The organism is Micromonospora sp. NPDC049201, assembly GCF_055586805.1.
The window spans coordinates 392,602-449,353 of record NZ_JBVJHM010000006.1 but is presented as its reverse complement, the minus strand read 5'-3'; the positions used below and the strand labels follow the sequence as shown (position 1 = coordinate 449,353).

50 protein-coding genes (2 of these 50 running past the window's edge) are annotated in these 56,752 nt (G+C 73.5%); 29 read left to right on the top strand and 21 right to left on the bottom strand.

From position 1 onward, the window contains the following. The 4 genes from ACZ6O5_RS16170 to ACZ6O5_RS16155 all read left to right on the top strand — a co-directional run. Positions 1–982, top strand: the 3' portion of a protein-coding gene (locus ACZ6O5_RS16170) for a CBM96 family carbohydrate-binding protein (RefSeq protein WP_465977856.1). The gene continues 392 nt to the left of window position 1, outside the view; 982 of the gene's 1,374 nt are visible here — the last part of the coding sequence; its start codon lies off the left edge, out of view; its stop codon occupies positions 980–982. 98 nt (positions 983–1,080) lie between these two features. Then, positions 1,081–1,641 (top strand): hypothetical protein, encoded by a 561-nt coding sequence (locus ACZ6O5_RS16165; RefSeq protein ID WP_465977854.1) that lies wholly within the window; start codon positions 1,081–1,083, stop codon positions 1,639–1,641. Then, positions 1,638–2,318: an HAD family hydrolase gene (locus ACZ6O5_RS16160; RefSeq protein ID WP_465977852.1), complete on the top strand. Its 681-nt coding sequence runs from the start codon at positions 1,638–1,640 to the stop codon at positions 2,316–2,318. The genes ACZ6O5_RS16165 and ACZ6O5_RS16160 overlap by 4 nt, the downstream gene beginning before the upstream one ends. Next, positions 2,315–2,755, top strand: coding sequence for a VOC family protein (locus ACZ6O5_RS16155; RefSeq protein WP_465977850.1), 441 nt, complete (start codon positions 2,315–2,317; stop codon positions 2,753–2,755). Before ACZ6O5_RS16160 ends, ACZ6O5_RS16155 begins: the two co-directional genes overlap by 4 nt. Before the next feature lie 94 nt (positions 2,756–2,849). On the opposite strand, the gene ACZ6O5_RS16150 is transcribed toward ACZ6O5_RS16155, so the two are convergent. Beyond that, positions 2,850–3,794: an FAD-dependent oxidoreductase gene (locus ACZ6O5_RS16150; protein ID WP_465977848.1), complete on the bottom strand. Its 945-nt coding sequence runs from the start codon at positions 3,792–3,794 to the stop codon at positions 2,850–2,852. Between the two features lie 114 nt (positions 3,795–3,908). On the opposite strand from ACZ6O5_RS16150, the gene ACZ6O5_RS16145 reads away from it, so the two are divergent. Beyond that, entirely contained in the window at positions 3,909–4,805 is an 897-nt protein-coding gene (locus ACZ6O5_RS16145) for a LysR family transcriptional regulator (protein WP_405093348.1), read from the top strand. A gap of 15 nt (positions 4,806–4,820) precedes the next feature. Here ACZ6O5_RS16145 and ACZ6O5_RS16140 read toward each other — a convergent pair whose 3' ends face one another. The 5 genes from ACZ6O5_RS16140 to ACZ6O5_RS16120 form a co-directional block, all read right to left on the bottom strand. Beyond that, positions 4,821–6,059, bottom strand: coding sequence for a vWA domain-containing protein (locus ACZ6O5_RS16140; RefSeq protein WP_465977846.1), 1,239 nt, complete (start codon positions 6,057–6,059; stop codon positions 4,821–4,823). After that, a complete protein-coding gene (locus ACZ6O5_RS16135; protein WP_465977844.1) occupies positions 6,056–7,288 on the bottom strand; it encodes an AAA family ATPase in 1,233 nt (410 codons plus the stop codon). Before ACZ6O5_RS16135 ends, ACZ6O5_RS16140 begins: the two co-directional genes overlap by 4 nt. A gap of 41 nt (positions 7,289–7,329) precedes the next feature. Then, positions 7,330–8,661 carry a hypothetical protein gene (locus ACZ6O5_RS16130; RefSeq protein WP_465977842.1) on the bottom strand — a complete coding sequence of 444 codons (1,332 nt, stop codon included), beginning with the start codon at positions 8,659–8,661 and terminating at the stop codon, positions 7,330–7,332. Between the two features lie 207 nt (positions 8,662–8,868). After that, positions 8,869–9,483, bottom strand: a complete 615-nt coding sequence (locus ACZ6O5_RS16125; RefSeq protein ID WP_465977840.1) for a dihydrofolate reductase family protein — start codon at positions 9,481–9,483, stop codon at positions 8,869–8,871. A gap of 86 nt (positions 9,484–9,569) precedes the next feature. Then, a complete protein-coding gene (locus tag ACZ6O5_RS16120) occupies positions 9,570–9,752 on the bottom strand; it encodes a hypothetical protein (RefSeq protein ID WP_465977838.1) in 183 nt (60 codons plus the stop codon). Between the two features lie 226 nt (positions 9,753–9,978). On the opposite strand from ACZ6O5_RS16120, the gene ACZ6O5_RS16115 reads away from it, so the two are divergent. Then, positions 9,979–10,404 (top strand): iron chaperone, encoded by a 426-nt coding sequence (locus ACZ6O5_RS16115; RefSeq protein ID WP_465977836.1) that lies wholly within the window; start codon positions 9,979–9,981, stop codon positions 10,402–10,404. Positions 10,405–10,470: 66 nt separating this feature from the next. Here ACZ6O5_RS16115 and ACZ6O5_RS16110 read toward each other — a convergent pair whose 3' ends face one another. Next, the gene (locus tag ACZ6O5_RS16110; RefSeq protein ID WP_465977834.1) at positions 10,471–11,217 is read right to left on the bottom strand and encodes a hypothetical protein; all 747 of its coding nucleotides are present in this window, start codon (positions 11,215–11,217) and stop codon (positions 10,471–10,473) included. Positions 11,218–11,324: 107 nt separating this feature from the next. Here ACZ6O5_RS16110 and ACZ6O5_RS16105 point away from each other — a divergent pair, with 107 nt between their 5' ends. Genes ACZ6O5_RS16105 through ACZ6O5_RS16095 form a run of 3 tightly spaced genes read left to right on the top strand, consistent with a single transcriptional unit; the run spans position 11,325 to position 12,449 of the window. Continuing rightward, positions 11,325–11,648, top strand: a complete 324-nt coding sequence (locus tag ACZ6O5_RS16105; protein ID WP_465977832.1) for an ArsR/SmtB family transcription factor — start codon at positions 11,325–11,327, stop codon at positions 11,646–11,648. After that, positions 11,645–12,115, top strand: a complete 471-nt coding sequence (locus ACZ6O5_RS16100; RefSeq protein WP_465977830.1) for an SRPBCC family protein — start codon at positions 11,645–11,647, stop codon at positions 12,113–12,115. Before ACZ6O5_RS16105 ends, ACZ6O5_RS16100 begins: the two co-directional genes overlap by 4 nt. Next, positions 12,093–12,449: a nuclear transport factor 2 family protein gene (locus ACZ6O5_RS16095; protein WP_405093338.1), complete on the top strand. Its 357-nt coding sequence runs from the start codon at positions 12,093–12,095 to the stop codon at positions 12,447–12,449. Before ACZ6O5_RS16100 ends, ACZ6O5_RS16095 begins: the two co-directional genes overlap by 23 nt. A gap of 6 nt (positions 12,450–12,455) precedes the next feature. On the opposite strand, the gene ACZ6O5_RS16090 is transcribed toward ACZ6O5_RS16095, so the two are convergent. Then, positions 12,456–13,358: a sulfotransferase domain-containing protein gene (locus ACZ6O5_RS16090; RefSeq protein ID WP_465977828.1), complete on the bottom strand. Its 903-nt coding sequence runs from the start codon at positions 13,356–13,358 to the stop codon at positions 12,456–12,458. Between the two features lie 270 nt (positions 13,359–13,628). Here ACZ6O5_RS16090 and ACZ6O5_RS16085 point away from each other — a divergent pair, with 270 nt between their 5' ends. Further along, a complete protein-coding gene (locus ACZ6O5_RS16085; protein ID WP_465977826.1) occupies positions 13,629–16,925 on the top strand; it encodes a hypothetical protein in 3,297 nt (1,098 codons plus the stop codon). A gap of 89 nt (positions 16,926–17,014) precedes the next feature. On the opposite strand, the gene ACZ6O5_RS16080 is transcribed toward ACZ6O5_RS16085, so the two are convergent. Beyond that, a complete protein-coding gene (locus ACZ6O5_RS16080) occupies positions 17,015–17,779 on the bottom strand; it encodes a TetR/AcrR family transcriptional regulator (protein ID WP_465977824.1) in 765 nt (254 codons plus the stop codon). Positions 17,780–17,879: 100 nt separating this feature from the next. On the opposite strand from ACZ6O5_RS16080, the gene ACZ6O5_RS16075 reads away from it, so the two are divergent. Next, positions 17,880–18,863 (top strand): NAD(P)-dependent alcohol dehydrogenase, encoded by a 984-nt coding sequence (locus tag ACZ6O5_RS16075; protein WP_465977822.1) that lies wholly within the window; start codon positions 17,880–17,882, stop codon positions 18,861–18,863. Between the two features lie 142 nt (positions 18,864–19,005). Here ACZ6O5_RS16075 and ACZ6O5_RS16070 read toward each other — a convergent pair whose 3' ends face one another. Further along, positions 19,006–22,128, bottom strand: a complete 3,123-nt coding sequence (locus tag ACZ6O5_RS16070; RefSeq protein ID WP_465977820.1) for a hypothetical protein — start codon at positions 22,126–22,128, stop codon at positions 19,006–19,008. 157 nt (positions 22,129–22,285) lie between these two features. Here ACZ6O5_RS16070 and ACZ6O5_RS16065 point away from each other — a divergent pair, with 157 nt between their 5' ends. After that, a complete protein-coding gene (locus ACZ6O5_RS16065; protein WP_465977818.1) occupies positions 22,286–25,657 on the top strand; it encodes a BTAD domain-containing putative transcriptional regulator in 3,372 nt (1,123 codons plus the stop codon). Between the two features lie 9 nt (positions 25,658–25,666). Here the strand turns inward: ACZ6O5_RS16065 and ACZ6O5_RS16060 are convergent, their stop codons facing one another. Beyond that, positions 25,667–26,353: a hemerythrin domain-containing protein gene (locus ACZ6O5_RS16060; protein WP_465977816.1), complete on the bottom strand. Its 687-nt coding sequence runs from the start codon at positions 26,351–26,353 to the stop codon at positions 25,667–25,669. A gap of 218 nt (positions 26,354–26,571) precedes the next feature. Here ACZ6O5_RS16060 and ACZ6O5_RS16055 point away from each other — a divergent pair, with 218 nt between their 5' ends. Both ACZ6O5_RS16055 and ACZ6O5_RS16050 read left to right on the top strand, forming a co-directional pair. Then, positions 26,572–27,111: a phosphatase PAP2 family protein gene (locus ACZ6O5_RS16055; RefSeq protein ID WP_465977814.1), complete on the top strand. Its 540-nt coding sequence runs from the start codon at positions 26,572–26,574 to the stop codon at positions 27,109–27,111. Between the two features lie 61 nt (positions 27,112–27,172). Beyond that, on the top strand, positions 27,173–27,916 hold the full coding sequence (locus ACZ6O5_RS16050) for an SAM-dependent methyltransferase (protein ID WP_465977812.1): 744 nt from the start codon (positions 27,173–27,175) through the stop codon (positions 27,914–27,916). A gap of 33 nt (positions 27,917–27,949) precedes the next feature. Here ACZ6O5_RS16050 and ACZ6O5_RS16045 read toward each other — a convergent pair whose 3' ends face one another. Next, a complete protein-coding gene (locus tag ACZ6O5_RS16045) occupies positions 27,950–28,990 on the bottom strand; it encodes a hypothetical protein (RefSeq protein ID WP_465977810.1) in 1,041 nt (346 codons plus the stop codon). Then, positions 28,954–30,090 carry a transporter substrate-binding domain-containing protein gene (locus tag ACZ6O5_RS16040; protein WP_465977808.1) on the bottom strand — a complete coding sequence of 379 codons (1,137 nt, stop codon included), beginning with the start codon at positions 30,088–30,090 and terminating at the stop codon, positions 28,954–28,956. Before ACZ6O5_RS16040 ends, ACZ6O5_RS16045 begins: the two co-directional genes overlap by 37 nt. Positions 30,091–30,359: 269 nt before the next feature. Here ACZ6O5_RS16040 and ACZ6O5_RS16035 point away from each other — a divergent pair, with 269 nt between their 5' ends. Next, positions 30,360–30,731, top strand: a complete 372-nt coding sequence (locus ACZ6O5_RS16035; protein WP_107156381.1) for an ArsR/SmtB family transcription factor — start codon at positions 30,360–30,362, stop codon at positions 30,729–30,731. Between the two features lie 6 nt (positions 30,732–30,737). Here the strand turns inward: ACZ6O5_RS16035 and ACZ6O5_RS16030 are convergent, their stop codons facing one another. Further along, a complete protein-coding gene (locus ACZ6O5_RS16030; protein ID WP_465977806.1) occupies positions 30,738–30,941 on the bottom strand; it encodes a hypothetical protein in 204 nt (67 codons plus the stop codon). A 227-nt stretch (positions 30,942–31,168) separates the two neighbouring features. Here ACZ6O5_RS16030 and ACZ6O5_RS16025 point away from each other — a divergent pair, with 227 nt between their 5' ends. From ACZ6O5_RS16025 to ACZ6O5_RS16010, 4 genes are all read left to right on the top strand, one after another. Then, positions 31,169–32,689: an arabinofuranosidase catalytic domain-containing protein gene (locus ACZ6O5_RS16025; RefSeq protein ID WP_425787268.1), complete on the top strand. Its 1,521-nt coding sequence runs from the start codon at positions 31,169–31,171 to the stop codon at positions 32,687–32,689. Between the two features lie 103 nt (positions 32,690–32,792). Further along, on the top strand, positions 32,793–34,499 hold the full coding sequence (locus tag ACZ6O5_RS16020) for a family 43 glycosylhydrolase (protein WP_465977804.1): 1,707 nt from the start codon (positions 32,793–32,795) through the stop codon (positions 34,497–34,499). Between the two features lie 12 nt (positions 34,500–34,511). Then, the gene (locus ACZ6O5_RS16015; RefSeq protein ID WP_465977802.1) at positions 34,512–35,630 is read left to right on the top strand and encodes an RICIN domain-containing protein; all 1,119 of its coding nucleotides are present in this window, start codon (positions 34,512–34,514) and stop codon (positions 35,628–35,630) included. Between the two features lie 80 nt (positions 35,631–35,710). After that, on the top strand, positions 35,711–37,048 hold the full coding sequence (locus ACZ6O5_RS16010) for a ricin-type beta-trefoil lectin domain protein (protein ID WP_465977800.1): 1,338 nt from the start codon (positions 35,711–35,713) through the stop codon (positions 37,046–37,048). A 60-nt stretch (positions 37,049–37,108) separates the two neighbouring features. Here ACZ6O5_RS16010 and ACZ6O5_RS16005 read toward each other — a convergent pair whose 3' ends face one another. After that, positions 37,109–38,881 (bottom strand): ricin-type beta-trefoil lectin domain protein, encoded by a 1,773-nt coding sequence (locus ACZ6O5_RS16005; RefSeq protein WP_465977798.1) that lies wholly within the window; start codon positions 38,879–38,881, stop codon positions 37,109–37,111. A gap of 216 nt (positions 38,882–39,097) precedes the next feature. Between ACZ6O5_RS16005 and ACZ6O5_RS16000 the strand changes: the two genes are divergently transcribed. The 4 genes from ACZ6O5_RS16000 to ACZ6O5_RS15985 all read left to right on the top strand — a co-directional run bounded on the left by ACZ6O5_RS16000 (position 39,098) and on the right by ACZ6O5_RS15985 (position 43,793). Then, positions 39,098–40,336: a sugar ABC transporter substrate-binding protein gene (locus tag ACZ6O5_RS16000; RefSeq protein ID WP_465977796.1), complete on the top strand. Its 1,239-nt coding sequence runs from the start codon at positions 39,098–39,100 to the stop codon at positions 40,334–40,336. A gap of 4 nt (positions 40,337–40,340) precedes the next feature. Then, positions 40,341–41,228, top strand: a complete 888-nt coding sequence (locus ACZ6O5_RS15995) for a carbohydrate ABC transporter permease (RefSeq protein ID WP_465977794.1) — start codon at positions 40,341–40,343, stop codon at positions 41,226–41,228. 62 nt (positions 41,229–41,290) lie between these two features. Next, positions 41,291–42,052: a carbohydrate ABC transporter permease gene (locus ACZ6O5_RS15990; RefSeq protein ID WP_281936237.1), complete on the top strand. Its 762-nt coding sequence runs from the start codon at positions 41,291–41,293 to the stop codon at positions 42,050–42,052. Between the two features lie 37 nt (positions 42,053–42,089). Further along, positions 42,090–43,793: an amylo-alpha-1,6-glucosidase gene (locus ACZ6O5_RS15985; RefSeq protein WP_465977792.1), complete on the top strand. Its 1,704-nt coding sequence runs from the start codon at positions 42,090–42,092 to the stop codon at positions 43,791–43,793. Between the two features lie 19 nt (positions 43,794–43,812). Here ACZ6O5_RS15985 and ACZ6O5_RS15980 read toward each other — a convergent pair whose 3' ends face one another. Then, a complete protein-coding gene (locus ACZ6O5_RS15980; RefSeq protein WP_431937450.1) occupies positions 43,813–44,838 on the bottom strand; it encodes a LacI family DNA-binding transcriptional regulator in 1,026 nt (341 codons plus the stop codon). A gap of 164 nt (positions 44,839–45,002) precedes the next feature. On the opposite strand from ACZ6O5_RS15980, the gene ACZ6O5_RS15975 reads away from it, so the two are divergent. Then, entirely contained in the window at positions 45,003–47,399 is a 2,397-nt protein-coding gene (locus tag ACZ6O5_RS15975; protein WP_465977790.1) for an RICIN domain-containing protein, read from the top strand. 25 nt (positions 47,400–47,424) lie between these two features. Continuing rightward, positions 47,425–48,555 carry a mandelate racemase/muconate lactonizing enzyme family protein gene (locus ACZ6O5_RS15970; RefSeq protein WP_465977788.1) on the top strand — a complete coding sequence of 377 codons (1,131 nt, stop codon included), beginning with the start codon at positions 47,425–47,427 and terminating at the stop codon, positions 48,553–48,555. A 1-nt stretch (position 48,556) separates the two neighbouring features. Here the strand turns inward: ACZ6O5_RS15970 and ACZ6O5_RS15965 are convergent, their stop codons facing one another. From ACZ6O5_RS15965 to ACZ6O5_RS15950, 4 genes are all read right to left on the bottom strand, one after another. Beyond that, positions 48,557–49,309 (bottom strand): FadR/GntR family transcriptional regulator, encoded by a 753-nt coding sequence (locus ACZ6O5_RS15965; protein WP_465977786.1) that lies wholly within the window; start codon positions 49,307–49,309, stop codon positions 48,557–48,559. A 50-nt stretch (positions 49,310–49,359) separates the two neighbouring features. After that, positions 49,360–50,226, bottom strand: a complete 867-nt coding sequence (locus ACZ6O5_RS15960; RefSeq protein WP_465977784.1) for an aldo/keto reductase family oxidoreductase — start codon at positions 50,224–50,226, stop codon at positions 49,360–49,362. A 113-nt stretch (positions 50,227–50,339) separates the two neighbouring features. After that, positions 50,340–50,807, bottom strand: a complete 468-nt coding sequence (locus ACZ6O5_RS15955) for a hypothetical protein (RefSeq protein ID WP_465977782.1) — start codon at positions 50,805–50,807, stop codon at positions 50,340–50,342. Between the two features lie 32 nt (positions 50,808–50,839). After that, the gene (locus tag ACZ6O5_RS15950; protein WP_465977780.1) at positions 50,840–51,337 is read right to left on the bottom strand and encodes a YcxB family protein; all 498 of its coding nucleotides are present in this window, start codon (positions 51,335–51,337) and stop codon (positions 50,840–50,842) included. Positions 51,338–51,787: 450 nt separating this feature from the next. Here ACZ6O5_RS15950 and ACZ6O5_RS15945 point away from each other — a divergent pair, with 450 nt between their 5' ends. The 4 genes from ACZ6O5_RS15945 to rox all read left to right on the top strand — a co-directional run bounded on the left by ACZ6O5_RS15945 (position 51,788) and on the right by rox (position 56,008). Next, on the top strand, positions 51,788–53,095 hold the full coding sequence (locus ACZ6O5_RS15945; RefSeq protein WP_465977894.1) for a CE1 family esterase: 1,308 nt from the start codon (positions 51,788–51,790) through the stop codon (positions 53,093–53,095). A 107-nt stretch (positions 53,096–53,202) separates the two neighbouring features. Next, positions 53,203–53,622, top strand: a complete 420-nt coding sequence (locus ACZ6O5_RS15940) for a PPOX class F420-dependent oxidoreductase (RefSeq protein ID WP_431934486.1) — start codon at positions 53,203–53,205, stop codon at positions 53,620–53,622. Between the two features lie 22 nt (positions 53,623–53,644). After that, on the top strand, positions 53,645–54,379 hold the full coding sequence (locus tag ACZ6O5_RS15935; protein WP_465977778.1) for a hypothetical protein: 735 nt from the start codon (positions 53,645–53,647) through the stop codon (positions 54,377–54,379). A 150-nt stretch (positions 54,380–54,529) separates the two neighbouring features. Next, the gene (gene rox / locus ACZ6O5_RS15930; RefSeq protein WP_465977777.1) at positions 54,530–56,008 is read left to right on the top strand and encodes a rifampin monooxygenase; all 1,479 of its coding nucleotides are present in this window, start codon (positions 54,530–54,532) and stop codon (positions 56,006–56,008) included. 101 nt (positions 56,009–56,109) lie between these two features. Here rox and ACZ6O5_RS15925 read toward each other — a convergent pair whose 3' ends face one another. Beyond that, positions 56,110–56,752, bottom strand: partial view of a cellulose-binding domain-containing protein gene (locus ACZ6O5_RS15925; RefSeq protein WP_465977775.1) — the 3' portion only. The gene runs 596 nt beyond the window's last position; only the last 643 of its 1,239 coding nucleotides appear in the window; its start codon lies beyond the right edge, outside the window; its stop codon occupies positions 56,110–56,112.

Below are 56,752 nucleotides of genomic sequence, written 5' to 3'. Positions count from 1 at the left end.
CGTCGCGCTGGGCTCGATCGGGTCGGTCGGCCCCGGTAGCTGGTACGAGGTGGACGTCACGGCCGCGGTCACCGGCAACGGCACGGTCAGCCTGGCGGCCACCTCCGCCAGCAGCGACGGCGCCTACTACGACGCCCGGGAGAGCGGCGCCACCGCCCCGCAACTGGTCGTCACCACCGGCACCACCGCGCCGTCGGCCGACCCGGTCCTGGTCGGCGCCGGCGACATCGCCACCTCGGGCTCCGGGGACACCGCCACCGCCGCGCTGCTCGACGGCATCTCCGGAACCGTGTTCACCACCGGCGACAACGTCTACAACAGCGGCACCACGTCGGAGTTCACCAGCTACTACGCGCCCACCTGGGGCCGGCACAAGGCACGTACCCGGCCGGCACCGGGCAACCACGACTACAACACCTCCGGCGCGAGCGGTTACTACGGCTACTACGGCAGTCAGGCCGGGCCGAGCGGGCGCGGCTACTACTCGTACGACCTGGGCAACTGGCACGTGGTGTCGCTGAACTCCAACGTCGGCATGTCCGCCGGCTCGACGCAGGAGCAGTGGCTGCGGGCGGACCTCGCGGCCAGCACCAAGCCGTGCACGCTCGCCTACTGGCACCACCCGCTCTACACGTCCAGTTCCAACCACGCGCCGTCCACCGGCACCCGACCGCTCTACCAGGCGCTCTACGACCACAACGCGGACGTCGTCGTGTGGGGACACAACCACGTCTACGAGCGGTTCGCGCCGATGAACGCCAACGGGGGCTACGACGCCGCGCGGGGACTGCGCAGCTTCGTCGCCGGGATGGGCGGGGCCGACCACTACGGATTCGGCACCATCCAGCCCAACAGCGAGGCGCGCAACAGCAGCGCGTTCGGGGTCCTGAAGTTCACCCTGCACGCCACCACCTACGACTGGCAGTTCGTGCCGGTGGCGGGGCAGAGCTACACCGACAGCGGCACCGGTAGCTGCCACTGAGACGGGTGACCGCCCCGGCCGGGCTTCCTCGGCCGGGGCGGTGTGCCCGCCCTCCATATGCGTCGCGTCCCCGGTGTGTCCGGTGCGACCATGTCGACATGCGTAAGATCCCCACGCTGTTCCGCCGCGACCCCGAAGACCGCCGACGCGTCCTCGACGAGGTCGACCCCGAGTGCCGGTGGGTGCTCGACGGCGAGGGCGTCGCCACCCGCAAGTACGACGGCACCTGCGTGCTGCTCGACACCGACGGCACATGGTGGGCGCGGCGCGAGGTCAGGCCCGGCAAGGCCCAGCCGCCCGGCTACCGGCCGGTCATGACCGACGGGACCACCGGCAAGACCGTCGGCTGGGAGCCGATCGCCCGGTCGTCGTTCGCGAAGTACCACGCCGAGGCCCTGGCCGCGCACGCGGGCGAGCCCCGCCCCGGCACCTTCGAGCTGATCGGCCCCAAGATCAACGGCAACCCCGAGGGGGTACGCGGACACGTGCTCGTCGCGCACGCCGACGCCGACCGGCTGGACGTTCCGCGCGACGCGGCCGGCCTGCGCGAGTGGCTGCTGGCGCACCCCGCGTACGAGGGCGTCGTCTGGCACCACCCGGACGGTCGCCGCGCCAAGCTCAAGCGCCGCGACGTCACCGGACCGGAGCAACCCGCATGATCGAGGCGGTCTTCTTCGACGTCGGGGGGACGATCCTCGACGAGTCCCGCGAGTTCGCGGACTGGGCGGACTGGCTCGGCGTGCCCCGGCACACGTTCTCCGCCGTCCTCGGCGCGGTGATCGCCCGAGGACAGGACTGGCAGGAGGCGTTCCGGACCTTCCGGCCCGACTTCGACCTCGCGACCGAGCTGGCGCGTCGGGCCGCCGCCGGCCGGCCGGAGTCGTTCGACGAGGAGGATCTCTACCCGGACGCGCGGGCGTGCCTGACCGCGCTGAAGGGTCAGGGACTGCGCGTCGGCCTGGCCGGCAACCAGCCGGCCCACGCCGAGGCGAGCCTGCGCGCACTCGACCTTCCGGTGGACGTGATCGGCACGTCGCACGGCTGGGGCGTGGCGAAGCCGGCGCCGGCGTTCTTCGCGCGGCTCGTCCGCGAGGCCGGCCATGACCCGTCGTCCATCCTGTACGTCGGCGACCGACCCGACAACGACGCGGGCGCGGCCATGGCGGCGGGGATGCCGGCGTGCCTGATCCGGCGCGGCCCCTGGGGTCACATCCTCGACCTGCCGGCCGTGGCGCAGCGCTGCCTGTTCCGGATCGGGTCGCTCGACGAACTGCCGGGCCTGGTCGCGGCACACAACGCCGGCCGTCGGTCCGCCGTTCTACCCTCGGGGACATGACGATTCAGCGCATGGACAACGTCGGCATCGTCGTCGACGACCTCGACGCCGCCGTCGCGTTCTTCACCGCGCTCGGCATGGAGCTGGAAGGCCGGATGCCGATCGAGGGAAGCTGGGCGGGGAAGGTCGTCGGGCTCGACGACATGCGCAGCGAGATCGCGATGATGCGGATCCCGGGCGCGCCGGGCCGGCTGGAGCTGGCGACGTACCACTCGCCGCGGGCGATCGTGCCCGAGCCCAGCGTCACCCCGGCCAACACGCGGGGTCTGCACCGCGTCATGTTCGCCGTCGACGACATCGAGGACACGCTCGCCCGGCTCCGCCCGCACGGCGCGGAACTCGTCGGCGAGGTGACCCGCTTCGAGGACAGTTTCCTGCTCTGCTACCTGCGTGGGCCGAGCGGCATCATCGTCGCGCTGGCGGAACAACTGAACTGAGTCGTCCACGCGCTCAGGTCGACAGGCGCCGAAGGGGCTCATCAGTCGCCGACCAGCTCCGGGAAGTTCCGCGAACAACGCAGCCGCCGGAGCGTCAACCCGCCAGGGCCAGGTCGGCGACCTCGGCCGCGCAGCCCCAGGACAGCGTCACCCCGGCCCCACCGTGCCCGTACGCGTGCACCAGCCGCCCCCCGCCCGGATCACGCTCGACCCGGGGCCCGCCGTGCCGGACCGGGCGCAGCCCGATCCGCTCCCCCAGCACCGGCGCGTCCGCCAACCGTGGCACCAACGCGACGCAGCGACGCCGGATCGCCGCCGCCGTCTCCGGGTCCGGCCGGGTGTGCCCCACCCCGAGCTGGTAGGTGCCGCCGAGCACCACGTCGTGCCGGCGCGGGTGCACGTACGTGACGCCCGCCGGGTCGTCCTCGTCGCGTACCGAGACGGTCAGGCCGGGGTTCGCCACCAGCACGATGTGTCCGCGCGCCGGGTGCACGGCCGGGTCGGGGGCGAGCCGGCCGGCGGCCAGGCCGGTCGCGTTGACCACGGTCGGCGCGATCTCGTACGCCTCGGCGAGCGTGTCCAGCGCACGCCGGACGATCCGGCCGCCGCCTGCCGCCACCTGCCGGTGCAGCCAGGTCAGGTAGCGGTTCATCTCCACCGTCGGCGCGGTGAACCGCAGCAGCGCGGTGTACGGCGGCCGGGCCGGCTCGACCACCAGGTCACCGCAGGCGTCGGCCCACCAGGGCGGCCCGGCGTACGGGCGGCGCAGCCACATCCGGGTCGGCCGGTCCACCACCCCGGGCACCCCGTCGGCGGCCTGGCGGCGCAGCTCGGCGTGGGTGTCCCGGGCCCAACGCAGCACCCGCGGGTCCGCCTCCGTGTGGCTCGGGTACCAGACGGCGGCGGCCACCGTGGACACCGTGTCCGCCGGGTCGTCGGCGGTCAGCACGGTGACCCGCGCGCCGCGCCGCTGAAGCGTGACCGCCGCGGTCATCCCGATCACCCCGCCGCCGACCACCACCACGTCCGCTGTCGTCATGATCTGCTCCCGTCGCCCGTACCGTCGATGTGTTGCCGATGGTGGCCCCCCGGAGACGGTGCCGTCCAAGACGGATCGGACCGGCGGCGATAAGCGGCGCTTATGATGGGTGGCATGGTCGAGGCCCCGGGCGCCTGGTCGGATCTGCGCCGGCTGCGCTCGTTCGTGGTGCTCGCCGACGAGCTGCACTTCACCCGCGCGGCGGCCCGGCTGCGCATCGCCCAGCCCGCGCTCAGCCAGCAGATCCGCGCCCTGGAACGGCAGCTCGGCGTGCCGCTGGTGCACCGCACCAGCCGGGGCTGCACGCTGACCGAGGTCGGCGCCCGGGTCGCCGACGAGGCCGCCCGGCTGCTCGCCGAGGTGGATGCCGCCACCGCCCGCATCCGCGACCTGGCGCGCGGCCGGGGTGGTCGGCTGCGGTTGGCGTACACCCGGTCGGCGCGCGGCGGCCGGGTCGACACGCTGATCGCCCGGTTCCGGGCCGCCCACCCCGGTGTCGAGGTGGTGTCCGAGACGGCGTGGACCGCGCCGAACGTGGCCGGCCTGCTCGCCGGCCGGCTGGACGCGGCGTTCGTCCGGCCGCCGGTGGACGAACCGGCGCTGGCCTGCCGCACGGTCGACACCGAGGAGCTGCTGCTGGCGTTGCCGGCGGGCCACCCGCTGGCCGCCGGCCGCCGCCGGATCGGCCGGGCCGAGGTGGTCGACCTGCCGGCGGTGATGTGGCCACGGGAGAACGGGCCCGGCATGTTCGACCGGACCATCGCCCAGGTGTGGCCGCGCGGCGGCTTCCGGCTGGTCCGGCACGAACCGGACGACGAGCAGTTGCTGCGCGCGGTGGCGGAGGGCGACGTGGTCGCGGCCGTGCCGGCCGGGCGGGCGCGGGCGTTGCGGCTGCCCGGCGTACGGCTGCGCCGGTTCGCCGCCCCGACGCCCACCGTGGACGTCGGGCTGGCCTGGCCCGTGGACAGCACCAACCCGGCGCTGCACGCGCTGCTGGCGCTGCTCGACTGAACCGGACCGCCGCGCTCACCGGAACGGGGAACCGATGGTCACCACCCGCGCCCAGTCCGGCGGCGAGACCGGCACGTGATCCGGGTCCTGCTCGCTCCACCGCACCGGCCGGGGAAACAGGCCCACCACGGTCCGGCAGGAGGGCCGGGTGGCGGGCCAGGGCGTCTGCCCGTCGGTCAGCACGACGACGACGTCCGGACGCCGGGTGTCCCGCAGCGCCCGCGCGAATCCGGTACGCAGGTCCGTGCCGCCGCCGCCGACCAGCGGGAGGTCCTCGGCCCGGCACAGCGTCAGCACCCGGTGCGCGGCGGCGTCGCAGGGCAGCACGGTGACCAGGTCACGGCGTCCGCCCACGGCCCGGGCGATCGCGGCGACCTCCAGCAGCGCGCTGCCCAGTTCGGTGTCGCTGACCGAGCCGGAGGTGTCGACGACCACGCAGACGCGCGGTGGCCGGCGGCGTAGTGCCGGCAGGACCACACCGGGTACCCCGGTGGAGCGCCGCGACGGCCGACCGTAGGTGTAGTCGTCGCCCGCCCCGGAGGCCGAGACCGCGGAACGGACGGCGGCGCCCAGCAGCTCCCGCCACGGCTGGGGCGGGTGGAACACCTCCTCCGCCCACCGCCGCCAACCCTTCGGCGCGGTCCCGGGTCGGCCGGTGATCCCCTCGGCCACCCGGAACCGCACCGCGTCCCGTTCCTGCTCGGTGAGCCCGTGCGCGCCGTCCGGTCCCAGGTCCCACGCCCGGTCCAGGCCGTCGGCGCCGCTGCCGCAGTCCAGCCAGGCCAGATGCTGGGTGAGCGGTCCGAGCCGGAACTGGCGCAGGTATTCCTCCATCAACTGCCCCTCGGGCAGGCGCAGGCAGCCGGGCTCGACGGCGTCCGCCGGCCGGACCAGCCCGTCGCCGTACGCGTCGTCGTTGATCTCGCAGTCCGCGGCGATGTTGACCCGCAGCCGTTCCGCGGCCCCGGTCAGCCCGTGCTCCCGGAGAAACCGGTCACCCCGGCCGTGGTGGTCCCGCAGCAGGTGGGACACCTCGTGCACCCACACCGCGGCGAGGTCCGCCACCGGCGTACGGGCCACGAACAGCGGCGAGACGTAGCAACGCCAGTGCCGGTCCACGGCCATCGTGGGCACCCGGCGGGACTCGACCACGTGCAGCGCGAACAGCGCGGTGGCCAGATAGGGGCGGACCCGCGCCGCGTACAGGCGGGCGGTGAGCAGCTTGTCCCGGTCGAGGACGACGGTGGCGCTCATCGGCCGGCCGCGACCCGGGCCGCCGTCTCGTCGGCGCCCCGGGACAGCGACGCCACCGGGGTGAGGCGGTCGATCACCGGCGGGACGTCCCAGTCCTCGCGGCGTAGCCGGGCCAGCGTGGCGGCGGGGACGACCACCAGGTCCGGGGCGCCGGTCTCCGCCGCCCGGCCGAGCAGCGTCCAGGCCGCGTCCCACCGGGCGCGTTCCGGGCGACGCCGGACCGCCTCCACCACCGCGTCCAGCACGGCCTGGCGCAGGTCACCCCGCTCGGGCAGGGCGGCGGCGTGCGGATCGGCCAACACCTCCTCCGGGTCGGGCAGATCCATCCGATCCAGGCTGGCCAGCAGCTCCAGCCCCGGTCCGTCGCCCACCGCGCCACGGACCAGTGCGGACAGCACGTCCCGCGAGGTGTCCGCCGCGGCGGCGAACGCGATCAGCCGCAGCGCCATCTCCCAGCTACGCGGCGAGGGCCAGGCGCCGCCCCGGCCGGCCTCGCTGGTCGGCAACCGGTGCACAAGCGTCGGGCGGGCCGACAGCAGCGTGCACACCGCGCGGCGGGCGTGTTCGACGGCGCCGGCCAGCCGCGCCGGGTCGAGCCGGGGCAGGGCCGCCCGGGGCCAGGTGCCGCCGAGACCGCGGACGACGACCTCCTGGTCGTGGCTCCACTGGAGATGGACGAACCGGTTGGCCAGCGGCGGGCTCAGCTCCCAGCCGTCGGCGGCCGAGGTACGCGGGTTGGCGGCGGCCACGATCCGGACCCCGGGCGGCAGGCGCAGGCTGCCGACGCGCCGTTCCAGCACGAGGCGGAGCAGTGCCGCCTGCACCGCGGGCGGGGCGGTCGACAGCTCGTCCAGGAACAGCAGTCCCCGGCCGGCGTGGACCAGGCGCACCGCCCAGTCCGGCGGTGCCATCGGCACGCCCTGGTTGGCCGGGTCGTCGCCGACGACCGGCAGACCGGCGAAGTCGGACGGTTCGTGCACACTGGCGATCACCGTGGTCAGCGGCAGCTCCAGGGACGCGGCGAGCTGGGTCAACGCGGCCGTCTTGCCGATTCCCGGCGCGCCCCAGAGCAGCACCGGCAGGTCAGCGGCCACGGCCAGCGTCAGCGCCTCCAGTTGCGGGTCGGGCCGCGGCTCGGTGGCGCTGGTCCCGAGCAGGGCGATCAGGTCGGCGGCGACATCGAGCTGCGCCGGCGGGTGGGTGTCGGTCCGGATGGCGGCAGGGGGCATGAGAGATCACCTTGGGGGGTTCGTGACGGGCTGCGGCCCGGTCAGCGGAAAAGGGCGTGACGAGGGTGGGAACGCCGGTCCGAGGCGGATCGCGGGTCCCGGGTGGACGGCACCGGGCAGCGGCCGGCCAGCCCGGCCCGGAACAGCCCGTGGCTGATCCGCCGCAACGCGGCGTCCTCCAGCTCCGCGCGCAGCTCACCGTGGCGCAGCAGCGCGTCCGGCCCGAGCAGCGCCTCGACCGCCGCCACCGCGCCGGACAGGTCGCCGTGGTCGAGGCGGGCGCGGATGTCGGGCAGGGACTCGGGCCGGCGGTGTGCCTCGTCGATCGCGCGCAGGCACGGCAGCGGCGTACCGGTGAGCGTGGCGAGCAGTTCCTCCCGGCGTACCTCCGCCGGGTCGTGGTCCAGCGGCGCGAGCGCACCGTCGACGAGGCCGATCCGGTGCCGGGCGCCACGGCAGTCGACCAGGCGGGGCCGGTCCCCCGCCCGGTCGTCGCGGGCCCGGACGGTGGTCGGGGCGCCCGGGGCGAGCGCCGACGCCACAAGCGGATGCAGCCGGTCGGGCTCGATCATCCGATGGCGCAGCAGTTCCACGTCCGGCGGTGTCCGGGTCGCCGCGTCCGGCAGCACCGGCAGCGCGGTCGACCGGCCCGGCCGGGCCGTCCACCCGCCGCCCCGGCGTTGCAGGATCAGGCGACGACGCGACCCGAGCCGCACCGCCACCGCCTCGCCGGTCGAGCCCTCGGCCCGGAGCAGCAGCGCCGCCTCGGCCGGCCACCGGTGTGCCGGATACCCGTGGGCCGGCCCTGCCGGGTCGACCGCCGGCAGGTCGGCACCGGAGCGGAGCCGCAGCTCACCTGCCCGGCGCGCGTCCCACAGGTGGCGGTGCAGGTCGAGTCGGAAACGACGGTCGGGGCGGGGATGCGGGTGGGCCGCCACGTCGTCGCCGGGGCCGGCCCACACCGCCAGGCTGATCCGCTGCCCGGCGTCGGCCCACGCCGGCGGTGTCCGCGCCACGAGCTGCGCCACCCCGGCGCCACCCCGGCCGGGCGGGCCGTACCGGGCCAGTGTGACGGTCAGCCCGGGACGCAGCAGCCCGTCCGGGGCGGTCCTCGGCAGGTGCCAGCGCAACAGGTCGGGCGCCAGGTGCCGGAGGTCGTCGCGGAGCCGCGCGGCCAGCTCACGGCCGTGCCGGTGGACGACCGCGCGCAGGCTCAGATCGACGTCGACGCGGGTGACCGCACAGGCGCCGGCCCAGTCGCCCACCGAACGGCGGACGGTCGCGGCCCGGATCATGTCGGGCGGGACGGCGTACTCACGCACCCGCTGCCAGAGGGAGAGGCGGGATTCCGCGTTCGCGGCCGGGGAGCGCATCAGCACTCACCTTGCGCGAACCGGGCCCCCAATCTGCACGAGAGAGTCATCGCCGAGGAGCGTAGCGGCGCGCCCGGCGGACCGCCAGCGGTTACCCCGGACCGGCCACCGGCGCGGGCGCACCCCGCCGCACCGGTCAGCAGCAACGGGCTGCGGCGCACGCCGCGGATCTTGCCACGGCGTGCGGGCCCGCCGCTGCCCCGCGGGTCAGCTTCCGGTGGCCAACTGCTCCTTCGCGTCGTCGTAACCGGCCTGGCCCGGTGCGTCGGCAGGCGCGTAGATGACCCGGATGACGCCCGTCGGGTACGCCTCCGTCGCGGTCACCCGGAGGTGGTACGGACGGTCGCCCTCGTCGAACAGCTTGCGTCCCTTGCGGGCCGCCACCGGGTGCACCAGCAGCCGCAGCTCGTCGACCAGCCCGGCGGCGAGCAACTGCTGCACCACCGAGATCGAACCGGGGATGAGGATGCCCTTGATGCCGGCGTCGGCCTTGAGCGCCGTCACCGCGTCGACCAGGTCGCCCTGGACCAGCTCGGAGTTGCGCCAGGAGAACTCCAGCGGCTGGCGGGAGACGACCACCTTGCGCATGTCGCCGAGTTGCTTGGCGAACGGCGCGTCGTCGCCGCCTCCGGCCTCCCGGCCCGGCCACGCGCCGGCGAAGCTGTCGTAGGTCTCACGGCCGATCAGCAGGACGTCGGAGGTGTCGTAGTCCTCGGTGACGGCGCGGCCCATGTTGTCGTCGAAGTAGGGGAAGTGCCAGTCCGGGTCGATCTCGGCGACGCCGTCGGCCGAGATGAACAACGTGGAGACGACCTTCGCCATCGTGGGTGCTCCTTCATGTTCCAGGTGATGTCGACGGGTGGACCGTCGTCGCATGCCAAACTCATCGGCTCGTCAGCGGGTCACGCTCAGATCGTGAAGTCCGGCGGCACGCCCTCGCCGACCCGCCCGTCCACCGCCGTCATCGAGCTGGCGGCCGTGGTCGCGCCCAGCCCCTTCTCGTCGAGGCCGGACGTCCTCCAGGCGAAGGTCCGCCGGTTGCGCTCCAGGACCGAGAGCAACGCCTCGGCCTCGGTGGGGGTGGCCGACAACCTCGGTCATCGCCGGATCATAGGCCGCCGTGACGCTGCCGGCTGTCCCCCGTTGCGCCTGACGCGTGAGAAGGGGCCCCTCCTATACCGGAGGCGTTAAGCGGGGGCCCGGCCTTGCTCCCGGAAGCGATCAGGAATCGAGAAGCGGGGTGGGTGGGGCGGTCGTAGCGTTTCTGCTGAGCGGGGCGGCGTCACGTCGACCGCCGGGGAACGAGGGGGAACCGAGATGAGCGAGGGCTTCAGCGCCGAGGAACGCGCCGCGATGAAGGAGCGCGCGGCCGAGCTGCGCGCCGAGGGGAAGAAGGGCGCGAAGAAGGCCGACGAGTTGCAGGCGCTCCTCGACCGGATCGCGCAGATGGCGCCGGCCGACCGCGAGCTGGCCGAGCGCGTGCACGTGACGATCACCGCCGCCGCTCCCGAGCTGTCGCCGAAGACCTGGTACGGCATGCCCGCGTACGCGAACGCGGCCGGCAAGATCGTGGTCTTCTTCCAGGATTCGGGGAAGTTCAACTACCGCTACTCGACGGTGGGCTTCCAGGACGCGGCCAACCTCGACGACGGCGACATGTGGCCGGCGTCGTTCGCGCTGCTGCGGTGGAGCCCGATGGTGGAGAAGCGGCTGACCGAGCTGGTGCGGACCGCGGTCTCCTGACGGGCCTTCCGGTTGCCCCGGTCCTCGCGGACGGCCCGTCTCGGCGGGCCGCCGATGCGGGCCGGCTCACCGTTGCCAGGAGTCGAGTCCGCGGACGGCGGCGCGGGCGACGTCGTCGGCGAGGTCGGGGTTGTTGCTGCTGCCCTCCCAGCCCTGGTCGTGCACGACGGTCACCGCGTCGGCGAGCTTCACCACCGTGATCTGGCTGGTGGTGGTGCCCTCGGCCGGGCTTCCGTCGAGGCTCGTCGCCGGCCGGGTCAGCGTCACCAGCAGCGCTTCGTCGCCGGTGCTCGCCAGCGGCTGCGACCGGACGGTGACGGTGGCGCCCCGCTCCGGGAAGGATCGGCAGAGTGCCAGCGCCTCCCGGACCCGGCGCAGGTGGTCGCCGGCGCCGGTGCCGGTGAAGGCGAAGACGGTCTGGTGCAGCGTGCCGTAGGGGACGTTCTCCGGCGGGTCCCCGGGCGTCTGGTAGGTGCTCGTCATCGCGGCGCCCGCGGTCACCGATCGGCCTCGGGTGGCGAACTCCTCGGCGCACAGCTTCGGCAGCGCGTCGGCGACCTCCATCGGCTGGGAGGCACCCTTGCGCAGCTCCGCGGGCAGGTCGACGAACGCGGACCTCGGGATGGTCACGGTCGTGGCGGTCGACGCCGACGGCGACGGTGCGGCGGCGGACGTGGGGGCCGTCGACGGTGCGGGGGGCGCGCCCCGGTCCGGGTCGGTCCCGCCGTCGGTGCAGGCGCCGGCCAGCAGCGCGGTGGCGAGCACCGACAGGCCCCACAGTCGCCGCCGGTCAGGTCGGCTCGGTCTGTTCACATCGACCTCCCTTCTCCCGGCGTGCCCGCTCCCGATCCCGCCGAAACGCCGGAGCCGAATACAAACAAGCACTTGCGCAAGCGTAGGTTTGGATTAGAGTGGGGGACGTGTCCGATCTCGACCTCGCGTTCGCCGCGCTCGGCGACCCCGTCCGCCGCGCCCTGGTGACCCGCCTCGCCAACGGTGACGCCACGGTGGGCGAGCTGGCCGAGCCGTTCGACCTGACCCCGCAGGCGATCTCCCACCACGTGGGCGTGCTGCGCCGCTGCGGCCTGGTCGAGCAACGCCGCGAGGGCACCCGACGACCCTGCCGGCTCCGGGCCGACCAGCTCGCACTGGTCGGAGCCTGGATCGACGAGCAGCGCCGGGCCTGGGACGACCGGCTCGACGCGCTCGACCGCCACCTCGACGACGGGGCGAGGGCCCGGTGACCGCCCGCGCCGAGCGGCACGGCGACGAACTGATCGCCTGTCGACACCTCCGTGCCGGGGCGGTCCGGGTCTGGACCGCCTTCACCACGCCCGCGGGCCTCGCGGCGTTCTGGGGCGGCTCGCACGCCGAGGTGCCACCCGGGTCGGTGACCGTGGACGCGCGGCCCGGCGGCGGATTCGCGCTCGACACCCGCGCCCCGGACGGCGCGACCCGCCGACTCCGCTTCGTCTACGTGCGCCTCGACCCGCCGCGCGAACTCGTCTTCGACGAACCGGTGACCGGCCTGCGCACGACCGTGACGCTCCGGCCCGCCGGCGAGGGCACCGAGCTGACCGTCCACCAGCGCCGGCTCCCGCCGGAGCTGCGGACCACCCGGGCCGCGGACGGGCTCGCCTCGATCCTCGACGCCCTCGCCGCCCACCTTTGCGCCGAAGGAGCCGACAATGCCGCAGATCAGCCAGCGTGACCTGGTCGACGAATACTTCGCCGGCTTCCGGGCCAGCGACCACCCGCGCATCCTGGCGACGCTCACCGACGACGTGGAATGGGTCATCCACGGTCACCGCACCACCCGGGGCCGGGCGGAGTTCGACGGCGAGATCGAGAACCCGGCGTTCGCCGGCAGCCCGCGGCTCGACGTCGAACGGGTGCACGAGGACGGCCCCGTCGTCGTGGTGACCGGCGAGGGCCGCGGGGTCAGCGTGGCGCACGGGCCGTTCCGCTTCGCCTTCAACGACCTGTTCACGTTCCGCGACGGGCTCATCGCCCGCGTCGACTCCTACGTGGTCCCGCTGCCCTGACGCCCGCTACCGGACTGCCGGGTCCGGCTCGTCGGGCCGGGCGGCGACCGCGTCGCGGGCGGGATAGCCCAGCACCTCGGCCAGGTCACCGGCCGCCGCGGTGTAGGCGGCGTAGATGTCGTCGTCGAAGTGGTTGCGCCAGTCGCCGGCCGCGCCCTTGCGGTAGTGGGAGATCCGGCCCGGCGTCTCCTTGTCCTTCTTCATCTTCGTGAAGCTGTAGCGGGCCAGGAGCGCGGTCAGGTCGGACGGCGGCAGCGTGATGCCGCAGTGCCGCATCAGCCGGTCCACCTCTTCGGCCTGCCGGTCGCCGGTCAGGTCCTCGTAGCGGAACAGGCGGAACGTCTCCGCGGGCGGGGCCACCGCCCACGAGCGCATCTGCCCGAACTGCTTCTTGTCGCGGAGGCGGTCGATGACGTAGAGCATCCCCTCCTTCTTCGACTTGTCCTGGAGGGCCTTGCGGGCCTGCGGGATGTCACCCATCGGGGCGTGCGAGTTCCGCAGCGAGAAGTAGCTCGACACCACCACGTCGCGCGGGTCGCGGATCACGAAGAAGGCGCGGTACGTGCCGGCCTTCGGCACCGCCTCGAACCGGCGGTGGGACAGGAAGATCGCGAGGCCGACCCGGCCGCGCGGGACGGGCGCGGTCGCGCCGCCGGAGTAGAAACGCGGGTCGTACGGCAGCAGCCCGGAATGACGGTAGACGGCCGGATCGCTGAACAGCGCCTTGATCCACTGGCTGCCCGTCTTACGGACGGTGCAGTGGAAGATGTTGTCGAATTCGCTGCGGGAAACGACCGGCACGGTGAGCCGCATCCGGGTGTTGCGCGTTTCCATCTGCGCCCGCCGGGCCGCGACGCGCATGGAGTTCGGCGTATTGTGCTTGGCGAATTCGACGGCGCGATTGATCATTCTTCCAAACCTATCCGCGCCCCGCGGAGCAGGGCACACCGACACTTACGCGCACGTCGCACAGCCGGAATCGCAGACTCCATCCGCTCGCCCCGCGCCCCGATGCGCCGCTAGGAATATCCCCGACGGTCCCATTAATGTCAATCGGAGCAGACCTGAGAGAACGCTGAAAATCCGCAATTTACATAGGAATTGAAGGAATGGTGGACGCGCGGGATTCCGGTCCACCGGCGTCGGGCCGGCACCCGGGGCCCGCCACCCACCGGCACAATGTGCGTCGTGCTCCCCGCCACCCGCGCGCTGCTGACGTCGCTCGACCCACTCCCCCACCGGGCCCGGATGCGCCGCCTCGCCGACTGGGCACGCACCTCGCCCGACCGCGCCCGGGTCTGCGCCGACCTCGGCGGCCGGGACGCCTACGCCCGGCGGCTCGCGTTGATCGCCGCCATGGTGGGCCGGGACGACGCCGCCGTCACCGCCGCGACCCACGACCCGCTGCCCTCGATCCGGGCCACCGCGCTCGCCATGGCGCTGCGCGCCGGCACGCCGACCGGCGACCTCGCCGACCGACCCGCTGTCGACCGGCGGCGGGTCTACCGCACCCTGCGCCGCCGGCCCGTGCCGGGCGTCGCCGACGCGCTGATCACCGAGGTACGCGACCGGTTCGGCGACGAGGAGGCCGCCGCGTTGCTGCCGGCCTGCGGCACCGACACGGTACGGGAGTTGCTGCCCGACCTGGAACACGCGCTCGACCCGGAGCGGCTGGTCCGCCGGCACGCCGGCACGCTGCTGGCCCGGACCCGCGAGCGGCTGGCCGCGGCCCCGCCCGAGCAACGCGCCCGGATCTGGGGCGAGGTCGCCGGCGCGGTGCTGCGATGCGACCCGGCGGAAGCGCTCGACCTGCTCGAACGGTACGCGCCCGAGCGGTCGCTGCCCGGCCCGCCGGTCGCGTACGGGCGACTCGCCGCCGACGACGCGGCCCGCGTCGTACGCCTGCTCACCGCGCCGGGGCGCGCGGCCTGGGTGGCCCGGACCGCGCCGACGCCGGCGCTGCTGCGACGCCTGGCGGTGCTGCCCACCGACGAGCTGGCGCCGCTCGCCGCCCGGCTCCGGGACCACGGCCCCGGTCTCGCGGCACTGCTCGACGCCGTCGCACCGGGCCGGCGCGGCGAGCTGTACGACCGGGCGCTGGCCGGCGCCGACAGCACGCGGCTGGTGCCGGCCGCCGAAGTGATGGACGTGCTGCCGGCGACGGTCCGGGTCCGGGAGGCGACCCGGGTGCTCGGCCTGCCCCGGATCCGGGAACGGGAGGCCGACGTCCGCGCGTGGAGCGCCTACCTGCCCTGGCCGGACGCGTCCGCCGCGCTGGACGGCGCGGTGCGCTCCGGTGACGCGGACGAGCGGGCCACCGGCTGGGCGCTGCTGGTGGCCGCCGCCCGCCGCTCCCGCGACCCGCGCGTGGTGGCCGAGCTGGTCGCCCGGCTCGCCCAGCTGCGCAACGAGCAGGACCCGGTACGCGCCTCCGCGCTCACCGCGCTGTCCCGGGTCGCGCCGCTGCTCACCGCCGACACGGCCGGCGGGCTGACGCGGGTGACCACCGACGCGGTCGACGCGCGGGACGCCTCGGCCGCCAGCACGTCGGCGCTGAGCCACCTCGCCGCCGACGTGCTGGCGCGCCACGTCGACGTGGCGCCGCTGCGCGACTGGGCGCTGCTCACCATCGACCGGGTGAGCAGCGGCGCGACCGTGCCGATGCTGCGCCGCTTCGACCAGGTGCTGCGGCGCGGGCAGGAGGCGATGGTCTTCGAGCGGCTGCGCGGCTGGGTCGAGGCCGGCATGACCCGTGGCAACCACGCCCCGCTCTTCGCGCTCACGTACGCGCTGGGCAGGCGGGCCTGGCGGCTGCCCGCGCTCCAGGGGCTGCTGCGCCGGGCGCTCGCCCGGGGCACACCGCCCTCGGTGGCGCGGACGGCGATCGCGCTGTGGCTCGCCGACCCCGGAACCCGCGCCGAGCGGGTGGCCGAGGTGCTCGACGTCGACGCGTCGGCGGTGACGCTGCACGAGGTGTGGGAGACGGTCGGACGCGTCCGCACCGACCTGCTCGACCGGGCGTTGGGCCGCCGCCGCCCGCGCGGCCGGTTCGTCATGGCGGGGACGCGCTGGGTGCCCGGCCACGCGCCGGGCGCCGCGCGCTGGTTGCCCCGACAGCAGGCCCGCTTCGTGGAGCTTCAGGAGCTGGTCGTCACCGACGCCGGCCACGTGGTGTGGCAGCGCGCGGCGGCCATCCGCGCCGCCGCCGGCCTCGGTGACGCCGGGCGGGCGCTGGTCCGGCGGCACCTCGACGCGCCCGAGGTGCCGGTCGCCGAGGCGGCGCTGGGCGCGCTGGTCCGGACCGACCGCCCGGACGAGGCGCTGCCGGTGCTGCTCCGGTACGCCGACGGCGACCGGGCCCGGGTCGCGCTGTACGCGGCGGCCCGCGCCGCCCGGCACACCCCGCCGTCCCGGCTGGTCGACCCGCTCGGCGCGCTGCTGCGGACCGGGCCCGCGAAGATCACCAGCCGGAAGGAGGCCGCCCGGCTGCTGGCCCGCTACGGGCCGCCCGCGGCGATGGCGACGCTGCGCGACGCGTACCTCGATGCGGGAACGCACCGGGACCTGCGGGCGGCGATCGTCTCCGCCGCCCGGCAGCGACTGACCCCGGAGGCGAGCTGGACCGTCCTGCGGGCCGCGGTCGACGGCAGCCGCGAGGAACGACGCGCGGTCCTCGGCGCGTATCCGTACCGGCTTCCGGAACGCCACCGGCCCCGCTACGCCGCGCTCGTCGTCGAGGCGTGCCGCGCCCCCGACCGGGAGGTCCGGCGCGCCGCGTTCGGTCGGCTCGGGGAATGGGCGCCCTGGTTGGCCGACGTCAGCGACCTGGTCGTCGACCGGCTCACCGACCTGGACGAGACGCTTGTCGACATGGCGGTGGCCGACCTGCTGCGGGCCGGCGGCGAGGAGGTGCTCGGCATCGCGCTGGCGCGGCTGGTCGACCGGGACGCCGCCGACGACCGGCCCGGCGACCCGGCCGCCGACCGACCCGCCCGGCGGCGCGTCGACGTGCTCGCCCGCGGTGCTGCCGCCCGGGCCGCGCACCGGCCGGCCGACGCCGACCGGACCGCGCTCGTCGACGCCGCCCGGTGGCTCGCCGGTCGGCCCGGTTTCGTCGGCACGGCCGCCGGCCTGCTGGTCGACCTCGGCCGGCTGGACAACCTGGACGAGGTCGCGGCGCTCTGCGCGGGCCGGCCCGTCCTCGCGATACGCGCCGCCGGACGGGTCGGCGCGCGGCTGCGCGCCCTCCCGGACTGGCCGGACCTGACCGGGCTCGACGAGGTGGTGGCGCGGCTGGCCGGCCGGGGCGACCTGGCCGGCGGGCTGTTCGCGGTGGCGCTGGTCCGGCACGGGGCGGTCTCCGGGTGGCCGGAGCCGTGGCGGGGCCTGCTGACCGGGCTGCGCCGGCACCCCGACGCCGACGTGCGGGAGGAGGCGTACGGCGTCGACATGCGGGAGGCAGCTCACACCCAGTAGGTCCGCTCCTCCTCGCTCGACACCCGCCCGTCGGCCGCCCCGGCGGTCGCCGCTGCCACGGGGCACGGCTCACCGGTTCGGACGACCGATCACCCGGACACCCTCCGGTCGGCGGGGAGAACCCGAGCAGCCGTGGACGACACTCCTGGATCCGAGGACGTCCAGCCCTGCCGGTGCAGCCGTTCGACGCCGTCCAGCAGCAGGTCCAGCGCGAACTCGAACTCGAACTGGTCGTCGCAGCCCGAACCGACCACCGATCCGTCCTCGTGGGACGCCGCCCCGGCGACCTCCGCGAGGTGCGGGAACCGCGCGGCGGCCTCCGGCGGGAACGCGGCCGGCGGCTCGGGCTCGGACGTGCCGGACCGGCCGGCGCGCCGGGAGGCGTCGAACAGTTCCTGGCTAAAGCCGAGGATCCGGCTGCCCATCGCGTGCATCACGTGGTGCGCCAGGTCGACGGAGAACCCGCCGGCCCGGAACGCCCCGACCATGGAGTCGAGGTAGGCCAGCACGCCGGGCGTCGCGGTGTCGCGCGTCTCGATCGCCAGCGACGCCCAGGGGTGGCGACGGAGCATCTGTCGCGCGGAGAGCACGCGTCTGCGGATCGTGTGTTTCCAGTCGCCGTCGGCGGCCGGCGGGTCGATCTCGGCGACGACCGCGTCGATCATGCCGTCGAGCAGTTCGTCCTTGTTGGCCACGTGCTTGTAGAGGGCCATCGGCACGACGCCCAACTCTTGGGCGAGGTTACGCATGCTGAGTGCGGCGATGCCGGCCTCGTCGGCGAGCGCGACGGCGGTCCGCAGGATCCGTGCCCTGCTCAGTGGCGCCCGGCGCGCCACGTCGGCCTGCTCAGCCATCTCGTCCTCGCTCCCGGCGGCGGTGGGTGAACCCTAACCGTCTTGACAGGTGTACGCCGTACACCGACCATAGGTGTACGGCGTACACCAAGGAGGCACGATGAAGGCGATCGTCCAGGACCGGTACGGCCCGCCGGAGACACTCACGCTGGCGGACGTTCCGGTGCCGCAACCCACCGCCGACCAGGTGCGCGTGCGGGTCGAGGCCGCCGCGCTCAACGCGTACGACTGGCACGCCACGCGCGGCGACCCGTGGCTGGCGCGACTGGCGATGGGGCGCACGCGGCCCCGGGCCCGCATCCGGGGACGGGACTTCGCCGGTCGGGTCGAGGCCGTCGGCGCCGACGTCCGGCAGGTGCGCGTGGGTGACCCGGTCTACGGCGACCTCGGCGACGCCAACGGCGCGCTCGCGGAGTACGTGTGCGTACCCGAGGCCCTGGTCGCGCCGGCGCCGGCGAACCTGACACCGCAGCAGGCGGCGGCGCTGCCGCTGGCCGGCACCACCGCGCTGCTGGGGCTGCGCGACGCCGGGCGGGTCCGACCCGGGCAGCGCGTCCTGGTCAACGGCGCCGCCGGCGGCGTCGGCACCCTGGCCGTCCAACTGGCCAAGGCGTTCGGCGCGACCGTGACCGCGGTCTGCAGCACCCGCAACGTCGACCTGGTCCGCACGCTCGGCGCCGATCACGTGATCGACTACACCCGCGCCGACTTCACCCGCGACCCGCGCCGCCACGACGTCGTGTTCGACCTGGTCGGCAACCGCTCCCTCACCGCGCTGCGGCGTGCGCTGACCCCGGCCGGGACGCTTGTGCTCTCCGGCGGCGGCGTCTACCGCGGCGGCCACCTCGTCGGACCGGTCTGGCTGCTCACGCGTGGCCGGCTGGTGGCGCCGCTCGTCCGGCACCGCATCGTCGTCCTCGCCACGACACCCGGCCGGCAACACCTCGACGCGCTACGCGCCCACGCCGAAGCCGGCCACCTCACGCCGGTCGTCGACCGCACCTATCCGCTCGCGGAGGTGCCCGCCGCCATCCGCTACCTGGAAGGCGGACACGCCCGCGCGAAGGTCGTCATCACCGGCTGACCCGCGAACGAGTGCCGGACGAGGTCCGTCCGGGCCCCGACCGGCACTCCGCCGGCGTCAGCGGGTCCGCCGCGCTGGCCGGTGACGCGAACGTCCGGTCCGAGGGCGCACCGCGGCGGTACGCCCTCGGGCCGGATCCGGGTCAGTTGTCGTGCACGCTGACGTTCGTCGCCCGCAGCAGGCCCACCACGGTCCGCACCGTCGCCAGGCCCTCCTGGTGGCTACCGGCCCTGATCCGGCCGGACCAGTAGGCGTACCGCTCGGCCAGGCTGTCCACGCCCACCGTCCCGGCCCGCAGCACGCAGGAGCCGAGCGGGTCGTCGGGCGCCTCGGTCGCCGGAGCGGTGGCGCACCCGGCGGTGAACCGCTCCTGTCCCCGCATCGGGTCGAGCCCGGAGACGTCGCCCTGACAGGGGTCCCAGTCGAGGGTCTGGGCGCAGGTGGCGTAGTTCGCCAACGCCCGCTGGTAGGCGTTGAACAGGTGCAGCGATCCGGTGTTGTAGCTGTCCTGGCTGCGCGGCAGGCGGTAGTCCGCCGGCAGGGACCGGTCGCCGAAGAGTTGACCGTGCAGCACGTCGTCCCGGTCCAACGCCGAGGACCAGCCCAGCTCGGAGAAGATCTGGAGCATCCGGACCGTGTCGGAGACCTTCTTCCCGGCGTCCCACAGTTGCTGGGAGACCGACCAGGTGCCGGCCGCCGGCCGGTCGACGCCGGTGCCGAGCGCCGCCACCCGGTAGAAGTAGCGCTGCTTGCCGGTGAGCATGGCCCGCGTCTTGGTACGCGCCACCGCCACCGCGGCGGGGTTCTCCACCACCGTGCCGCTGTTGTCCAACGCCGGCCGGTACGTCGAGTCCCACTTCTGGTTGACGTAGTAGTCGGGCTCCCGGCAGTAGCCGGTCGGCGGGTTGGCCCGCTGGTCCCACAGGCAGACGTCGATCAGGTGCGTCTTCCACGTCACGGTCCGTACGTCCTGCCAGTCGCCGCCCAGCCACTTGGCCTGCTGCCGCACCACCAGTTGCAGGTCGGCGTTGGTCCGCTGGGTACGCGGACCGTCGATCACCTCCACGTTGACGAAGTCGGCGTCCAGGCAGGAGCGCAGCTCCGGCCGGTGCGCGGGCGCCATCGCGTAGGCGGCGAGGTGGTAGACGTTCGGCAGCGCCGACCGGTTGACCCGGCTCGGCGTGGTGACGCCCCCGGCCTGTCCGCAGAACGACATCCTGGCCACGTCCGCGATCCGGCCCGCCGCCGGGACGTCCTGGTCGACGCTGCCCCACATGTCGTAGTCGCGGTCGGTCTCCACCCAGCGCACCGCCCGGCCGACCTCGTCGAGGGCCGCCTTCCACTGGACCGTGGCCGACCGGTAGTCGGCCATGAGGCGCTGGAACAGCGCGTTGGTGCCGCCGTCCGCGGCGGGGGCGCTGAACTGCCGCACCCGACGGTTCACCGCGTCACCGGCGGCGATCGTGCTCTGCGTCTCGGCCGCGCCGACCTGGGCGGCGTACTGCGGGTTCTGCAGTTGCAGGATCAGGTTCGCGCGGGCGCCCAGCAGCCACGCCGACGGGTTCGCCACGCCACCGGCCGGCGCGTCGCCGGGGGCGGGGGTCAGCGCGATGCCCCGGGCGCCCGCCCACTGGGCCAGGTAGTCGATCGCGCCGGCCGGCAGGTGGAGACCGACCGTCGACACCGGGTCGGCCAGCGACGTGCCGACCGGGACGACGTGGGGCGCCTGCCGCGCCGAGTCGACCGCGAACGTCCGGGTCGGCGAGTCACCCTGGTCGAAGTACGTCGCGAAGGAGTCGATCGTCGAGCCGGTGCGCGCCTCACGGTGCACGTACCGGTCGACGCTGGTCCGCAGCGGCTGCTGGGCGATCTGCTCGAACGCCGCCTGGCTGGCCAGCGCGAGCCCGTCGACCCGCTGGTCGAGCACGATGAGCTGCCCGGCGATGACGGTCAACTGGGCGCGTACCTCGGCGAGGTCCCGGGCGAGCGCGGTGAGCTGGGCGTTCAGCGCGTCGTACATCACGCCGAGCATCTTCTCGATCCGGTCGAACCGCTTGTCCATGCCCGCCGCCAGCCGGTTGATCTGGTCCCGCAGCGCCGCGATCTGCGCACCGGTGGCGTCATCGGCCCCGCCGCCGGAGGTGAACAGCGGAAGCAGGATCATCGCGGCCCCCACCAGGCCACCGACCAGCGTGAACGTGGACATGGCCAGCGCCGCGGTGGTGATCCCGGCGGCCGAGATGGCCGCGGTGTAGGTGGTGATGGCCGAGATGGCGCCGACCACGGCCTTGGCGATGGTCTCGATCTGCCGGCCGAACTGCTTGTCCACCATCCCGGCGAGCTTGCCGAGCACGGTGACGGCCTGACCGAGCTTCTCGTTGAGCTTGCGGTCGGCCTCCGCCTTGGCCTTGGCGGCGGCCTCGTCGGTGGCTGTCGGCTTGTCCGGCCCGCCGATCGGGAAGCGGTCGGACTGGGCCACCGCGTCGGTCACCGCGGCCGCCGACCGCGCCCGCAGCGCGGCGAGCGCGGCATCGAGCTGCGTCTGGATCTCCGCCCGGTAGGCGTCCTTGTCGTACCGCTTCGCGGTGATCGCCGGAAGGTCGAGGTGGCCGGTCAGGTCGGGCAGTTGCGCCAGCTCGTCCGCCGGGGTGTCCAGGCGTACGCCGAGCCGGGTGCCGACCGCGCTGTTCCAGACCTCGGCGAGGACGGCGTCGGAGGCGGCCCGGGTGTGCAGCCCGGCCCAGACCTGGCCGATCGCGCTCCGCGACAGCATCTCCCACAGGTGGTCCTGCGTGCCGCTGCGGATCTGCTCGATCGGCGGCACGATCCCGCCGAGTTCCTCACCTGTCGTGCTGCGCAGCAGCCCCCGGACCGCCGGGCCGCCGAGCCGCGCCTCGCCGCTGCCGGCGAGTTTCTCCACGGCCGCGCCGAGCAGGTGGAGCTTGCCGGGTGACTCGTCGGACGCGGTGACGGCCTGCCCGACGAGAGCGGTGACGGCGGTCAGGTGGGCGCCGACGGCGGCGGCGTCGGCGGTCGGGTGGGTGGCGCGCCAGTCGCTGAGTTCGGCGGCGAGCACGGCGTCGGTCAGGCCCGGGGTGCCGCCCTCGCGGACCTGGACGACGGCCGCGAAGAGGGCGTGGTGCACGGCCTGCTCGTCGTAGGTCACCGGGTCGGCGGCGACCGCCGGCCCGGCCAGCCCGACGACTAGGCCGACACCGGTCACCGCGGCGAGCCACCGGTGTGTGCGGCCCTTCTTGGTTCTCATGGATGTCCCTTCTCCGACGCCCCGCGGTCGCGGGGCGCGATGCGGCCTCCATCGAGCCGGACCGGAGTTGGCGGGTGCTTAACGCGCGCTTGGCGTACCGGCCGGGACTGTCGGATGGATGATCTCCACGACGGACCGGTCCGGTTAGGGTCACGGCGTGACGACGATCGGCGTGCTCGGCCCGGTGCGGGCCCTCCACGGCGGCGCCGCGATCGACCTCGGCGCGCCTCGGCAGCGCGCGGTGCTGGCCCGGCTCGTCGCCGGCGGCGGTCACGCGGTGTCGGTCGACCGGCTCGTGGACGACCTGTGGTCCGCGGACCCGCCGCCACGGGCGCAGGCGGCGCTTCAGGTGTACGTGTCGAACCTGCGCCGGGCGCTGGAACCGGACCGTCCGTCCCGCGCCCCGGCCCGGATCCTGGTCACCGTCGCCCCCGGTTACGCCCTGCGGCTGCCGGTGACCGACGTGGACGCCTGGCGCTTCGAGGCGCGGATCCGGGCGGCGACCCCGGCCGCCGTCGACCGGCCCGCCGCGGCGGTCGCCGACCTGGAGACGGCGCTCGCCTGCTGGGACGGCGGCACGCCGTACGCCGAGTTCGCCGGCGAGCCGTGGGCGGACCGGGAACGCGAGCGGCTGGGCCGGCTGCGGCTGAACGCCGTCGAGCAGCGGGCGCAACTGCTGCTCGACCTGGGCCGCCCGGGCGAGGTGGTGCTCGACCTCGATCGGCACGTACGGGAGCACCCGCTGCGGGAACGGGCCGCCATGCTGCTCGCGGTCGCGTTGTACCGCCTCGGCCGGCAGGCGGACGCGCTGGAGGTGCTGCGCGCGGTCCGCGCCGTGCTGGCCGAGCAGTTGGGCATCGATCCCAGCCGTGAGCTGAGGGACCTGGAGACGGACCTGCTGCGGCAGAGTCCCCGGCTGGAGGCGCCCGCCACCGTCGCCACCCGGCCCGACGCCGTCACCGGGCCGGCGACTGTCACCGGGCCGGCGGCAGTTGCCGGGGCAGCCGCGACGACCGCTCCCGCCGCGAGCGCCGGGGCACGCCCCGAGCGACCGCTGGGCCGGACGGCCGAGTTGGCCCGGTTGCGTGCCGCGGCGGCCCGCGCCGCCCGGACCGGCCTCGGCATCTGCTGGGTGGGCGCCGAGGCGGGCGCGGGGAAGTCGACGCTGGCGCAGCACCTCGCCGACACGCTCGCCGGGAACGGCTGGCGTCCGGTGACCGGGACCTGCCCGCAGGTGGAGGGCGCACCGCCGGCCTGGCCCTGGCACGAGGTGGTCACCGCCGCCCGCCGCCATCTCCCGCTCGACGAGGCGGAGGCCCACGGGCTGCGCCTGCTGTTGGAGACCGGCACGTCGGCCGGCGCCCGTGGGGAGTACGACGAGTTCCACCTCCGGCAGGCGCTGGCCGCCTACCTGTCCCGGTTGGCCGGTCACGGCCCGCTGCTCCTGCTGGTCGAGGACGTCCACCGCGCCGACGGCGAGACGCTGCGCATCCTCCGCCACCTCGCCGCCGCGCTCGCCGGGGCGCCGATCCTGGTGGTGGCGACGTACCGGCCGGACGAGGTGACCGACGACCTCACCGTGGCGCGGGCCGCGCTGGCCGGCGTACCGGCCGTCGACTGCGAGCTGGGCGGCCTCGACGCGGACGCCGTCGGCGAACTGCTGCGCCGCTACGGCGTGGACAGCACCGACACCGAGCTGCTGCGTACCGTCCGGGACCGCGCGGCGGGCAATCCGCTGTTCACCATCGAGCTGGCGAAGCTGATCGCGGCCGAAGGGCCGGCGGCGGCGCTGGACGGCGTCCCCGCCGGCCTGGGTCACGTGCTGGCGCGGCGGCTGGCGCGGTTGCCGGCCGGCGCGCGGACGGTGCTGCGGCAGGCCGCGGTCCTCGGCGAGACCGCCGACATCGACACCCTGCTCGCGGTCGACGGCGGCCCGGAGGACCAGGTCCTCGACGGGCTGGAGGCCGGGGTGACCGCCGGCCTGCTCGTCGAGCCCGCGCCGGGCCGGGTGCGGTTCGCGCACGCCCTGATGCGGGACGCGCTCTACCACAGCGTCCCGCTGCTGCGGCGCACCCGCATCCACAGCCGCGTCCTCGACGTGCTGCGGGATCGGCGCGTCGACGACGTGGCCGCGATGGGGCGGCACGCGCTCGCGGCCCTCACCCCGGCCACCGCGGCCGACGCGATCGGCCACCTCGCCGCCGCGGCCCGCCGTGCCGGCGACCTGGGCGCGCCGCGGGAGGCCGCCGCGCTCTGGGCCGGCGCGTTGCGCGCCGTCGACCTGGCGCCGGCGACCACGGTCCGGACCCGCCTCGACCTGCACCGCAGTCTGGCCACCGCCGGCGCGCTCGCCGGTGACGTGCTCACCGCCCGCGCCGCCCGCGCCGAGGCGGTACGGCTGGCCACCGGCACCGGCGATCCGGCGGCCGTCCACGCGGCGCTCACCTGTTTCGACGCCCCGGTCACCTGGACCATCCGGCCGGACCGCCTGGTGGACGAAGCCCTGGTCCGGCTGTTGGAGCAGGAGCTGTCCCGGGTCGGCGACGACCGTCCGGCGCTGCGGTCCCGGCTGCTGAGCGTGCTGGCGTTCGAGATCGAGGGCGCCGACCAGGAGCGCGCCGACGAGGTCACCCGGGAGGGCCTCGCGCTGGCCCGCCGGCAGGACGACCCGGCCGTGCTCTGCCGCGCGCTCAACGCCCGCTACTTCGTCACCGTCGCTCCCGCGCACCGCGCGGAGCTGCCCGAGGTGGGCCGCGAGCTGTTGGCGACGGCCGAGGCCGCCGGCCTCACCGCGTACCGCTGCGAGGCCCACCACATCCTCTATCAGGCCGCGCTCGCCGAGGCCGACTTCGACCGGGCCCGGCACCACGTCGACCGGGCGGTCGAGCAGGCCACCACCGGCCAGCTCGGCCTGATCCTGGCCGTGATGGGCTGGTTCACCGGCCTCTGCGCGCTGTTCCGGGGCGACCTCGACGAGGCGTCGCGCCGCTACGCGGAGATCAGCGACCGGATGAGCCGGGTCGGCGGCCCGAACGCGGCGGCGATGGGGCTGATGGGCCGGTTCACCGCGCTGACCGTCGCCGGGCGCGGGCACGAGGTGGTCGACGAGCTGCGGCAGGTGCACGCGCGGGTGCCGGACGACGCCCACGACGTGCTGGCCCACGCGCTGCTCTCCGCCGGGGACCACGCCGGGGCGCGGGTCGTCTGGCGGCCCCGGGCCCCGATCCGTCCGGACTACCTCTGGCTGTACTGGATGACGGTGCGCGGTCAGGTCGCCGCCCGGCTCGGCGACATGCCGGCCGCCCGGCGCTGTTACCGGGAGCTGTCGCCGTGGGCCGGCCGCTTCGCCGGGTTGGAGTGCGGGTCGATCTCGCTCGGGCCGGTGGACCAGACGCTCGCCGAGCTGGCCGCCGCGCTCGGCGACCCGGTGGCGGCCGCCGCGCACCGGGACGCCGGGCTCCGGCTGGCCCGCGCGGTCGGCGCCGTGCCGTGGAGCGACGAGTCGGCGTACGTGCCGGTGGCGGCGTGAGCCGGCCGCTCACCCGCCGAAGACCCGCGCCTCCCGTCGCCGGAAGCCCGGTCGCACCGCCGCGAGCGTCAGCCGCAGCACCGGTCCGGCGATCCGCTTCAGCTCGTCCAGCTCGGCCGGCTCGGCGTACCGCTCGATGCGGGGCAGCTCGAAACGCAACGCGCCGCCCTTGCGGACGGCCCGTTCCACGGTGTCCCAGTCGGCCACGCTGACGTACCGGCGGATCACCGGGAAGATCAGCCGTTCCTCCTCCTCGATGTGCTCGTCGAGGGCGTCGCGCAGGTGGGCGAGGGCGGTGGCGAGCCGCCGCGCGGCGGTGCGTACCCGGTGCTCCGCCGGCCCACCGGGGGCGAACACGGAGGACAGGTCGTCCACGGCCGCGCGTACCTCGTCCAGCACCGGGTCCAACGAGGCGTGGTCGTCGCTCAGCTCGCGCAGGTCGATCTCGGCGGCGGCCGAGCGTTCCAGCACCGGCCAGAGGACCTCGTCCTCCATCCGATGGTGGTGGTGGATGCCGGCGCAGAGCAGCCACACGTACGTCCGTAGCGCCCGCGCCCGACGACGGTCGTAGGTGATCAGGCCGGCGGCCATCCGGTCCGACAGGTCGGCGAGTCGCCGGGTGTCGGCGCGCATCGTGCGGTGGTTGATCCGGAAGCCGACGAGGTTCGGTCCGGTCCGGGAGTCGGTCGTGTCCATGGTCTCCTCCGGCCGCTGCGGTCAGCGGCCCGCTCGGTGGATGTCGTGCGCCGAGCCTCGATCGCCGCACCTGGCGCTCACTTGGTGGCGGCTTGGCCGTCGGGCACCGCCGCGACGGCGTGCGGAATTCGACGCTTTCCCGGCCTCCGGCGACGCCCGCGTGCGAGCGTGGATGCCACCGGACACGGGTCGGGCAGCCGAGGAGGGGCGGTGGCGTCGTGAACTACCACCTGTTCCAGATGATCAACGCCGGGGCGGGGCGGGTCGACGCCGTCGACGACGCGTTCGAGTGGGCGGCGGTGTGGTTGATCTACGCCCTGGGGGCGTTGGCGGTGGTGCCGGTGGTCCGCGCCGGCCGGCCGGCCGCCGGCGCCGTGGCGCGCGTGCTCGCCGCGCTCGCGCTCGCGTTCGCGCTGGGCCGGGTGACCGCCGCGCTCAGCACCGAGGTACGGCCGTTCCAGACCCATCACGTGCACCAGTTGATCCCGCACGCGACCGGTCCGTCGCTGCCCAGCGACCACGCCACCGCCGCGTTCACCCTGGCCCTCGCGGTCGGCGTCTTCCTGTCCCGGCGCTGGGGCGCGCTGCTCACGATCCTGGCGGTGGTCATCGGCTTCGCCCGGGTCTGGACCGGCGTGCACTATCCCGGCGACATCGCCGCCGGCGCCCTCGTCGCCGCCGTCGCCGTCGTCACGGTCGCGGTCACGACCCGCCGCTTCGCGCGCCGGTTCCGGCCGCACCCCGACCCGACCGCCTGACGTCCGGCCCGGCCTCGGAGCGTGATCCGGCGCACCGGTCCGGTGGTGTTCACTGTCAACCGTGGATCGTCAACGACTCAGCGACATCGCGCACTCGCACCACCCGATCGCGGCGCCGGTCTCCGGCGTCAACGTCAACCGGCTCCTGCGCCGGGCGGACCGGCGGCCGGCGGCGCGCATCCTCGACCTCGGCTGCGGGCGGGCGGCCTGGGCCATGCAGGCCCTCGCCCACTATCCGGACGGCCACGCGGACGGCGTCGACGTCAGCCACCACGCGCTCGAACACGCCGCGGCGGCGGCCGAGACGCGCGGCCTCGCCGACCGGCTGACGCTGCACGAACGCGACGCCCGCGGCTACGTGCCGGACGGCGACTACGACCTGGTGCTGTGCGTGGGTTCGACGCACATCTTCGACGGCTTCGCCGGGACGCTGCGGGCCGCCGGCCGGCACGTGCACCCGGACGGGATCCTGCTGGTGGGTGAGGGCTTCTGGCAGGCGCCGCCGACGCCGGAGGCGCTGGCCGCGCTGGACGCGAAACCGGAGGACCACACCGACCTCGCCGGCCTGGTGGACGCCGCCGAGGAGGCCGGCTGGACCCCGGTGTACGCGCACCTCAGCGACGCCGCCGAGTGGGACAGCTACGAATGGTCGTGGGTCGGCTCGCTCACCGAGTGGGCGCTCGACAACCCCGGCCATCCCGACGCCGCCGAGGCGCTCACGGTCGCCCGGACGCACCGGGACGGGTGGTTGCGCGGTTACCGCAACCTGCTGGGTTTCGCGACCCTGGTGCTGCGCCGCACCTGACCGCCGGTCGCCGGGACGGGGACGGACCGAGCGCTAACGCGGGCCCCGGCCGCGCTGGTCCCCGGCGGGGAGACGGCCGTCGCAGCGAACGTCCTTCACGGTGACCGGCCGCCGGAGCATCATCCAGTCGAGCACGGTCTCCTCCACCGGCCAGCCGTGCACCGTCACCACGCTGTACGGCACCGGACGGGCCTGCGGGCAGAGAACCTGCGAACGCACGTGGTCGTTGGGCAGGAACCGGACGACGGCCGCCCGGTCCAACATGATCGTCGAGGTGTCGGTGACCGTGATCAACGCGCCGAGCACCACCTCCGGGGCGACCTCGCCGTCCCCCGTCGCGGCCTCGGAGTCCGGTGGGGCGACCTCGACCGCGGTGGTGGGCAGCACCGGCGCCGCCAGGAAGACCGCGCCGGTCACCAGCGGCAGCACGGCCGCGACCGCGTACGCCAGGCCATGGGTGACCGCCGGCGCGATCCACCCGGGGATCGCGCCGGTGAGCAGCACGGTGGCGGCGGGCGGCACCACCAGCAGCACGGCGGTGGTCGGCTCACCGACGTGCAGCGCCGTCCACGCGGCCGGGGCCAGCGCGGCGTACTCCAGCACCGCCACGGCCAGCGGGATCGCCACGCCGACCAGGAGGATCCGGTTCGGCCGGTCGGGATACAGGTAGCGGGTACGCAGCGCGAGCAGACAGAGCGCCAGCATCAGCAGGGTCGGCAGGAAGCGGAGCTGCCAGGTGAGCGCGCCGAGCGCGACCGCCGCGGTGGCCACCCAGCCGGGCGTACGAGCCGTCCAGGAGGCGAGCAGCGACCGGTCCGGGTCGAAGCGCTCCGGGGCGCTGAGCCGCAGCAGCCGCCCGAGCACCCCGAACATCAGGACGACCAGTGGGAAGGCCCAGACCAACGCGATCAGCAGCGCGCTGAGCAGGCCCAGCGGGCTGACGAACTGCACCAGCAGCAGCATCGTCGACATGTCCTGGCGGCTGAGTTGCCACAGCCGCAGCACCAGGAGCAGGACGGGGAACGCGGGGAGGAGCGTCAGCAGCCACTGCTGCGCCTGCCGGGCCCCGGCCATCCGGCGGGGCCGGCCGCTCTTGCCCGGGCCGTCGGTGATCCGGAGGGTGCCGGGGCCGGCAGTGCGATCCTCTCCCACGGCCACTGCCGTACCTCCACCTTCCTGGGGTCGGGCTGCTGCTGTACCGCGACCGGCTGCGGGAGGTTGAAACGCTGCTGCCAGCGGAAGTTGGCGTCGTACGCCTGTTCCCAGGCCGAGTTCCGCGGATTCGTGGCCGAGTCGTCGAGCGCGAGGTCCACCAGGTCGCGGAGCGCCTCGTTCGGGCCGGTGTTGACGCCCCACTTCTCCGCGGCCGACTCGCCGATGTCCCAGTGCCGCAGCGGCTTGGCGTTCCGGAGCAGGCTCGGGAAGCGCTGGCCCTCGTCGCCCGCCCGGTCGCCGGTGACGAAGCCGGCGAGGATCGCCGCGTCGCTGCTGACCGCGTCCACCTTGCCGTCGTACAACTCCTGGACGCACTCACTGATCTTGTTCCGGCCGATCGGCCGGGCCCGGGCCTCCCGCAGGCGCGGAATGGCGGTCGAGGTGGTCAGCGTGCAGACGGTCCGGCCGGCCAGGTCCTCCAGGCTGCTCACCGGGCCCCTGTCGCCGGCCAGCGTCACGACCGACTGCTCGGTCTGGAGGTAGGCCGCGGAGAAGACCGCCCCCTCCTCCTCTTCCCGCTTCTTGGTGATGCTGTAGGAGGCGATCACCATGTCGACGGTGACGAAGCCGTCGCGGTCCCGGGCCTGGCGGCGGGCCCGGTCCTCGCTCTCCATCGGCAGGAACCGCACCTGGGACCGGTCGAACCCGAGATAGCCGGCGATCAGGTAGGCGATGTCGACGTCGAAGCCCTTCCAGACGTCGTTCGGCAGTCGCTGGGAGACGCCGGGTTGGTCGTCCTTCACGCCGACGAGCAGTTGCGCCTTGCCCTTGAGGCCGGCCCGCTCCATCAGGTCGTCGCGGGTCGGTGGGCCCAACTGGAGCACGATCGGGATCAACGCCGCCGCGAGGAGGGCCAGCACGACCACCAGCCCCACCAGCCGGAGCTGACGGATCCGGCCGGCCCGCGACGACGCGCCCGGCGCCGGCCCGGACGGGGCCGGCTCGCCTGCCTGATTCACCTGTGCCCTCCCCCGCTGCGCCCGGTGAGCGTCACTCGTTCCATTGTCGGGTCCGTGGCAAGGCGGGGACGAGCCGCCCCGAGGGTCGGCATGCCGACCGGCCAGGAGCACCAGATGTCGGAGTGTGTTCATCGACCGGCATGGAACGCCGAGACTAGGTCATCCGATCTTCGGATGTGGTCCCGTCCGGCGCTCCGCCCGACCCACGGAGATTCACCGCCGGTGATGGTCGGCGGTTTTGCCGTCCCATTGATGGTGTCGGTGCGACTATGGAGGGCGTGGGAACTGCGAAAACAGCGATGCCGTCCATCTCGCCGCTGACCGGTGAGCCGATCAAGCGTGCCGACGCCGAGCGCCTCGCGGGCGTCCTGAAGGCGTTCGCCGACCCGGCTCGGCTGCGGCTGATCAGTCTGATCCAGTCCGCCCCGGAGGGTGAGGCGTCGGTGAGTGACCTGACCGCCCCGCTCGGGCTGTCCCAGCCGACGGTGAGCCATCACCTGCGCATCCTCACCGAGGCCGGGCTGCTCGAACGCGAGAAGCGCGGGGTCTGGGCGTACTACCGGGTGGTGCCGTCCGCGATCGCCGCCATCGCCGACCTGCTGACCCCGCCGCGCAAGCGGGCGACGAAGCGGACGCGCTGAGCGCCGTCACGCCACCGGGCGGAGTCGCCTCGTACGCCGGGTGACGAGCGCGCCGAACCGGACGCGGACCAGGGCGGAGAGCCGGTCCGCCAGGCCTGCCGGGCGGGTCGCTCGGCCGGTCCGGGCGACGGCGCGGGCCGTCGCCTGCCCGAGCCGTGCCCGAAGCGCCGGCCCGAACGCCCGGCCCGCTTCGTCGCGCCGTCGTGACATCGATGTGTTCTAATTACTCACGTCGATGTTCGCGATAACATCAGCGACCGGTAGGCCACCACCGAGGCACCTCCGGGAGCGCCGCCTCGTGCCGGGCCGGACACCTCGCGCGCCGCACGGGCGGCCGAGTGCGCGCAGCGGGTGTTAGCGCTTCACCGACGGTCACCACCCGTGAGGCTCCGTGCCGGTACGGACGGCCCCGGAGCCTGCGCACCCGAGGAGCCGTCATGGCCATCCCCCGTCCCCGATCCCTCCGATCCGGACGACCACGACTGCTGGTCGCCACCCTCGCCCTCGTCCTGGCCGCCGGCGGCGCCGTCCTGACCACCCAGGCCCGGACGGCGGTCGCCGCCCCCGGGCCGGGCGCGGTCGTGGGCGTGCAGTCCGGACGCTGCGTGGACGTCCCGAACGGCAGCACCACCAACGGCACCCAGGTCCAGCTGTACGACTGCACCGGCGCGGCGGCACAGAACTGGACCTACACGTCGGCGCGGCAGTTCACGGTCTACGGAACCAAGTGCCTGGACGCCAACGGCCGGGGCACCAGCCCGGGCACCACCGTGATCATCTGGGACTGCAACGGCCAGGCCAACCAGCAGTGGACCGTCAACGGCGACGGCACCATCACCGGTCAGCAGTCCGGGCTCTGCCTGGACGCCAACGCCGCCGGCACCGCCAACGGCACCAAGCTGATCCTCTGGACCTGCAACGGCCAGGCCAACCAGCGGTGGACCACGTCCACCACGCCGTCGTCCCCGCCGCCCACCTCGCCGCCGCCGACCGGTGGCCGACCGTGTGACATCTACGCCGCGGGCGGCACGCCCTGCGTGGCGGCGCACAGCACCACCCGCGCGCTGTTCTCGGCATACGGCGGCAACCTCTACCAGGTCCGTCGCTCGTCGGACAGCGCCACCCGCAACATCGGCGCGCTGGGCGCCGGCGGCTACGCCGACGCGGCCGGCCAGGACGCGTTCTGCGGCGGCACGACCTGCGTGATCACGGTCGTCTACGACCAGTCGGGACGCGGCAACGACCTGTGGTACCAGGGTTCCGCGCAGGTCCCCGGCTCCTCCTCCAGCCGGCCCGCCACCGCGACCAGCGAGGCGCTGACCGTCGGCGGCGCGAAGGCGTACTCGCTCTACATCAACCCCGGCAACAGCTACTGGCGCGACGGTCACCTGACCGGCGTTCCGACCGGCAGCGCGCCCGAGGGCATGTACATGGTCACCAGCGGCACGCACGTCAACAGCGGCTGCTGCTTCGACTACGGCAACAGCGAGACCACCCGCAGCGCGGACGCCGCCGGCGCGATGGACGCGATCAACTTCAGCACCAGTTGCTGGTTCGGCGGCTGCTCCGGCAGCGGCCCCTGGGTCCAGGCCGACCTGGAGTGGGGTCTCTACCCCGGCGGCAGCCAGACCTGGAACCCCAACCAGCGCGCCTTCACCAGCAAGTTCGTCACCGCCACGCTGAAGAACAACGGCACCTCACGGTTCGCCATCAAGGGCAGCAACGCCCAGTCCGGCAACCTCTACACGCTCTACGACGGGTCGCTTCCGCCCGGCTACAGCCCGATGAAGAAGCAGGGCGCGATCATCCTGGGCAGCGGCGGCGACTGCTGCAAGCCCGGCGGTGGCGCCAACCTGAGCGCCGGCACGTTCTACGAGGGCGCCATGGTCGCCGGCTATCCGTCCGACGCGACCGAGAACGCGGTCCAGGCCAACGTCGTGGCCGCCGGCTACCGCTGAGACCACCCGCACCCCCACCGGAAGGACAATGATGTTAGCGCTATCAACGAGACCTGATCGCCGTGGTCGGCGCAGGCTCGCGCTGCTCGCCAGCCTGCTCGCGATGATCGGGCTGTTCCCGGCGATCGCCCGGGCGGACAACCCGATCGTGCAGACGATCTACACGGCCGACCCGGCGCCACTTGTCTACAACGGCCGGGTCTACCTCTACACCGGCCACGACGAGGACAACTCGACCTGGTTCACCATGAAGGAGTGGCGGGTCTACTCGTCCGACGACATGGTCAACTGGACCGACCACGGTTCCCCGCTCAGTCTCGCCACCTTCAGCTGGGCCAAGCAGGACGCGTGGGCCGGCCAGGCGATCTACCGCAACGGCAAGTTCTACTGGTACGTACCCATGGTGGTGCGGGCGACCGGCCAGATGGGCATCGGGGTGGCGGTCGCCGACAGCCCGACCGGCCCGTTCCGGGACGCCATCGGCCGTCCGCTGGTGAGCAACGGCGAGATCGACCCCACCGTGTTCATCGACGACAACGGCCAGGCGTACCTCTACTGGGGCAACCCGCGGCTGTGGTACGTCAAGCTGAACGCGGACATGACCTCGTACTCCGGCAGCCCGACGCAGATCCCGCTGACCACCGCCGGTTTCGGCACGCGGACCGGGGACGCGAACCGGCCCACCCTCTACGAGGAGGGGCCGTGGGTCTACAAGCGCAACAACCTCTACTACAACGTGTTCGCCGCCAAGTGCTGCTCGGAGTTCCTCGCCTACTCGACGGCGCCCGGCCCGCTCGGGCCGTGGACCTACCGCGGCACGGTCATGCCCACCCAGGGCAGCAGCTTCACCAACCACCCCGGGATCGTCGACTTCAAGGGCAACTCCTACCTCTTCTACCACAACGGCGCGTTGCCGGGCGGCGGCGGTTTCACCCGGTCGGTGGCGGTGGAGAAGTTCACCTACGGCGCGGACGGCTCGATCCCGACCATGTCCATGACCACCACCGGGCCCCCGCAGGTCGGCACGCTGAACCCGTACGTCCGGCAGGAGGCCGAGACGATCGCCTGGGGGCAGGGCGTCGAGACCGAGGTGGCCAGCGGCGGCGGCATGAACGTCGGCTACATCGACAACGGGGACTACATCAAGGTCAAGGGCGTGGCGTTCGGCACCGGCGCGACCTCGTACACCGCCCGGGTGGCCTCGGCCGGTAGCGGCGGCACCATCGAGCTGCGCCTGGACGGCACCAGCGGCCCGCTGGTCGGCACCTGCCGGGTGTCCGGCACCGGCGGCTGGCAGACCTGGGCCGACACCACCTGCGGGGTCAGCGGCGCCACCGGCACCCACGACCTGTACCTGCGGTTCACCGGCGGCAGCGGCTCGCTGTTCAACCTCGACCACTGGCGGTTCAGCTCCGGCACCAGCACCCCGCCGCCGACCGACCCGCCGCCCACCACCCCGCCGCCGACGACCCCGCCGCCCACCACTCCCCCGCCGACCACGCCGCCGCCGACCAACGGCGCCTGCGCGGCCAGCTTCCGCACCACAAGCACCTGGTCCGGTGGCTTCCAGGGCGAGGTGACCGTCACGGCCGGCGCCTCGGCGATCAACGGCTGGACGGTGGGCTGGAACCTGGCCGGCGGCCAGAGCATCAGCCAGATCTGGGGCGGGACGCTGAGCACCAGCGGCTCCACGGCGACGGTCCGCAACGTGTCCTACAACGGCTCGGTGCCGGCCGCCGGCTCGACCACGTTCGGCTTCCTCGCCAACGGCTCGCCGTCGACCCCGTCCCTGACCTGCACCAGCCCCTGAGAGGAGTGGACATTGCGTACCGGAAAATGGCTCGCCGCGGTCGCGGCGCTGGCCCTGTCGGTCACCGGCGTGCTGGCCCCGGCCGGCCCGGCGGCGGCCGAGTCCAACGGCGGGGTGCGGGTGATGCCGCTCGGTGACTCGATCACCGAGGGCACCCAGGTCCCGGGCGGCTCCCGGATCGGGCTGTGGCAGCGGCTCGCCGCCGGTGGCTACCGGGTCGACTTCGTCGGCTCCCAGTTCAACGGGCCGGGCAACCTCGGCGACCACGACCACGAGGGCCACCCGGGTTGGCGGATCGACCAGATCGACGCCAACATCACCGGCTGGCTCAACACCTACCAGCCGCGCACCGTGCTGCTGCACATCGGCACCAACGACATCCTGCAGAACTACAACGTCTCCACCGCGCCGAACCGGCTCTCCACGCTTGTCGACCGGATCACCACGACGGCGCCCAACGCCGACGTGTTCGTGGCGCAGATCATTCCGTTGGCCAACGCCGGCCAGGAGTCGGCGGTGCGGACGTTCAACGCCGCCCTGCCCGGCATCGTGCAGTCCAAGGTGAACGCCGGCAAGCGCGTCCACCTGGTCGACCAGCACGCGGCGCTGACCACCGCCGACCTGATCGACGGCATCCACCCGACGGCCACCGGCTACGACAAGATGGCCGCCGTCTGGTACGCCGCGTTGCAGTCGGTGTCCGGCAGCATCGGCACCCCGGGTAACAGCGGCGGCACCTACCAGAACGTGCAACTGGTCGGCACCGGCTCGGGGCGGTGCCTGGACGTGCCGAACGGCAGCACCACCAACGGCACCCAGGTGCAGTTGTACGACTGCTGGGGCGGCACCATGCAGCGCTGGACGTACACCGCCAGCAAGCAGTTGCAGGTGCTCGGCAACAAGTGCCTGGACGCGAACGGGCGCGGGACCGCGAACGGCACCGCGGTCATCATCTGGGACTGCAACGGGCAGGCCAACCAGCAGTGGAACGTGAACGCCAACGGCACGATCAGCGGCGTGCAGTCCGGTCGCTGCCTGGACGCGGCCGGCTACGGCACCGCCAACGGCACGCGGATCAACCTGTGGGACTGCCACAACGGCTCCAACCAGCTCTGGACCACCCGCAGCTGAGGTGCAAGGCGGGGCCCCTTCTTAACGCCTCCGGTAGAGGAAGGGGCCCCGCTTAACTCTTACGAAGGAAGGAGCACGCCATGCCGAGACATCGACTCGTCATGGGTGTCGTCGCGGGGGTGGCGGGCCTGGTCCTCGCCATGAGCGGCGTCGCGCTCGCCGCCGGGCAGAGCACCACCGGCATCGGCCCGCTGGCGGCGACCGCCGGCTGCGGCAAGGCGCCGGCGCTGACCAGCGGCTCGCACACGATCTCCAGCGGCGGCCAGAACCGCTCGTACATCCTGCGGATCCCCGACAACTACGACAACAACCGCCCGTACAAGCTGATCTTCGGCTTCCACTGGAACGGCGGCACCGCGGGTGACGTCGACTCCGGCGGGACCAGCGGCTATCCCTGGTCCTACTACGGGGTCCGGGCGCTGGCCAACAACAGCGCCATCTTCGTGGCGCCGCAGGGCAACGGCAACGGCTGGGCCAACCCGAACGGTCAGGACCTGACCTTCGTCGACGACATGGTCCGCACGTTCGAAGCCGGCCTCTGCGTCGACACCACGCAGCGGTACGCGATGGGCTTCAGCTACGGCGGCGGCATGAGCTACGCCCTCGCGTGCGCCCGGGCGAACGTGTTCCGCGCGGTCGCGGTCTACTCGGGCGCGAACCTCAGCGGGTGCAACGGCGGCACCCAGCCCATCGCGTACCTGGGAATTCACGGGCTGCGGGACGGCACGCTGCCGATCTCGGCGGGGCGTTCGCTGCGTGACCAGTTCGTCCGGAACAACGGCTGCACCCCGCAGAATCCGCCCGAGCCGGCGCAGGGCAGCCTGACGCACGTCGTCACCTACTACTCGGGCTGCCGGGCCGGCTACCCGGTCGCCTGGGCCGCGTTCGACGGGCCGCACGCCCCCAATGCCGTGGACGGCACCGCCGACCCGTTCGCACCCGGCGAGCGGTCCTGGACCCAGGCGGTGGTCTGGCGGTTCTTCACCCAGTTCGACGGCACCACGCCGACGAACCCGCCGACCACGCCGCCACCGGCGTCCGCCCGGCAGCTCGCCGGCGGGCAGTCCGGCCGCTGCGTCACCGCGCCCACCCAGACCTCCGGTACGCAGGTGCAGTTGCAGGACTGCGCCGGGCAGTCCGGGCAGCTCTGGACCGCCACCTCCGGCCGGCAGTTGCAGTTGGCCGGCAACCTGTGCCTGGACGCGAACGGGGCCGGCACCACCAACGGCACCGCGGTGATCGTGTGGACCTGCAACGGCCAGGCCAACCAGCAGTGGAACGTCAATGCGAACGGCACCGTCACCGGCGCGCAGTCGGGGCTCTGCCTGGACGCCAACGCCGCCGGCACCGCCAATGGCACGCGGCTCATCCTCTGGGCCTGCAACGGCGGCGCCAACCAGCAGTGGAGCTGGCGCTGACGTGTTAAGCGGGGCCCCTTCCTATACCGCAAGCGTTAAGAAGGGGCCCCGCCTTGCATGTCAGCTTCGGAGGGTCCAGCGTTGGTTGGCGCCGTTGAGGCACTGCCAGAGCTGGACCTTGGTGCCGTTGGTGGTGCCGAACGCGCTGGCGTCCAGGCACAGCCCGGACTGCACACCGGTGATCGAGCCGTCGGCGTTGAGGTTCCACTGCTGGTTGGCCTGGCCGTTGCAGTCCCAGATGACCACCGCGGTGCCGTTGGCGGTGCCCTGGCCGGAGGCGTCCAGGCACTTGGTGCCGTACACCGTGAGCTGCTTGCCCGTGGTGTAGCTGAAGCGCTGGTTGGCGCCGCCGTTGCAGTCCCAGAGCTGGGCCTGGGCGCCGTTGGTGGTGGTGGAGCCGGGCACGTCCACGCACCGGCCGGACTGGCCGCCGACGATCTGGACGTTCTGGTTGGTGGGTCCGCCGCCGCCGGGCGGCAGCAGGGTGACGGTGGACGTGTCGTTGATGTTCGCGTGCGACACGGTGACCGTCGTGCCGTTGTTGGCCAGGGTCACCACGCTGTCCCGGACCGTGACCGGGCCGGCCACGGCTCCGCCGTTGTTGTACGGGATGTTCTGCACCACCACCCGGACCTGGTTGTTCACCACGATCCCGCTGGTCGCGTCGAGCCGCTGGAGGTTGAGGGTGACGTTGCCGGTGGTCGAGTTGCCGCCGACCAGGATCTTCGCCGAGCCGGCGTCGCGGGTGGCGAACGCGTCGTAGGAGGCGCTCGGCGTGACCGCGACGATCTGGCCGGTCATCGAACCGTAGAACTGGTAGGCCCACCATTCGCCCCGGGGCTGGTACTGCCCGCTGGAGTTTCGGGTGAGCAGGCTGGCCAAATCGTTGTGCAGGTTCTGGCCGCCGGCCCAGTTCGCCCGCAGCCCGTCCGCGCCGGCGCGTTCCAGCCGGGCCAGGTACCACGCCCCGCCGGCCGGGTTCTGCTGGTTGGACGCGCCGTACTCGTTGATCTGGTGGGGTCGCGGGTGCGGAATGCCCCGGGAGTCGAGCGTCTGGTTGGCGGTGGCCACGTTCGCCACCGGGTCACCGGGCAGCGAGTGCCAACTGAAGATGTCGGGCACCACGTTGTTGGCCTTGACGTAGTCGAGGTACTGCGTCCACCACCCGCTGGTGGACGGCACGCAGGCGCAGCTCGGCCCGACGATCAGCATGCCCGGGAACGTGGCGCGGATGCGTTGGTAGGTGCGTCGCCACAGCTCGAAGTACTGCGACTGGGGCCGGTTCCAGAACAGGCTGATGTTCGGCTCGTTCCAGATGTCCCACTGCACCGTGATGCCGGCCGCGCGTACGTCGGCGAAGAGCCGGTCCAGGAAGCGGTCGTAGTCGCTCCAGTCGCCGTTGTCGCCGGGGAAGCGGCTGATCGCGGCGCCGTCGGCGCCCCACAGGTCGTGGTCGAGCAGCACGAACGTGCCGCCCAGCGCCGCGGTGCGTCGGGCCTGCGCCACGGTGGCGTTCCACCGGCGGTCGTAGCCACCGCCGACCCAGCCCTGGCCCGGCAGTTGGGCGCCCCCGGCGCGCATGGCCCGGAACCGCACGTCCCGGAAGTAGTTGTCCGGCGGGTTCTGACCGTTCTCGGTCATCCCGTAGATCCAGCCCGAGCCACGGTAGGTCGGCGTACCGAGCGCGGTGGAGAAGGTGACGGTGAGCGACTCGTCGGCGGCCCGGGCGGGGGCCGCGACGACCGCGAGCGAGCAGACGACGGCGACGGCGCCGGCCGCGATCCGGGCGGCGAGGCCACGGATCCGGGGTGCCCGGGGGCGGGGGAGGTCCACTGGTGACTCCTTCGGCAGGGCGGGGATGCTGCGGAGGACGTCCTGGCGAATCGATTCGCCGCGCAGCTTAGGCGTTGACATCGATAAATGTCAACGCGATGACCCGGCCGTGACATCGGTGTTTCCTGAGCAGGCATCGAACATCTTGACCGTCTTGCCGGAGCGGCCTATGTTCGGTCGAACCGATTCGCCCACCGCTTGCCGAGGGGGCACACCATGACGACATCCGCGTGGCGGCGGGGCGTGGCCGGCGCCGCTCTGACCGCTCTCGTCCTCGCCGGCGGCGCCTGCGCCGCGACGGACGGCCCGGATCGCGGCACCGGCGGGGCCGCGTACACGATCTGGGACCCGTATCCGCAGTTCGCCGCCGGATCCGACTGGGAGAAGCTGCTCCAGAGCTGCGGCAGCGCCGCGGGCGTGACGGTGCGCCGCACCGGTTACGACACCACCGACCTGACCAACAAGGCGCTGCTCGCGGCCCAGCAGAGCAACTCACCCGACGTGCTGATCATCGACAACCCGGTGATCTCGACGCTGGCCCAGGCCGGCGCGTTGACCTCGGCGGACGAGACCGGGCTGGACACCTCCGCGTCCGCGCCCAACCTGCTCGGCGCCGGCCGGCTCGACGGCAGGGCGTACGGCGTCCCGATCGGGGCCAACACGCTCGCCCTCTGGTACAACAAGGATCTGCTGGGTCGGGCCGGCGTGGACGTCGCGTCGGTGACGGACTGGCCCTCGCTGACCGCCGCGCTGGCGAAGGTCACGGCCGCCGGCAAGAAGGGCATCACCTTCTCGGCGATCGGCACCGAGGAGGGCAGCTTCCAGTTCCTGCCCTGGTTCTGGGGTTCCGGCGCCCGCCTCACCGCGCTTGACTCGCCGCCGGCGGTGTCCGCGCTGACGCTGTGGAAGGACTGGCTGACCCGGGGGTACGCGCCGAACTCCGTCATCAACAACACCCAGACGACCAGTTGGCAGGAGTTCGCCGGTGGTGACTTCGCGTTCGCCGAGAACGGCACCTGGCAGCGCGCCAACGCCGAGAAGCTCGACTTCGCGTACGGGATCATCCCGGTGCCGGCCAGTGCCGGCGGTACCGCACCGGCCCCGACCGGCGGCGAGTTCGTCTCCGTCCCGGTGCAGCGCGACACCGGCCGGTACGACGTCTCGCGCCGCCTGGTGTCCTGCCTGACCAGCCCGGACAACCTGCTGACCACCGACACCACGCTGTCGTACGTCGCGCCGGTGGCGGCCGTGCAACAGAAGCAGGTCGCGGCCGATCCCGCGCTGAAGGTGTGGGTCGACGCGGTGAACGCCGCCAAGGGCCGCACCGGCGACGACCTCGGCACGCGGTACCCGAAGATCTCCGAGCAGCTCTGGACCGCCGTGCAGGGCGCGCTCAGCGGTGCGAAGACGCCACGGGCGGCGCTGTCCGCCGCCCAGGGCGCGGTCGCCAAGTAGCTCCATGAGCCGAAACCGCACCGACCGGTGGACGGCGTGGGCGTTCCTGGCCCCGGTCACGATCTATCTGCTGGCCTTCTACGCCTACCCGCTCTACCGCAACGTCGAGTTGAGCCTGCGGCGTTACACGGTCCGGTCGTTCGTCTCCGGCGGCGCCCCGTTCGCCGGGCTGGACAACTACCGGGATGTGCTGACCCACCCGACGTTCGGGCCGGCGCTCGCCCACACGGCGGTGTTCACGGCGGTGTCGCTGCTGTTCCAGTTCGCCATCGGGCTGGCGCTCGCGGTCTTCTTCCACCGGCACTTCCCGTTGTCGGCGACGCTGCGGGCGTTGTTCCTCGTGCCCTGGCTGCTGCCGCTGATCGTCTCGGCCTCCACCTGGTCGTGGATGCTCAACAGCGACGCCGGCGTGGTCAACGCCGCGCTCGGCGCGCTCGGCGTCGACCCGGTCAACTGGCTGACGTCGCCGCGGTGGTCGCTGGTCTCGGTCATCATCGCGAACATCTGGATCGGCGTCCCGTTCAACCTGGTGGTCCTCTACGCCGGCCTCCAGGCGATCCCGGTCGACGTGTACGAGGCCGCGGCGCTGGACGGGGCGAGCGGGCCGCAACGGTTCTGGCGGATCACGTTCCCGCTGCTGCGTCCGGTGTCGGCGATCACCCTGCTGCTCGGGCTGATCTACACGCTGAAGGTCTTCGACATCATCTGGATCATGACGCGGGGTGGTCCGACCGACTCGTCCACGACGTTCGCCACCTGGTCCTACCGGCTCGGCTTCGGCAGCCTGCTGCCCGAGTTCGGGCCGGGCGCGGCGGTCGGCAACCTGCTGATCGTGGTCGCCCTCGGGTTCGGGTTGGCCTACGTCCGGGCCCAGCGGAGGCAGCGGTGGTGAGCAGCGGGCGGGGCCGGGGCGGCTGGTGGCGTACCGGCCTGGGGGTGGTGTTCACCGCGCTGATGCTGTTCCCCGTCTACTGGATGGTCAACGTGTCCCTCACCCGGGACACCGACCTGCGCGCCGACCCGCCGCACCTGTTCCCGACGCACGGCACCGTCGAGGGCTACCAGGTGGTGCTGCGGGACCAGTTGCCGTACCTCGGCACCAGCCTGCTGATCGGGCTCGGCACGGTGGCGCTGACCGTGGCCCTCGCCGCGCCCGCCGGTTACGCCCTGGCCACGTTGCGCCCGGTCGGCGGCGGCGTGCTCCGGTTCGTGCTGCTGATCGCGCAGATGATTCCCGGGATCATCATGGCGATGGGGTGCTACGCCATCTATCTCCGGCTCGGCATGCTCAACTCGGCGGCCGGTCTGGTGCTGGCCGACTCCACCATCGCCGTGCCGTTCGGCGTGCTGATCTTCACGGCGTTCATGTCCGGCATCCCGGGCGAGGTGCTCCAGGCCGCCGTGGTGGACGGCGCGGGCCGGTGGCGGACGTTCCGGTCGGTGGTGCTGCCACTGAGCCGCAGCTCGATCATCACGGTGTCCCTGTTCGCCTTCCTCTGGGCCTGGTCGGACTTCCTGTTCGCGTCCACGCTGGACGCCGGCGGCGCCGCGCGGCCGGTGACCCTCGGCATCTACCGCTACATCGGCAACAACAACCAGCAGTGGAACGCCATCATGGCGACCGCCGTGATCGCCTCCGTCCCCGCCACCGTCCTGCTGATCGTGGCCCAGCGGTACGTCGCCGCGGGCGTGACAGCCGGCGCGGTCAAGGACTGAGTGAGCCGTCCGCACCACAGAAAGGCAGTCACCGCAGATGACCGTCGCCCCCTCCGGCCCGACGTTCTCCGTCCGGGAGATCCCGTTCAGCCACTACGGGTCCTGGCTCAGCGTCTCCCCCGTGGTCGCCGAGCACACCTGGGCCGACGACCTGCACCTGGTCTCGCACCGCAACGGCATGCACCCGGTGCTCCGGTTCACCCCGCCGGCCGACGCCGAGGTGACGGCCCGGCCGGCGCTGCTGAGTTGGCACGACCGGCACGGCCGGGTCGAGGTGACCTACGCGGGCCCGGACACGCTCCGGCTCCGGGGCCGCGGGGCCGGGCTGCGGATCAGCGCCGCCGCCGCCACGCTGACCCCGTTCAGCGGGACGTACCTCTACGACGACCCGGTGGACGCCGCGTTCGTGTTCACCTCGTACGAGACCGGCCGCCGGTACCGGGTCACCGTGCTCACCGGCGCCGCCGAGGCGGTCGGCACGCAGGCGCTCGGCACCGCGGCCCGCGGCCTGGTCCTGCCGGCCGACCGGCCGTGGGAGGTGGCGATCGAGGAGTACGCGACGGCCCGCCGACCGTACGCGGCCGACGCGGACTTCGACGACCTGGTCGCCGCCGCCGACGCGGACTTCACCGCGTTCGTCGAGGCGGTCGCCCCGTGGCGCGGCCCGGCGACCCCGGCCGCCGAGCTGGCCGGGTACGTGTTGTGGTCGGCCACGGTGGCGCCGGCCGGCTTCCTCACCCGGCCCGCCACGCTGATGTCGAAGCACTGGATGAACAAGGTGTGGAGCTGGGACCACTGCTTCAACGCGCTCGCGCTGGCGGCCGGCCGGACCGACCTCGCCCGGCACCAGTTCCACCTGCCGTTCGACCATCAGGATCCGGCCGGCGCGCTGCCCGACTCGGTGACGCACTCGGAGGTCCTGCACAATTTCGTCAAGCCGCCCGTACACGGCTGGGCGTGGCGGCAGTTGCGGCGACGGTCCGGTCGCGCGGTGCCGCGCGCGGAGCTGGTCGAGGTCTACGAGCGGCTGACCCGGTGGACCACGTTCTGGCTGGACCACCGGCGGGCGCCCGGCCGGCGGCTGCCGCACTACCAGCACGGCAACGACAGCGGCTGGGACAACGCCACGACCTTCGACGACGACCGGGTGGTCGAGGCGCCCGATCTCGCCGCCCTGCTGGTGACGCAGGTGGAGTGCCTCGCGGAGCTGGCCGCCGAACTGGACCGCCCGGCGGAGGCGGCGCGGTGGGCCGACGTCGCCGGCGAGGTCCGCGACGCGCTGCTGGACGAGCTGTGGACCGGGGAGCGGTTCACCGCGCGCAGCGCGCGGACCGGGCGGACCAGGTCCAGCACCAGCCTGCTCGACCTCATGCCGATCGTGCTCGGCGAGGCGCTCCCGGCCGGTGTCGCCGCCACGCTGGCCCGCCGGATCGAGGCCCACCTCACCGAGCACGGGCTGGCCACCGAGCCACTCGACTCACCGCACCACGTGGCCGACGGGTACTGGCGCGGCCCGATCTGGGCCCCGGCCACCGTCCTGATCGAGGACGGCCTGCGCCGGGCCGGGCACGTCGCGCTCGCCGACGAGGTCAGCCGGCGGTTCCGGCTGCTGTGCGAACGGTCCGGCTTCGCCGAGAACTTCGACGCCAAGACCGGCGCGGGCCTGCGGGACCGGGCGTACACCTGGACCGCGAGCGGCTACCTGCTGCTCGCCGGTGACGACCGGCGGCGGCGGGGATGAGCGGAAGGCCCGGGTGCGGTCAGGACGCGGCGCGGCGCGCCGGCGCCGGGCCGGTGCTGGCGCGCAGCGAGACCGGCGGGCGGTAGAGCCGGTGCCGTGGCGCGGTCCCGGGCGCGGCGATCCGCTCCAGCAGGAGCGACACCGCCTCCGCGCCCATGTCGACGATCGGCACGTCCGCGGCGGTCAGCGGCGGACGGAGGTTCTCCGCCCAGTGCCGCGCGGCGACCCCGGTGAGCGAGAAGTCGCGCGGCACCACGAGCCCGGCGGACTCCAGCGCCCGCTGCATGCCGGGCAGCGCCGCCTCGTTGACGGTGGCCACCGCGGTGACCTCGGGACGGGTCGCCAGCAGTTCCTCGATGCACGCCTCACCGGCGGCGACGTCGTCGCCGCAGCAGACGTCGACGCCGGTCAGACCGCGTTCCGCGACCGCCGCGGCGAAGCCGCTCAGCGCCCGGCAGCCGGGACCGTAGCCGGCGGCGACGAGTTCCGCCGAGCGGTTGACCAGGGCGACGTGCCGGTGCCCCAGGTCCGCCAGGTGGTGCACGCAACTGGCGATGAGACCGTCGTAGTCCACGTCCACCCAGCTCGTGCCCGCCGGCCGGGCGGTGCGGCCGATGGTCACGAACGGCAGGCCGGTCTGCTCCAGCCGGGTCACCCGCTCGTCGGTGAGCCGGATCTCCATCAGCACGACGCCGTCGACGCGGCGGCCGGTCACGATCCGTTCGAACGACCGGTCGTGGTCACCGCCGGACGGCGACAGCAGCACGTCGAGGTCGGCCCGCGCGGCGGCCTCGACCACGCTGGCGACGAAGCCGAGCTGCATGTCGGTGAGGCGCCGGCTGGCGGGCGGGATGACCAGGCCGAGGGTGCGGGTCCGGCCCTCCTTGAGAGCGCGCGCGCTGGCGTTGGGGCGGTAGTCCAGCTCGTCGATGACCGCCTGGATGCGTTGGCGGGTGGCCGCCGAGACCGGCCGCTTGCCGCTCAGCACGTACGACACGGTGCTGCGGGACACCCCGGCCCGCCGGGCGATCTCACCGATGTTCATCCCGCTCCCGGCAACGGTCGTCGAATCGGTTCACCTGGTGGGACGACCCTAGGTCGGGGCGGTGACGGGTGTCAACGCGCGTTTCCGCCCGCCAATCGACTTGTTTCGATATTGACACCTGCTTAACATGAGACGTCATACCTATAGACGCCGCTGGAGGTTCCGTGAACGCATCCGCCCTGCGACGGTCGGCCGTGACCGGCCTCGCGCTGGCCACGGCGATCGCCGGCGTCGCCGTCGCGGCCTTCGCCACGTCCGCCTCGGCCGCCGCCACCACCGTGTACGCGTCCCCCGGCGGCACCGGCAGCGGCTGCACCGCCGCCCAGCCCTGCTCGTTGTCCACCGCCCAGGCCACCGTCCGCTCGCTGGTCGGCGGCATGTCGGACGACATCGTGGTGCAGCTCTCCGACGGCGTCTACCGGGTGACGTCGCCGCTGACGTTCGGCGCGGCCGACTCCGGCACCAACGGCCACACCGTGCGCTGGCAGGCCGCCTCCGGGGCGCACCCGGTGATCAGCGGTGCGAAGCAGGTGACCGGCTGGTCCGTCGCCGACTCCGGCCGCAACATCTGGCGGGCGAGCGTCGGCGCCGGGCAGAACACCCGGCAGCTCTACGTCGACGGGCAACTGGCCACCCGGGCCCGGACGGCGGTGAGCCGGTCGGACTTCAGCGCCTCGGCCACCGGCCTGCGGATCACCAACGGCAACCTGAACTACCTGAACAACCTGGCCAACGCCAACCGGGTCGAGGTGGAGGGCATCAACTCGTTCACCGACCGGTACTCGCCGGTGCAGAGCATCAGCGGCGGTCTGCTCACCATGGCGCAGCCGGCCTGGAACAACAACAACTTCGGCTACGACACCCTGATGAACCCGTTCCGGGCCGGCCCGTTCTACCTGGTGAACGCGTACGAGTTCCTCGACTCCCCCGGCGAGTGGTACGTCGACACCGGCACCGGCACGCTCTACTACATCCCGCGCTCCGGGCAGAACATGTCCACCGTGGACGTCGAGTTCCCGGTGACGCAGTCGCTGGTCACCGTGGGTGGCAGCTACGCCAGCCCGGCGCACCACATCGCGTTCTCCGGCCTCACCTTCACCGGCACGAGCTGGCTGGGCCCCAGCAGCAACCAGGGCTGGGTCGACCAGCAGACCGGCTCCTACATCGCCGGAAACTGGTCCTGGCCCGCGTGGGGCTCCTGCACCTCCGGCTGCCAGCAGTTCGAGGCCGCCCGACCGAGCTGGTCCCAGATGCCCGCCGCGGTGCAGATCTCGGCCGCCAACACCATCACGTTCAGCGACTCCCAGTTCGTCAACCTGGGCCAGACCGCCGTGGGCATCGGCAACGACGCCAACGCGCACGCCACCGGCGTCGGGCTGGGCGCCAGCAACATCACCGTCACCCGCTCCGAGATCGCCCGCAACGCCGCCGGCGGCTTCGTCATCGGCGGCGTGCGCGCCGACGCGCACCACCCGAGCGACTCCCGGATGACCAACCGGGACATCACCGTCAGCAACAACCGGATCCACGACCTCGGCCTGGACTACCGCGGCATCAGCTCGGTGCTGCCCACGTACGTCACCAACGCCACGATCAGCCACAACGAGATCTACAACCTGCCGTACTCCGGCCTGACGATCGGGTACGGCTGGGGCGCCAACGACGCCGGCGGCAACAACGAGTACGCCCGTCGTGGTCTGTACAACTACCAGCCGCGCTACAGCACCCCGACCACCGCGTCGAACAACCGCGTGGTCGGCAACTACGTCCACGACGTGATGCAGCAGATGAACGACGGCGGGTGCATCTACACACTGGGCTGGGACCCGAACGCGTTGATCAGCGAGAACTACTGCCTGCGGACCAACGGCTACTTCGGCGTCTACTTCGACGAGGGCTCCAAGTACTACACCGTCACCAACAACGTCTTCTCGAACACCGGAACCTGGGCCACCGCCAACTACTGGGGCGGCGAGAACATGGGCAACTGGACGCTCACCAACAACTGGTCGACGAACAACAGCACCAACGTCACCAACGGCGACCGGGGCAACGTGGTCTACGGCAACACGACGGTCAGCAACGGCAACTGGCCGGCCGGCGCGCAGACCGTGATGAACGCCGCCGGCCCGCAGGGCTCCGGCGGCCCGACCACCCCGCCGCCGAGCGGCACCGCCCAGCAGATCGTCGGCGGCCAGTCCGGCCGCTGCGTGGACGTGCCCAACTCGACCACCACCAACGGCACCCAGGTCCAGCTCTGGGACTGCGGCGGCGCCACCGGGCAACGCTTCACCGTCACCGCCGGCCGGCAGCTCCAGGTGTACGGCAGCAAGTGCCTGGACGCCAACGGCCAGGGCACCAGCAACGGCACCGCCGTGATCATCTGGGACTGCAACGGCCAGCCCAACCAGCAGTGGACCGTCAACGCCAACGGCACCATCACCGGCCAGCAGTCCGGGCTCTGCCTGGACGCCAACGCCGCCGGCACCACCAACGGCACCAAGCTGATCCTGTGGGCCTGCAACGGCGGGGCCAACCAGCAGTGGAGCCTGCGGGGCTGACCGGGGCGGCGGCGAGGAGACGAACGTGAAGGTCACCGGCTACCGCAGCCTCACCACCGCGCACGACTGGGGACGGCTGATCGGCGACGCCAACGGGGTGATGCCGCGGACGCGTACCGACGTGCCCGTGCTGATCCTGGAGACCGACGTCGGCCTGGAAGGCGTCGGTCTCGGCCCGCACGGGGACGTCGAGCGGGTCTTCGGCGCGGTCGACGGCGCGGATCCCCGCGCCGCCCCGGCGCTCTACGACCGGATGCTGAACCAGGTCTTCAAGACCGGCCACGCGGGCGCGACGTTCGGCACCGTCGGCGCGCTCGACATGGCGTTGTGGGACCTCAAGGCGAAGGCGGCCGACGAGCCGCTCTGGCGCACCGTCGGCGCCGCCGACCGGTTCGTCCCCGGCTACGCCTCCGGGCTCGACATCGCCCTCGACGACGACGCGCTCGCGCGGCTGTACGAGCGCTTCGCCGAACGCGGCTTCACCGCCGCCAAGCTCAAGGGCGGCCACGACGTCGAGCGGGACCGACGCCGGTTGGAGACGGTCCGGGAGATCCTCGGCCGCAACACCAGCCGCCCGGCGCTGATGGTCGACGCCAACGAGTCGTGGAACCGCGCCCAGGCCGTCCGGTTCGTCACCGCGCTGGAGCGCACCGTCGACCTGACCTGGGTCGAGGAGCCGGTCCGCCGGTGGGACGCGGCCGGCCTCGCGGCGGTGCGGCACGGCGTCCGGGCGGCGGTCGCCACCGGCGAGAACCTCACCGGCCTGGAACAGTTCCGGCCCCTGCTGGACGCGGACGCCGTCGACGTCGTCCAGGTGGGCAGCGTCTGGGGCATCACCCACTTCCTGCGGACCGCCGCGGTCGCGCACGGGCGGGACCTGCCGGTGAGCCCGGTGGCCTACCACGCCAACCCGCTGGCCGCCGCCGCCGCGGCGGTGCCCAACCACCTGTCGTGCGAGGTCCAGGACCTCACCTGGCCGATCGGGCTGACCGTGGACCAGGAGATCGCGGACGGCGGCATCGTCCTCGGCGACCGGCCGGGGCTGGGCATCGAGGTCGACGAGCAGCGCCTCGCGCCCGCCGACGCGCCCCGCTCGGCGACCGGCCCGCACGTCCGGCCCGACCGCGCCGGCCTGCGGCTGGTCCCCGACTCCTGAGCTAGCGCGCCGGGCCGCCGCCCGGCCCCGCCAACCGGCGCCGCTGCCACGAGGTGACGATGTGGTCCCGCATGGCGCGTTCGGCGGCGGCCACGTCCTGCCGGGCGATGGCGTCGGCCACCCGCGCGTGCTCGTCGAGCGTCGACTCGAACGCGCTCTCGTACGCCATGCCGTGGAAGCGGCTGCTCTCCATCGCCCGCCGGTAGAGGCGCTTGCAGATGTTCTCCGCCAGGCGGTTCCCGGACAGCTCCATGACGGTGAAGTGGAAGACCACGTCCGCCTGCCGGAACGAGTCGCTCTCGTGCCGGATCTCGCGCATCACGGCGAGCGCGTGCTCGACCCGGGTCAGCTCCTCCGGCGTACGCCGGCTCGCCAGCGTGCCCGCCATGGCCGCCTCCAGGCTGCCCCGGACGATCGTCAGCTCGTCCAGGACGCCAAGCGACTCGTCGTTGTCGATGAGCGCGGAGAGCACCACCGGATCCAGCATGTTCCACGAGCCGACCCGGGCCACCTGGGTGCCCCGGCCCTGCGAGACCACCACCAGGCCCTTCTCCTCGAGCCGCTTCACCGACTCCCGGATGACCGTCCGGCTCACCCCGAAGTGCTCGCTGAGCGGCCCCTCCGGCGGGAGGAGTTGCCCCGCGTCGAGCTGCCCGGTGACGATCAGCTCGACCAGCTCACTCACCACCGCCACCCCCAACCGTTCGGCCGGGCGGCGGGGTGGAAAGGCGAACCCGTCCAGACGAGCCGTCATGGGCCCACCCTAGTGCAGCCCCACGGCCGCCCCGGGGCGTCGTGACCGGGTCACGCGCCGACCGCGTCCAGCTCGGCGAGGGCGTCGGCGGGCAGTTCCAGGGCCGCGCCGGCGACGTTCTCGCGCAGGTGCGCGACCGAGGACGTGCCGGGGATGAGCAGGATGTTCGGTGCGCGGTGCAGCAGCCAGGCGAGCGCGACGGCCATCGGCGTGACCGCCAGCCGGGCCGCGACCCGGTCCAGGACGTCGGACTGCATCGGCGAGAAGCCGCCCAGCGGGAAGTACGGCACGTACGCGACGCCCTCCCGGGCGGTGCGGTCGACCAGCTCGTCGTCACCCCGGTTGGCGAGGTTGTAGAAGTTCTGCACGCACACCACCGGGGCGATCGACTGCGCCTCGGTGAGCTGTTCCGAGGTGACCGTGCTCAGCCCCAGGTGCCGGATCAACCCCTGCTCCCGCAGGCCGGCGAGCGCGCCGAACGGCTCGGCGATCGAACCCGGCACGGGTGCGTCCATGCCGCCGACCCGCAGGTTCACCACGTCGAGCGCGTCCAGACCCAGGCGTCGCAGGTTGTCGTGCACCTGCTCGGTCAGCTCGGCCGGGGTGCGGGCGGGCGGCCAGCCGCCCTGCGCGTCCCGGCGGTTGCCGACCTTGGTGACGATGTGCAGGTCGTCCGGGTACGGCGCGAGCGCCTCGCGGATGATCTCGTTGGTGACGTGCGGACCGTAGAAGTCCGCCGTGTCGATGTGCCGGATGCCCAGCTCCACCGCCGTGCGCAGCACGGCGACCGCGGCGGCCCGGTCCCGGGGCGGCCCGAACACGCCCGGACCGGCCAACTGCATGGCGCCGTAGCCGACCCGGGTGAGGGTCAGGTCGCCCACCGGGTAGGTGCCGCCGGGAAGTGCGTGGTCCGTCATGGTTCCCTTCCGCGCGCCGGAGTCTCCGGCCCACGACCCGTACGATGCCCGCCGCCGGCCGGCGCAACCAGGGTCCGCCGGTCCCGGGATCGGCGGCCCCTGGCCGGGTGCCGTCACGCGGTGAGCAGGCGCTCGATCCGCGCGTGCTCGGCGGCCATCTCGGGGCTGGCCAGGAAGTCGTCGAGATCGGCCGGGACCCGGTGGTCGACCTGCTCGACGGCGCGGACGGCGAGCTCGTGGATCTCGTCGCGGCGGCCGGTCTCCAGATAGGTCGTCCAGTGTTCGAGCGCCGAGACGGCGACGAGCAGCTCCGGATCCATGTCCCCGTCGCTGACGACGCCGTCGTCGATGCGGGTGAGCAGCGCGCGCAGTTCGGCCGCGCCGGCCGTCGCGGCGTTCGCCCGCGCGACGGCGAACGCCGCCGCCGCGTCGTCGTCGAGGTCACCCGCGGCGGCGATCCCGGTCAGTTCGTCGCCCCGGACGACCCGGGCCACCGTCTCGGCGCCGAAGGCGCGCACGGCCTCGTCGCGGGCACCGGCGACCAACCGGCGGACGGCCGCCTCGAATTCCTGGTATCTCACGGCCCGCAGTCCAGGGACGGCCGGTGACCGGTTCACCGGGACCGGAGCAGGCCGCGTCCGGTCAGGAACGCGCGCAGCGTCTCGGCGTCCCCGGCGGACATCAACCGGCGCGGGATCACGGTGGCCGGCATCCGGCCGACGTACACGATCCAGAACTCCGGGGTGTCCGTCACCCGGCTCACCCCGTCCCACGCGATGCCGGCGGACTCCGAGCCGCTGCGCATCATGATGTTGTCGTCGGTGATCTCGTAGCCACCCTCGACGGCGTAGTCACCCGAGCGGCGGCGGGCCCGCCACTGGACCCACGGCGCGTACAGCATCGACAGCACGCCGGCCACGAGCAGCGAGGTCCACAGCGGCGCGGCCCGAACGCCCCACCCGAACGCCCACGCGGCGGCCAGACCGACCGCTCCGACCGCGGCCAGCGCCGCGCCGAGGCGGCCGAACAGGCGCAGCCGGACGCCGCTGAGCGCGGCGGCCACCCGGCCCGGGTAGGTGGGATCGGCGGGTACGTCGAAACGGATGTGCACGCCTCGCACCCTAGTGGCCGGGTCCGATGATGTGATCGCTCACAGTGGAGGACCACACCTCCGGGGCAGGCGTTTCGGGGGATCGGGCGAGAGTTTCGGCCCGAGGCGGCGTTATTACCGGAACACTTCCGGTTGAAGATGTTATCGATAACCTGCTATCTTTCGGCACGGGAGCGCAGGGCACGCTTCCACGATCCGGTCGACCGGCACGGCGCTGCACCGGCCTTCTTCCGCCGCCCGACCGGCCGGTGACCGGTCCGGGCCGTTCCGCCGACGCCAGCCGACCGGAGGTCGCTGCCGGATCCCGTTCCCGGCCCGGCCGCACCGCTCTCCCCCGCCACCTCGCAGGCGACCCGGCACGGCTTCCGCTTCCGGCGGCACGTCGGCGGTCGCCGGGCGCCCACGCGCACACACCACCGCCACCAGACATCGACGGCACGGAGGCAAGCAATCGTGAAACGTACCCCGCTTCTCTCATCCCTGGCCGCCGCGGCCCTGCTGTTCGCGGCGGCCGCGGGCGGCGTGCTGAGCGGCGGCCTCGGCCCCGCGGCGCAGGCCGCGACGAACGGCACGCTCGCGGCGACCGCCGGCTGCGGCAAGGCCCCCACGCTCAGCAACGGGACGCGCACCATCTCCAGCGGCGGACAGAACCGCAGCTACATCCTGCGGATCCCGGACGGGTACGACCGGAACCACCCCTACCGGCTCGTCTTCGGCTTCCACTGGCTGAACGGCTCCGCGAACAACGTCGCCTCGGCCGGCTACTACGGGCTCCTGCCGCTGTCGAACAACAGCACGATCTTCGTCGCGCCGCAGGGCATCGACAACGGCTGGGCCAACACCAACGGCCGGGACCTCACCCTCTTCGACGACATCTCCCGGCAGGTCGAGAACGACCTCTGCGTGGACACCACCCAGCGGTTCGCGCTCGGCTGGAGCTACGGCGGCGCCATGAGTTACGCGGTGGCCTGCGCCCGGCCCACCGTCATCCGCGCGGTGGCGGTGTTGTCCGGCGCCAACCTGAGCGGCTGCAACGGCGGCACCCAGCCGGTCCCCTACTTCGGCATCCACGGCACCCACGACAGCGTGCTGAACATCTCCATGGGCCGGTCGCTGCGGGACACGTTCGTCCGCAACAACGGCTGCACCGGGCAGACCCCCCGTGAGCCGGCCCTGAACAGCTTCACCCACATCACCACCGTCTACTCCGGCTGCCGGGCGGGTTACCCGGTGCAGTGGGCCGCCTTCGACGGCGACCACACGCCGAGCCCGGTGGACGGGTCGGGCAGCCCGAACGACTCGCGGACCTGGACCTCCGGGGAGATCTGGCGGTTCTTCAGCCAGTTCACGTCGACCACGCCGCCCACCACCACGCCGCCGACCAGCACGCCGCCCACGAGCACGCCGCCCACCTCGACCCCGCCCACGACCACGCCGCCGACGACTCCCCCGCCGACCGGCTGCGCGGCCAGCTACCGCACGATCAACACCTGGCCGGGCGGCTTCCAGGGTGAGGTCACGGTGGCCAACAACACCACCGCCACGATCAACGGCTGGACGACCCGCCTGACCCTGGCCAACGGCCAGGCCATCAGCAGCCTCTGGGGCGGCGTCAACACCGGCACCACCGGCACCGTCCAGGTCCGGAACGCCCCCTACAACGGCACGTTGGCCCCGAACGCGTCGACCACCTTCGGGTTCACCGCCACCGGTGACGGCGGCACCGCGCCCGGCAACGTCGGCTGCACCGCTTCCTGACGGCACGGGACCGGGTCCGGAGCCGTCCGGCTCCGGACCCGTTTCCCTGCACGGGACACGGCCGGTACGTACAGTGCGGGGACAGCGCTGCCGCGAAGAGGAGAGCCATGTCGAAGCCACCGCTGCCCGAGCCCGCCGTCGCCATGCTCCGCAAGCCGAACCCCGCCGTGATCGCCACGCTGCGCCCCGACGGCCAGCCGGTCTCCGCGGCCACCTGGTACCTGTGGGACGACGGCCGGATCCTGGTGAACATGGACGAGGGGCGGCGCCGGCTGGGCCACCTGCGCAACGATCCCCGGGTCACCCTCACCGTGCTGGACGAGCAGGGCTGGTACACCCACCTCAGCATCGTCGGCCACGTGGTGGAGCTGCGCGACGACACGGACCTGGCGGACATCGACCGGCTCGCCCGGCACTACACCGGGCAGCCGTACCCGCGGCGGGAGCGCGGTCGGGTCAGCGCGTCGATCGAGATCGACCGTTGGCACGGGTGGGGCGCGCTCAAGGACAACAGTCAGGTCGGCTGAGCCGGCCGGGCGAGGAGTGCGCATGCCCGCTCGACCGGGCCGGTGGCGGCGCTGGCGCCGGGTGGTGGCCGCCGTGGTCGTCCTGACGGTGACCGCGACGGCAGCGCTGGCGCTGGCGTACCCGTCGGTGGCCGCCACCACCTGCCCCCGCTGCTACGGGTTGGTGCCGGTGCGCGACGGTCTCTACGCCGAACCCGACCTGCCGGACGCCGACCGGCGCCGGCTGGTCGAGGTGTACCGCGACGCGAGCCGGCGGGTCGACGACTTCTACCAGGGGCGCAAGAGCGACCCGACGGTGCTCGCCTGCCTCACGTCCGACTGTTACGGGCGGATCGGTGGCGGCGGCGAGCGCGGGATCGCGATCCGCAACCGGGCGCTGATGCTCTCGCCCCGCGGCATCTCCCCGGAGATCGCCGCGCACGAACTCTCGCACGTGGAGTTCCACGCGCGCCTCGGTTCCCGCCGCGACGAGGTTCCCCAGTGGTTCGACGAGGGGCTCGCCGTGCTGGTCTCCGACGACCGGCGGTACCTCGCGCCGCCGAGCGCGCCGGACCGCTGCCGGGACACCGCGCCGGGGCCGCTACCGGAGACGCTGACCGACTGGTTGCGGGCCGCCGGCGCGGACGAGCAGGTGTACGCCAGGGCCGCCTGCCGGGTCCACCGGTGGGTGGTGGCCCACGGCGGGCGGACGGCCGTGCTCGACCTCGTCGATCAGCTCCGCCGCGGCGAGTCCTTCGCCGCGCTCGTCGACGACTGAACCGTCCACCGGGAAGAAACAACAAAGGCAAGGAGCGGAACTCCTTGCCACTATTAACGTATACCGCACCCCCGGGCTTGCGGCAAGGCCCCGATCGTGACGCACAATCGTCGGCCGGACGCAGAAATCGGCCCACCATGGGGGAATGACATGTTCGATGTGATCGTCGTCGGCGGCGGCCCGACCGGCATGATGCTGGCGAGTGAACTGCGCCTGTACGGCGTCGACGTGCTCGTGCTGGAGAAGGAGGCCGAGCCGCCGCCGTACGTGCGGTCGCTCGGGCTGCACGTCCGCAGCATCGAGATCCTGGACCAACGGGGACTGCTGGAGCGTTTCCTCGACCACGGCAAGACGTATCCGATCCGCGCCGGTGAGATCCGGGGATTCTTCGCGGGAATCGAGAAACCGGCGCCCGCCGGATTGGACACCGCGCACGGATATGTGCTCGGCATTCCACAGACGCTCACCGACCGGCTGCTCGCCGAGCACGCGGTCGAGGTCGGCGCCGAGATCCGGCGCGGTGACGCCGTGGTCGCGCTCGACCAGGACGACGACGGCGTGACCGTCGGCCTCGACAGCGCGACCGCGACGCCGTTGCGGGCGCGATTCGTCGTCGGCTGCGACGGTGGGCGCAGCACGGTCCGGAAGCTGCTCGGGGTCGGCTTCCCCGGTGAGCCGTCGACGGTCGACACGTTGCTGGGCGAGATGGAGGTGACCGCGTCCCCGGAGCACATCGTCGAGGTGATGACCGAGGTACGCCGGACGGAGAAGCGGTTCGGGCTGGGCCCGTCCGGCCGGCCGGGCGTGTTCCGGGTGGTGGTGCCGGCGGCGGGCGTGGCCGAGGACCGGGCGACGCCGCCGACGATCGAGGAGTTCCGCACTCAGCTCCACCGGTACGCCGGCACCGACTTCGGCGTGCACTCCCCCCGTTGGCTGTCGCGCTTCGGTGACGCCACCCGCCAGGCCGACCGCTACCGCGTCGGGCGGGTGTTCCTGGCCGGGGACGCCGCGCACGTCCACCCGCCGATGGGTGGGCAGGGGCTCAACCTCGGCCTCCAGGACGCGTTCAACCTGGGCTGGAAGCTGGCCGCGGCGGTCACCGGCCGGGCGCCCGACGACCTGCTGGACACCTACCACGCCGAGCGGCATCCGGTGGCCGCCGACGTGCTGGACAACACCCGCGCGCAGATGCACCTGACGAGCACCGAACCCGGGCCGCAGGCGGTCCGGCGGTTGCTGGCGCAGTTGATGGACGTGGACGCCGTCAACCGGCTCCTGATCGAGAAGATCACCGCGATCAGCGTCCGGTACGACCTCGGCCCGGGCCACGAACTGCTCGGGCGGCGGCTGCGCGACGTCCGGCTCCGGTCCGGACGCCTGTTCGAGGTGATGCGCACCGGCCAGGGGTTGCTGCTCGACCGGGCCGGGCGGCTGTCCGTGGCCGGCTGGGCCGACCGGGTCGGCCACGTCACCGACCCGGACGCCGACCTGGACGTGCCGGCGCTCCTGCTCCGGCCGGACGGGCACGTGGCGTGGGTCGGCGACGACCAGCGGACGCTCGACGCGGCGCTGGCCCGGTGGTTCGGCGGCAGTCGCGTCGGCGTCGGCCGGGACGCGCCCGTCCGCTAGCCGTCCGGCCCGGCAGGGCCGTCGACGCGGGTGCCGGGTGGTCCGGGGTGTGGTCGCGCGGTCGGACCACACCCCGGACACGTCCCGCGATCCGCGACGGGTCAGCAGCCGATCCGGCTGGACCCGACCGCGACGTCGTCGTACCAGAGCGTGTCGGACCCGCCGCCGTAGCTCTCCCAGCCCAGCTTCAGGTCGGTGAGCTGAGGCCGCCAGGTGCGGTTGTACCACTGGCCGTCGATGTCGTGCGTCGGTACGCCGTCCGCGGTCAGCCCGGGCACGGCGACGCCGTCCAGCCAGGTACGGAGCTGACCGGCGGAGCCGTCCACCATGAACTCCAGGCAGGCCCACCGGTTGGTGGGCAGCGGCAGGCTCTGCGCCACCCCGGCCGGGCTCTGCTCGGGCAGCGTGGCGTCGTCCGACGCGCGGTTCCACTGCATCGCGCCGTTCTGGCCGCCCATCCGCAGGTCCTTGTTGCCGTCGGCGGCGTCGGTCATGGCCATCATCGTGGTGTGGTCGGTGGGCTGGGCGGTGGTGTGCCGCACCCAGATCCGGCCGTACCGGACGCTGCCCAGGCTGCCGAGGTTCTTCGTGGACCGGATGAACACGTGGTTGCAGTAGCCGGCGGCGCCGTTGATCCGGACCGCCCGGCTGCCGCTGTGCGTGGTGGTGCTGTCGACGGTGGCCGTGCCGGCGCCGGCGCAGTCCGGGTTCACCACGGTCCAGTCGCCGGACGGTGTCGAGCCG

Excerpts from the sequence above, each read along its gene's own strand:
- ACZ6O5_RS16165 (WP_465977854.1), top strand. The coding sequence starts at position 1,081 with ATGCGTAAGATCCCCACGCTGTTCCGCCGCGACCCCGAAGACCGCCGA.
- ACZ6O5_RS16160 (WP_465977852.1), top strand. The coding sequence starts at position 1,638 with ATGATCGAGGCGGTCTTCTTCGACGTCGGGGGGACGATCCTCGACGAG.
- ACZ6O5_RS16155 (WP_465977850.1), top strand. The coding sequence starts at position 2,315 with ATGACGATTCAGCGCATGGACAACGTCGGCATCGTCGTCGACGACCTC.
- ACZ6O5_RS16150 (WP_465977848.1), bottom strand. The coding sequence starts at position 3,794 with ATGACGACAGCGGACGTGGTGGTGGTCGGCGGCGGGGTGATCGGGATG.
- ACZ6O5_RS16145 (WP_405093348.1), top strand. The coding sequence starts at position 3,909 with ATGGTCGAGGCCCCGGGCGCCTGGTCGGATCTGCGCCGGCTGCGCTCG.
- ACZ6O5_RS16140 (WP_465977846.1), bottom strand. The coding sequence starts at position 6,059 with ATGAGCGCCACCGTCGTCCTCGACCGGGACAAGCTGCTCACCGCCCGC.
- ACZ6O5_RS16135 (WP_465977844.1), bottom strand. The coding sequence starts at position 7,288 with ATGCCCCCTGCCGCCATCCGGACCGACACCCACCCGCCGGCGCAGCTC.
- ACZ6O5_RS16130 (WP_465977842.1), bottom strand. The coding sequence starts at position 8,661 with ATGCGCTCCCCGGCCGCGAACGCGGAATCCCGCCTCTCCCTCTGGCAG.
- ACZ6O5_RS16125 (WP_465977840.1), bottom strand. The coding sequence starts at position 9,483 with ATGGCGAAGGTCGTCTCCACGTTGTTCATCTCGGCCGACGGCGTCGCC.
- ACZ6O5_RS16115 (WP_465977836.1), top strand. The coding sequence starts at position 9,979 with ATGAGCGAGGGCTTCAGCGCCGAGGAACGCGCCGCGATGAAGGAGCGC.
- ACZ6O5_RS16095 (WP_405093338.1), top strand. The coding sequence starts at position 12,093 with ATGCCGCAGATCAGCCAGCGTGACCTGGTCGACGAATACTTCGCCGGC.
- ACZ6O5_RS16090 (WP_465977828.1), bottom strand. The coding sequence starts at position 13,358 with ATGATCAATCGCGCCGTCGAATTCGCCAAGCACAATACGCCGAACTCC.
- ACZ6O5_RS16085 (WP_465977826.1), top strand. The coding sequence starts at position 13,629 with ATGTGCGTCGTGCTCCCCGCCACCCGCGCGCTGCTGACGTCGCTCGAC.
- ACZ6O5_RS16080 (WP_465977824.1), bottom strand. The coding sequence starts at position 17,779 with ATGGCTGAGCAGGCCGACGTGGCGCGCCGGGCGCCACTGAGCAGGGCA.
- ACZ6O5_RS16075 (WP_465977822.1), top strand. The coding sequence starts at position 17,880 with ATGAAGGCGATCGTCCAGGACCGGTACGGCCCGCCGGAGACACTCACG.
- ACZ6O5_RS16070 (WP_465977820.1), bottom strand. The coding sequence starts at position 22,128 with ATGAGAACCAAGAAGGGCCGCACACACCGGTGGCTCGCCGCGGTGACC.
- ACZ6O5_RS16060 (WP_465977816.1), bottom strand. The coding sequence starts at position 26,353 with ATGGACACGACCGACTCCCGGACCGGACCGAACCTCGTCGGCTTCCGG.
- ACZ6O5_RS16045 (WP_465977810.1), bottom strand. The coding sequence starts at position 28,990 with ATGGCCGGGGCCCGGCAGGCGCAGCAGTGGCTGCTGACGCTCCTCCCC.
- ACZ6O5_RS16035 (WP_107156381.1), top strand. The coding sequence starts at position 30,360 with ATGGAGGGCGTGGGAACTGCGAAAACAGCGATGCCGTCCATCTCGCCG.
- ACZ6O5_RS16030 (WP_465977806.1), bottom strand. The coding sequence starts at position 30,941 with ATGTCACGACGGCGCGACGAAGCGGGCCGGGCGTTCGGGCCGGCGCTT.
- ACZ6O5_RS16025 (WP_425787268.1), top strand. The coding sequence starts at position 31,169 with ATGGCCATCCCCCGTCCCCGATCCCTCCGATCCGGACGACCACGACTG.
- ACZ6O5_RS16020 (WP_465977804.1), top strand. The coding sequence starts at position 32,793 with ATGATCGGGCTGTTCCCGGCGATCGCCCGGGCGGACAACCCGATCGTG.
- ACZ6O5_RS16010 (WP_465977800.1), top strand. The coding sequence starts at position 35,711 with ATGCCGAGACATCGACTCGTCATGGGTGTCGTCGCGGGGGTGGCGGGC.
- ACZ6O5_RS16000 (WP_465977796.1), top strand. The coding sequence starts at position 39,098 with ATGACGACATCCGCGTGGCGGCGGGGCGTGGCCGGCGCCGCTCTGACC.
- ACZ6O5_RS15995 (WP_465977794.1), top strand. The coding sequence starts at position 40,341 with ATGAGCCGAAACCGCACCGACCGGTGGACGGCGTGGGCGTTCCTGGCC.
- ACZ6O5_RS15990 (WP_281936237.1), top strand. The coding sequence starts at position 41,291 with ATGCTGTTCCCCGTCTACTGGATGGTCAACGTGTCCCTCACCCGGGAC.
- ACZ6O5_RS15985 (WP_465977792.1), top strand. The coding sequence starts at position 42,090 with ATGACCGTCGCCCCCTCCGGCCCGACGTTCTCCGTCCGGGAGATCCCG.
- ACZ6O5_RS15980 (WP_431937450.1), bottom strand. The coding sequence starts at position 44,838 with ATGAACATCGGTGAGATCGCCCGGCGGGCCGGGGTGTCCCGCAGCACC.
- ACZ6O5_RS15965 (WP_465977786.1), bottom strand. The coding sequence starts at position 49,309 with ATGACGGCTCGTCTGGACGGGTTCGCCTTTCCACCCCGCCGCCCGGCC.
- ACZ6O5_RS15960 (WP_465977784.1), bottom strand. The coding sequence starts at position 50,226 with ATGACGGACCACGCACTTCCCGGCGGCACCTACCCGGTGGGCGACCTG.
- ACZ6O5_RS15940 (WP_431934486.1), top strand. The coding sequence starts at position 53,203 with ATGTCGAAGCCACCGCTGCCCGAGCCCGCCGTCGCCATGCTCCGCAAG.
- ACZ6O5_RS15935 (WP_465977778.1), top strand. The coding sequence starts at position 53,645 with ATGCCCGCTCGACCGGGCCGGTGGCGGCGCTGGCGCCGGGTGGTGGCC.
- rox (WP_465977777.1), top strand. The coding sequence starts at position 54,530 with ATGTTCGATGTGATCGTCGTCGGCGGCGGCCCGACCGGCATGATGCTG.